The organism is Arachnia propionica (assembly GCF_003932785.1).
GTDB classification, from domain to species: Bacteria; Actinomycetota; Actinomycetes; order Propionibacteriales; family Propionibacteriaceae; genus Arachnia; species Arachnia propionica_B.
The window spans coordinates 113,266-169,427 of record NZ_RQYT01000001.1 but is presented as its reverse complement, the minus strand read 5'-3'; the positions used below and the strand labels follow the sequence as shown (position 1 = coordinate 169,427).

General features: G+C 68.9%; 54 protein-coding genes and 1 pseudogene (2 of these 55 only partly in view). 32 read left to right on the top strand and 23 right to left on the bottom strand.

What is annotated here, in order from left to right:
* The 10 genes from EII35_RS00785 to EII35_RS00740 all read left to right on the top strand — a co-directional run.
* On the top strand, window positions 1-470 hold the 3' portion of the coding sequence (locus EII35_RS00785; RefSeq protein WP_125226554.1) for an ABC transporter ATP-binding protein. The gene continues 1,078 nt to the left of window position 1, outside the view; 470 of the gene's 1,548 nt are visible here — the last part of the coding sequence; its start codon lies off the left edge, out of view; its stop codon occupies window positions 468-470.
* Window positions 467-1,648 carry an ABC transporter permease gene (locus tag EII35_RS00780; RefSeq protein WP_125226553.1) on the top strand — a complete coding sequence of 394 codons (1,182 nt, stop codon included), beginning with the start codon at window positions 467-469 and terminating at the stop codon, window positions 1,646-1,648. The genes EII35_RS00785 and EII35_RS00780 overlap by 4 nt, the downstream gene beginning before the upstream one ends.
* Window positions 1,645-2,937: an ABC transporter permease gene (locus tag EII35_RS00775; RefSeq protein ID WP_125226552.1), complete on the top strand. Its 1,293-nt coding sequence runs from the start codon at window positions 1,645-1,647 to the stop codon at window positions 2,935-2,937. The genes EII35_RS00780 and EII35_RS00775 overlap by 4 nt, the downstream gene beginning before the upstream one ends.
* Window positions 2,934-3,335 carry a cytidine deaminase gene (locus EII35_RS00770; RefSeq protein ID WP_125226551.1) on the top strand — a complete coding sequence of 134 codons (402 nt, stop codon included), beginning with the start codon at window positions 2,934-2,936 and terminating at the stop codon, window positions 3,333-3,335. The genes EII35_RS00775 and EII35_RS00770 overlap by 4 nt, the downstream gene beginning before the upstream one ends.
* Window positions 3,336-3,345: 10 nt before the next feature.
* The gene (locus tag EII35_RS00765) at window positions 3,346-4,437 is read left to right on the top strand and encodes an adenosine deaminase (RefSeq protein ID WP_125226550.1); all 1,092 of its coding nucleotides are present in this window, start codon (window positions 3,346-3,348) and stop codon (window positions 4,435-4,437) included.
* Window positions 4,434-5,306, top strand: a complete 873-nt coding sequence (locus EII35_RS00760; protein ID WP_125226549.1) for a ribonuclease H family protein — start codon at window positions 4,434-4,436, stop codon at window positions 5,304-5,306. Before EII35_RS00765 ends, EII35_RS00760 begins: the two co-directional genes overlap by 4 nt.
* Window positions 5,307-5,462: 156 nt before the next feature.
* Window positions 5,463-6,332 (top strand): ATP-binding cassette domain-containing protein, encoded by an 870-nt coding sequence (locus EII35_RS00755; RefSeq protein ID WP_125226548.1) that lies wholly within the window; start codon window positions 5,463-5,465, stop codon window positions 6,330-6,332.
* A 2-nt stretch (window positions 6,333-6,334) separates the two neighbouring features.
* Window positions 6,335-6,928: a hypothetical protein gene (locus tag EII35_RS00750; protein WP_221739637.1), complete on the top strand. Its 594-nt coding sequence runs from the start codon at window positions 6,335-6,337 to the stop codon at window positions 6,926-6,928.
* Between the two features lie 61 nt (window positions 6,929-6,989).
* Entirely contained in the window at window positions 6,990-8,777 is a 1,788-nt protein-coding gene (gene metG / locus EII35_RS00745) for a methionine--tRNA ligase (RefSeq protein WP_125226546.1), read from the top strand.
* Between the two features lie 102 nt (window positions 8,778-8,879).
* Window positions 8,880-9,743 (top strand): SDR family oxidoreductase, encoded by an 864-nt coding sequence (locus EII35_RS00740; RefSeq protein WP_185744089.1) that lies wholly within the window; start codon window positions 8,880-8,882, stop codon window positions 9,741-9,743.
* 494 nt (window positions 9,744-10,237) lie between these two features.
* Here EII35_RS00740 and EII35_RS00735 read toward each other — a convergent pair whose 3' ends face one another.
* Complete coding sequence (locus EII35_RS00735; RefSeq protein WP_125226544.1) at window positions 10,238-11,866, bottom strand: phospho-sugar mutase; 1,629 nt, start codon at window positions 11,864-11,866, stop codon at window positions 10,238-10,240.
* Window positions 11,863-12,663, bottom strand: a complete 801-nt coding sequence (locus EII35_RS00730) for a purine-nucleoside phosphorylase (RefSeq protein ID WP_125226543.1) — start codon at window positions 12,661-12,663, stop codon at window positions 11,863-11,865. Before EII35_RS00730 ends, EII35_RS00735 begins: the two co-directional genes overlap by 4 nt.
* 97 nt (window positions 12,664-12,760) lie before the next feature.
* Between EII35_RS00730 and EII35_RS00725 the strand changes: the two genes are divergently transcribed.
* Window positions 12,761-14,164: an NAD(P)H-quinone dehydrogenase gene (locus EII35_RS00725; RefSeq protein WP_221739636.1), complete on the top strand. Its 1,404-nt coding sequence runs from the start codon at window positions 12,761-12,763 to the stop codon at window positions 14,162-14,164.
* Here EII35_RS00725 and EII35_RS00720 read toward each other — a convergent pair whose 3' ends face one another.
* Both EII35_RS00720 and EII35_RS00715 read right to left on the bottom strand, forming a co-directional pair.
* A complete protein-coding gene (locus EII35_RS00720; protein ID WP_125226541.1) occupies window positions 14,165-15,913 on the bottom strand; it encodes a DEAD/DEAH box helicase in 1,749 nt (582 codons plus the stop codon). It abuts the gene before it with no gap.
* Between the two features lie 123 nt (window positions 15,914-16,036).
* Window positions 16,037-16,780, bottom strand: a complete 744-nt coding sequence (locus EII35_RS00715; RefSeq protein ID WP_185744088.1) for a hypothetical protein — start codon at window positions 16,778-16,780, stop codon at window positions 16,037-16,039.
* 94 nt (window positions 16,781-16,874) lie between these two features.
* On the opposite strand from EII35_RS00715, the gene EII35_RS00710 reads away from it, so the two are divergent.
* The gene (locus EII35_RS00710; protein WP_185744087.1) at window positions 16,875-17,702 is read left to right on the top strand and encodes a GNAT family N-acetyltransferase; all 828 of its coding nucleotides are present in this window, start codon (window positions 16,875-16,877) and stop codon (window positions 17,700-17,702) included.
* Window positions 17,703-17,723: 21 nt separating this feature from the next.
* Here the strand turns inward: EII35_RS00710 and EII35_RS00705 are convergent, their stop codons facing one another.
* The 7 genes from EII35_RS00705 to EII35_RS00675 form a co-directional block, all read right to left on the bottom strand.
* Window positions 17,724-20,255 (bottom strand): DEAD/DEAH box helicase, encoded by a 2,532-nt coding sequence (locus tag EII35_RS00705; protein ID WP_125226538.1) that lies wholly within the window; start codon window positions 20,253-20,255, stop codon window positions 17,724-17,726.
* A 96-nt stretch (window positions 20,256-20,351) separates the two neighbouring features.
* The gene (locus EII35_RS00700) at window positions 20,352-21,704 is read right to left on the bottom strand and encodes an MFS transporter (protein WP_125226537.1); all 1,353 of its coding nucleotides are present in this window, start codon (window positions 21,702-21,704) and stop codon (window positions 20,352-20,354) included.
* Window positions 21,705-21,714: 10 nt separating this feature from the next.
* A complete protein-coding gene (locus tag EII35_RS00695) occupies window positions 21,715-22,659 on the bottom strand; it encodes a sugar kinase (protein WP_125226536.1) in 945 nt (314 codons plus the stop codon).
* A gap of 5 nt (window positions 22,660-22,664) precedes the next feature.
* Entirely contained in the window at window positions 22,665-23,333 is a 669-nt protein-coding gene (locus EII35_RS00690) for an L-ribulose-5-phosphate 4-epimerase (RefSeq protein WP_125226648.1), read from the bottom strand.
* Complete coding sequence (locus tag EII35_RS00685; protein ID WP_125226535.1) at window positions 23,333-24,190, bottom strand: L-ribulose-5-phosphate 3-epimerase; 858 nt, start codon at window positions 24,188-24,190, stop codon at window positions 23,333-23,335. Before EII35_RS00685 ends, EII35_RS00690 begins: the two co-directional genes overlap by 1 nt.
* Window positions 24,187-24,837, bottom strand: coding sequence for an orotidine 5'-phosphate decarboxylase / HUMPS family protein (locus EII35_RS00680; protein WP_125226534.1), 651 nt, complete (start codon window positions 24,835-24,837; stop codon window positions 24,187-24,189). Before EII35_RS00680 ends, EII35_RS00685 begins: the two co-directional genes overlap by 4 nt.
* Window positions 24,837-25,823 carry a phosphotriesterase family protein gene (locus tag EII35_RS00675; RefSeq protein ID WP_125226533.1) on the bottom strand — a complete coding sequence of 329 codons (987 nt, stop codon included), beginning with the start codon at window positions 25,821-25,823 and terminating at the stop codon, window positions 24,837-24,839. Before EII35_RS00675 ends, EII35_RS00680 begins: the two co-directional genes overlap by 1 nt.
* Window positions 25,824-26,012: 189 nt before the next feature.
* Here EII35_RS00675 and EII35_RS00670 point away from each other — a divergent pair, with 189 nt between their 5' ends.
* A complete protein-coding gene (locus EII35_RS00670) occupies window positions 26,013-26,984 on the top strand; it encodes a sugar-binding transcriptional regulator (RefSeq protein WP_125226532.1) in 972 nt (323 codons plus the stop codon).
* Here EII35_RS00670 and EII35_RS00665 read toward each other — a convergent pair.
* Entirely contained in the window at window positions 26,968-27,804 is an 837-nt protein-coding gene (locus tag EII35_RS00665) for an aldose epimerase family protein (RefSeq protein ID WP_125226531.1), read from the bottom strand. The genes EII35_RS00670 and EII35_RS00665 overlap by 17 nt on opposite strands.
* A gap of 31 nt (window positions 27,805-27,835) precedes the next feature.
* On the opposite strand from EII35_RS00665, the gene EII35_RS00660 reads away from it, so the two are divergent.
* From EII35_RS00660 to EII35_RS00640, 5 genes are all read left to right on the top strand, one after another.
* Window positions 27,836-28,333 carry a GNAT family N-acetyltransferase gene (locus EII35_RS00660; RefSeq protein WP_125226530.1) on the top strand — a complete coding sequence of 166 codons (498 nt, stop codon included), beginning with the start codon at window positions 27,836-27,838 and terminating at the stop codon, window positions 28,331-28,333.
* 26 nt (window positions 28,334-28,359) lie between these two features.
* Window positions 28,360-28,854 (top strand): phosphoribosyltransferase, encoded by a 495-nt coding sequence (locus EII35_RS00655; protein ID WP_125226529.1) that lies wholly within the window; start codon window positions 28,360-28,362, stop codon window positions 28,852-28,854.
* A gap of 15 nt (window positions 28,855-28,869) precedes the next feature.
* Complete coding sequence (locus EII35_RS00650) at window positions 28,870-29,067, top strand: hypothetical protein (protein ID WP_125226528.1); 198 nt, start codon at window positions 28,870-28,872, stop codon at window positions 29,065-29,067.
* 87 nt (window positions 29,068-29,154) lie between these two features.
* A complete protein-coding gene (gene tkt, locus EII35_RS00645) occupies window positions 29,155-31,209 on the top strand; it encodes a transketolase (protein ID WP_125226527.1) in 2,055 nt (684 codons plus the stop codon).
* A 54-nt stretch (window positions 31,210-31,263) separates the two neighbouring features.
* A complete protein-coding gene (locus EII35_RS00640; RefSeq protein ID WP_125226526.1) occupies window positions 31,264-32,949 on the top strand; it encodes a S49 family peptidase in 1,686 nt (561 codons plus the stop codon).
* A 4-nt stretch (window positions 32,950-32,953) separates the two neighbouring features.
* Here EII35_RS00640 and EII35_RS00635 read toward each other — a convergent pair.
* Window positions 32,954-34,165, bottom strand: a pseudogene (locus tag EII35_RS00635) (MFS transporter); the annotation flags it as partial.
* A 95-nt stretch (window positions 34,166-34,260) separates the two neighbouring features.
* On the opposite strand from EII35_RS00635, the gene EII35_RS00630 reads away from it, so the two are divergent.
* Genes EII35_RS00630 through dapC form a run of 3 tightly spaced genes read left to right on the top strand, consistent with a single transcriptional unit; the run spans window position 34,261 to window position 37,494 of the window.
* The gene (locus EII35_RS00630; protein ID WP_185744086.1) at window positions 34,261-36,012 is read left to right on the top strand and encodes a VanW family protein; all 1,752 of its coding nucleotides are present in this window, start codon (window positions 34,261-34,263) and stop codon (window positions 36,010-36,012) included.
* A 55-nt stretch (window positions 36,013-36,067) separates the two neighbouring features.
* Window positions 36,068-36,388, top strand: coding sequence for a ferredoxin (gene fdxA, locus EII35_RS00625; RefSeq protein WP_125226523.1), 321 nt, complete (start codon window positions 36,068-36,070; stop codon window positions 36,386-36,388).
* A complete protein-coding gene (gene dapC, locus EII35_RS00620) occupies window positions 36,388-37,494 on the top strand; it encodes a succinyldiaminopimelate transaminase (RefSeq protein WP_125226522.1) in 1,107 nt (368 codons plus the stop codon). Before fdxA ends, dapC begins: the two co-directional genes overlap by 1 nt.
* Here dapC and EII35_RS00615 read toward each other — a convergent pair.
* The 3 genes from EII35_RS00615 to dapD form a co-directional block, all read right to left on the bottom strand.
* A complete protein-coding gene (locus EII35_RS00615) occupies window positions 37,469-38,707 on the bottom strand; it encodes a serpin family protein (protein WP_125226521.1) in 1,239 nt (412 codons plus the stop codon). The genes dapC and EII35_RS00615 overlap by 26 nt on opposite strands.
* An 81-nt stretch (window positions 38,708-38,788) precedes the next feature.
* Window positions 38,789-39,628, bottom strand: a complete 840-nt coding sequence (locus tag EII35_RS00610) for a hypothetical protein (protein WP_125226520.1) — start codon at window positions 39,626-39,628, stop codon at window positions 38,789-38,791.
* Window positions 39,628-40,560: a 2,3,4,5-tetrahydropyridine-2,6-dicarboxylate N-succinyltransferase gene (dapD, locus tag EII35_RS00605; RefSeq protein ID WP_125226519.1), complete on the bottom strand. Its 933-nt coding sequence runs from the start codon at window positions 40,558-40,560 to the stop codon at window positions 39,628-39,630. The genes EII35_RS00610 and dapD overlap by 1 nt, the downstream gene beginning before the upstream one ends.
* Window positions 40,561-40,635: 75 nt before the next feature.
* Between dapD and dapE the strand changes: the two genes are divergently transcribed.
* The 4 genes from dapE to EII35_RS00585 are packed head-to-tail and all read left to right on the top strand — an operon-like array spanning window position 40,636 to window position 43,127.
* Complete coding sequence (gene dapE / locus EII35_RS00600; RefSeq protein WP_125226518.1) at window positions 40,636-41,703, top strand: succinyl-diaminopimelate desuccinylase; 1,068 nt, start codon at window positions 40,636-40,638, stop codon at window positions 41,701-41,703.
* A 26-nt stretch (window positions 41,704-41,729) separates the two neighbouring features.
* Window positions 41,730-42,443, top strand: a complete 714-nt coding sequence (locus tag EII35_RS00595) for an LOG family protein (RefSeq protein WP_125226517.1) — start codon at window positions 41,730-41,732, stop codon at window positions 42,441-42,443.
* Window positions 42,444-42,479: 36 nt separating this feature from the next.
* Window positions 42,480-42,917: a hypothetical protein gene (locus tag EII35_RS00590; RefSeq protein WP_125226516.1), complete on the top strand. Its 438-nt coding sequence runs from the start codon at window positions 42,480-42,482 to the stop codon at window positions 42,915-42,917.
* Between the two features lie 42 nt (window positions 42,918-42,959).
* On the top strand, window positions 42,960-43,127 hold the full coding sequence (locus EII35_RS00585) for a DUF3117 domain-containing protein (RefSeq protein ID WP_077342854.1): 168 nt from the start codon (window positions 42,960-42,962) through the stop codon (window positions 43,125-43,127).
* 62 nt (window positions 43,128-43,189) lie between these two features.
* On the opposite strand, the gene glgA is transcribed toward EII35_RS00585, so the two are convergent.
* Window positions 43,190-44,380 (bottom strand): glycogen synthase, encoded by a 1,191-nt coding sequence (gene glgA, locus EII35_RS00580; RefSeq protein WP_125226515.1) that lies wholly within the window; start codon window positions 44,378-44,380, stop codon window positions 43,190-43,192.
* A 133-nt stretch (window positions 44,381-44,513) separates the two neighbouring features.
* On the opposite strand from glgA, the gene glgC reads away from it, so the two are divergent.
* Window positions 44,514-45,740: a glucose-1-phosphate adenylyltransferase gene (glgC, locus tag EII35_RS00575; protein ID WP_125226514.1), complete on the top strand. Its 1,227-nt coding sequence runs from the start codon at window positions 44,514-44,516 to the stop codon at window positions 45,738-45,740.
* A gap of 34 nt (window positions 45,741-45,774) precedes the next feature.
* Here glgC and EII35_RS00570 read toward each other — a convergent pair whose 3' ends face one another.
* A complete protein-coding gene (locus EII35_RS00570) occupies window positions 45,775-47,268 on the bottom strand; it encodes a WD40 repeat domain-containing protein (RefSeq protein WP_125226513.1) in 1,494 nt (497 codons plus the stop codon).
* A gap of 38 nt (window positions 47,269-47,306) precedes the next feature.
* Window positions 47,307-47,963: an O-methyltransferase gene (locus tag EII35_RS00565; protein WP_125226512.1), complete on the bottom strand. Its 657-nt coding sequence runs from the start codon at window positions 47,961-47,963 to the stop codon at window positions 47,307-47,309.
* A gap of 165 nt (window positions 47,964-48,128) precedes the next feature.
* Between EII35_RS00565 and dapA the strand changes: the two genes are divergently transcribed.
* From dapA to EII35_RS00545, 4 genes are all read left to right on the top strand, one after another.
* Window positions 48,129-49,007 carry a 4-hydroxy-tetrahydrodipicolinate synthase gene (gene dapA / locus EII35_RS00560; protein ID WP_185744095.1) on the top strand — a complete coding sequence of 293 codons (879 nt, stop codon included), beginning with the start codon at window positions 48,129-48,131 and terminating at the stop codon, window positions 49,005-49,007.
* A gap of 95 nt (window positions 49,008-49,102) precedes the next feature.
* Entirely contained in the window at window positions 49,103-49,690 is a 588-nt protein-coding gene (gene sigE, locus EII35_RS00555) for an RNA polymerase sigma factor SigE (protein WP_125226510.1), read from the top strand.
* Window positions 49,687-51,117 carry an anti-sigma factor family protein gene (locus tag EII35_RS00550; RefSeq protein ID WP_125226509.1) on the top strand — a complete coding sequence of 477 codons (1,431 nt, stop codon included), beginning with the start codon at window positions 49,687-49,689 and terminating at the stop codon, window positions 51,115-51,117. Before sigE ends, EII35_RS00550 begins: the two co-directional genes overlap by 4 nt.
* Before the next feature lie 30 nt (window positions 51,118-51,147).
* Complete coding sequence (locus EII35_RS00545; RefSeq protein ID WP_125226508.1) at window positions 51,148-51,591, top strand: sec-independent translocase; 444 nt, start codon at window positions 51,148-51,150, stop codon at window positions 51,589-51,591.
* 5 nt (window positions 51,592-51,596) lie between these two features.
* Here EII35_RS00545 and EII35_RS00540 read toward each other — a convergent pair whose 3' ends face one another.
* The 4 genes from EII35_RS00540 to EII35_RS00525 are packed head-to-tail and all read right to left on the bottom strand — an operon-like array spanning window position 51,597 to window position 54,905.
* Entirely contained in the window at window positions 51,597-52,754 is a 1,158-nt protein-coding gene (locus EII35_RS00540) for an Mrp/NBP35 family ATP-binding protein (protein WP_125226507.1), read from the bottom strand.
* A 21-nt stretch (window positions 52,755-52,775) separates the two neighbouring features.
* Complete coding sequence (locus EII35_RS00535; protein ID WP_125226506.1) at window positions 52,776-53,135, bottom strand: hypothetical protein; 360 nt, start codon at window positions 53,133-53,135, stop codon at window positions 52,776-52,778.
* Window positions 53,132-53,638 (bottom strand): DUF1003 domain-containing protein, encoded by a 507-nt coding sequence (locus EII35_RS00530; protein WP_125226505.1) that lies wholly within the window; start codon window positions 53,636-53,638, stop codon window positions 53,132-53,134. Before EII35_RS00530 ends, EII35_RS00535 begins: the two co-directional genes overlap by 4 nt.
* The gene (locus tag EII35_RS00525; RefSeq protein WP_125226504.1) at window positions 53,631-54,905 is read right to left on the bottom strand and encodes a magnesium transporter MgtE N-terminal domain-containing protein; all 1,275 of its coding nucleotides are present in this window, start codon (window positions 54,903-54,905) and stop codon (window positions 53,631-53,633) included. The genes EII35_RS00530 and EII35_RS00525 overlap by 8 nt, the downstream gene beginning before the upstream one ends.
* A gap of 56 nt (window positions 54,906-54,961) precedes the next feature.
* Here EII35_RS00525 and EII35_RS00520 point away from each other — a divergent pair, with 56 nt between their 5' ends.
* Together EII35_RS00520 and EII35_RS00515 are read left to right on the top strand one after the other, a co-directional pair.
* On the top strand, window positions 54,962-55,465 hold the full coding sequence (locus EII35_RS00520; protein WP_125226503.1) for a YflT domain-containing protein: 504 nt from the start codon (window positions 54,962-54,964) through the stop codon (window positions 55,463-55,465).
* Window positions 55,466-55,488: 23 nt separating this feature from the next.
* Window positions 55,489-56,162: the 5' portion of an alpha/beta fold hydrolase gene (locus EII35_RS00515; RefSeq protein WP_125226502.1), read on the top strand. It continues 145 nt past the right edge of the window; 674 of the gene's 819 nt are visible here — the first part of the coding sequence; it begins with the start codon at window positions 55,489-55,491; the stop codon falls past the right edge of the window.

The following is a 56,162-nucleotide window of genomic DNA, read 5'->3' as shown; positions in this document are numbered from 1 at the left end:
TGGACAACCTCGACGCCTTCTCGAAGCGGGGCAACCTCGACCTGGAACGGATCAACCGGAATGCCATCGAGCGGGTCGAGGAGTTCGACATCCGTACCGGTTCCCACACCCAGCCGGTGAAGTCCCTCTCGGGAGGAAACCAGCAGAAGGTCGTGCTCGCCCGAGAGTTGTCCCGACCGCTGTCGCTGCTGCTGGCCAACCAGCCGACCCGTGGCGTCGACGTCGGCGCCATCGAGTTCCTCCACGGCCGGATCGTCGCGGAACGGGACAAGGGGACCGCGGTGCTCATCATCTCCACCGAGCTCGACGAGGTGGAGTCGTTGGCCGACCGCATCGCGGTGATGTACCGCGGCCGCATCGTCGGGATCGTCCCACCGGACACCCCACGCAACGTGCTCGGCCTCATGATGGCCGGGATCAGTCATGAGGACGCCGTGGCATCGGTCCAGGAAGAGGAGGCAGGGGCATGAGCACCACGAACCGGGGCCGCTCGGCCTGGCTGACAGGCGCCCTCATCACGGCGGCTTCCCTGTTGCTGGCCTTTCTCGTCGCCGCCGTCATCATGGTGGTCTCCGACGCGGACATCATGGCCACCTACTCGTACTTCTTCGCCCGACCGTCTGACGCTCTCGCCGCCACCTGGACGAAGATCTCCAGCACCTACGGTGCGATGTTCATCGGGTCCGTGGGGTCGCTCGTCGCCCTGAGCAACACCACCGCCGAGGCGGCCCCGCTCATCGCGGCCGGGCTCAGTGTGGTCCTGGCCTTCCGCACCGGGCTGTTCAACATCGGGGCCCAGGGGCAGGCCATCATGGGTGCCCTGATCGGCGCCTACCTCGGCTTCTCCATCAAGGGCCTGCCCCTGTTCATCCATCTTCCCCTCGTCATCGCCGCCGCCATCGTGCTGGGCGCGGTCTGGGGCGGGATCGTCGGCCTCATCAAGGCCCGCACCGGGGCCCATGAGGTGATCCTCACCATCATGATGAACTACGTGGCGCTCAACATCCTCGCCTACCTCATGCTGCAACCCTTCATGAGGGATCCCCGCCGCAACGACCCGATCGCCCCGGTGCTGGAGTGGTCGGCGACATTGCCACGGGTCGATGGCGGCCGACTTCATCTCGGGTTCGTCCTTGCCCTCCTCGCGGCCTTCGGGTGCTGGTGGCTGCTGGAACGCACCAAGTTCGGACTCCAGCTGCAGGCCGTCGGCATCAACCCGCACGCTGCCGCCACCTCGGGCGCCTCCGTGGCCAGGATCACCTTCCTCTCGATGGCGATCGCCGGTGGACTCGCCGGACTGGGTGGCGTCATCCTCGTCACCGCCCCCGACACCCTGACCGGGTTCCCGCCCCAGCTCACCGGGACGATCATCGGGACCCTGGGCTTCGACGCCATCACCGTGGCCCTGCTCGGGCGTTCCCGCCCACTCGGTGTGGTCCTGGGCGGCCTGCTCTTCGGGGCTCTCAAGGCCAGTCGGACCTCGATGCAGACCCTGGCCAACACGCCGAAGGAACTGACCGACCTCATCCAGGCCCTCATCGTCCTCTTCGTCGCCGCCCCCGCCTTCGTCGTGTGGCTGCTGCCCTTCCTCAAGCAACGGCGAGCCAGCCGCGCTGAATCCGTCAAGTCCAAGGAGGTCGCGGCATGAGCGCCGACACCCAGATCGTTGAGACGGTGGAGCAGGTCGAGTCCCCGGAGGCGCGGTTCACCCGCATCTCGAGCGGAGTGCTGGTCGTCGTCCTCGGTCTGCTGCTGCTGGTCATGATGTTCACGGCCTCGGCCACGGGCCGGATCGCGCTGTCCGATGCCTTCGCTGATGTGCAGCTGCCCACCATCGAGGTGCCGGGCCCGCCGACGCTGTTGATGTGTGCGCTGCTCACCGTGGGTGGCGGGATCGGGATCCTGTCAGGGCGGCTGTCGCCGCGCCTCCGGGTGCTGGCGGGCTGCCTGGCCGGTGCCGGGATCCTCGTCGGGTTCATCGTGTGGGCCGCTGCGTCCTCCTCCCTGGCCTTCACGTTGACGAGCCAGCTCAACTCCACGATCGAGTACTCCACCCCGCTGCTGTTCGGGGTGCTCGCCGGGGTCCTGTCGGAACGTGCCGGTGTGGTCAACATCGCCATCGAGGGGCAGTTCCTCGCCGCCGCCTTCGCCGCCGCCGTCACGTTCTCGGTCACGAAGTCGGTCGTGGCGGCCCTGGTCGCCGCGGCCATCGCAGGCTTCCTCATGGCCGGTGTGCTGGCGCTGTTCACGTTGAAGTACCTGGTGGATCACGTCATCGTCGGTGTGGTGGTGAACCTGCTGGCGACGGGGCTGACGAGCTTCATCTTCAACCAGCTGGTCAAGCGCGACCCGGGCAGGTGGAACTCGGTGACGGCGACGCTGCCGTGGGACGTGCCGTGGCTGTCGGACCTGCCGTTCATCGGCCCCATCCTGTTCACCCAGCGTCCGCTGTCCTTCCTCGCGATCATCGCGGTGCCGCTGGTGTGGTTCCTGCTCTACCGCACCAAGTGGGGGCTGCGGGTCCGCGCGGTGGGCGAGCACCCGCACGCGGCGGACACCGTCGGCATCAAGGTGATCTCCACCAAGGCGCAGTCGGTGCTGCTGGGCGGGTTGCTGGCCGGTCTCGGTGGCGCGTACTTCACCGTCGGTTTCGGCGGGGGCTTCCAGGACAACAACATCACCGCGGGCAACGGCTTCATCGCCCTGGCCGCCGTCATCATGGGCCGCTGGCATCCGTTGCTCGCGGCGGCGATGGCGCTGTTCTTCGGTTTCACCCGCGCCTTCGCCCAGTCCACCAAGCTCATGGCGCTGCCCATCCCGAGCCACTTCATCGAGATGCTGCCCTACCTCGCCACGATCATCGCGGTCGCGGGGCTGGTGGGTCGGGTGAGGCCGCCCGCTGCCGACGGCATGCACTTCGTCAAGGGACACTCGTGAGCGACATCGACTGGGAGCAACTCCGCCAGGAGTCCCGTGCCGCGGCCGAGCACGCCTACGCCCCCTACTCGGACTACCAGGTGGGTTGCGCCGCCCTCGTCGACGATGGCCGGATCGTGAGTGGCTGCAACGTGGAGAACGCCTCCTACGGTGTGGGGCTGTGCGCCGAGTGCGGTCTGGTCTCCCAACTCCACGCCACCGGAGGGGGCAGACTCGTCGCCTTCACCTGCTGCAACAAGCTGGGGGAGCGGATCATGCCGTGCGGGCGGTGCCGGCAGCTGCTGTTCGAGTTCGGCGGCAACGAGCTCCTCGTGGACACCCCCCTCGGCATCCTGCCGATGAGTGAGGTCCTGCCCCAGGCCTTCGGGCCGGAAGACCTGACAGCCGTCGCCCCGTAGAATCACGGGCATGCTGACTGTCGACGAACTGCGTTCCCTGCCCAAGGTTGCCCTCCACGACCACCTCGACGGCGGGCTCAGGCCGCAGACCGTCATCGACCACTGCGCCGAGAACGGGCATGAGCTGCCGACCACCGACCCCGAGGCGCTGGGCCGTTGGTTCTTCGAAGCGGCCGACTCCGGCTCGCTGGTGCGCTACCTCGAGGGCTTCGCCCACACCTGCGCCGCCATGCAGACCCGGGAGCAGCTCGTGCGGGTGGCCCGGGAGTTCGTCCTGGACCAGGCAGCCGACGGCGTGGTCCACGCGGAGGCGCGCTGGGCGCCGGAGCAGCACCTGGAACGGGGGCTGACCCTGCGGGAGGCCGTCGAGGCCGTGCGTGACGGCCTCGCCGAGGGAATGGCCGAGGCCGAACGGGACGGCCGTGCCATCGTCGCCACCCAGCTGGTGACCGCCATGAGGCACGTCGAGACCCCGACCACCGAGATCGCCGAACTGGCGGTGGAGTATCGGGACGACTCAGTGGTGGGCTTCGACATCGCCGGCGCCGAGCACGGGTTCCGGCCGTCCCGATTCCAGGAGTCCTTCGACCTGTTGCGGCGGCACAACGCCCACTTCACCATCCACGCGGGCGAGGCCGACGGCCCCGAGTCGATGTGGGAGGCCATCCAGCTGTGCGGGGCGCAGCGGATCGGCCACGGGGTGAGGATCGTCGAGGACATCGAGGACCTCCACGGGCCGAGGCCCCGCCTGGGTCGGCTCGCCGCCTACGTGCGTGACCAGCAGATCCCACTCGAGGTGTGCCCCACGTCGAACACTCAGACGGGGATCGCCGCCACCATCGCGGAACATCCGGTGGGGCGACTCGCGGAACTGGGCTTCAACGTCACCATCCACTGTGACAACCGCCTCATGAGCGGCACCTCGCTGAGCCGGGAGTTCGCGCTGCTGAGCGAGGCCTTCGGGTGGGGGCTGGCGGAGGTGGAGAAGGCCACCGTGGCGGCCATGCGGGCCGCCTTCCTCCACCATGACGAGCGGGAGGCCCTCGTGGAGGGCATCATCCGTCCCGCCTACCGTGCCGCGCGCCGCGGGGAGACCGCGTGATCGTCGCCGCCGCCGACGGGTCGTCCCTTGCCAACCCCGGCCCGGCCGGCTGGGCCTGGTACATCGACGAGGAGCGTTGGGCCGCGGGAGGCTGGGTCCACGGCACCAACAACATGGGGGAGTTGCAGGCGGTCCTCGACCTGCTACTCGCCACGGCGGCCAGCGATGAGGAACTTCTCGTGCTGTGCGACTCCCAGTACGTCATCAACTCGCTCACGAAATGGCTGCCGGGCTGGAAGCGCAAGGGCTGGCGCAAGGGCGATGGCAAACCGGTGCTCAACGTGGAACTCATGAAGCAACTCGATGCCGCCCTGCAGGGCAGGCGGGTCCGCTTCGAATGGGTGAAGGGCCATTCCGGCCATGAGCTCAACGAGGCCGCCGACGAGCGGGCCCGTGCCGCCGCCACCGCCTACCGCGACGGCACCGCCGTCGACACCGGGCCCGGTTTCGGCGCCCCGAGGGCGGCCGCGGCCCCCGTCGAGGAACCGGAACCGGAGCCGGACCTGTTCAGCGTTGTCGTGGACGAGGTGCCCACCACCCCCGGCACAGCCAGTCTGCGGATCAAGGCGCTGCTCACCACCCTCACCCAGCAGCTCCTCGACCCGGCGGTCCGTACCGACGCCGCGCGCCTGAGAGAGCTGCTCCACCCCGACTTCGTCGCCCACGCCGTGGACGGGCGGATCATTGACGCCGACCACGGGGCGTGGCAGCCGCTCGACGACCCGGAGATCGAGATCCTCGCCATCGACCAGTACCAGCCCGGGTGTGTCGGGGTGAGGTGGCGGCAGCGGGATCGACTCCGGTTCAGTCTGTGGCAGCAGACCCCGCTGGGGTGGCAGCTGAGGTTCGCCCAGGTCACCCCGGTCTGAGTAACCGCGAATCGGGCAACCGGGTTCAGCAAAAGGATGACACTTTGGGGTGGACAGGTGCCCACCCGTCACTTTGGCCATAGACTCATCCCTGCCTGTGGGACACAGGTTGATTCATGATGAGGTCCCGGGACCGACCGGGCGGAGAGGACTCCCTTGGCTGACGAGCTTGCCTTCGAGTTGCGCTCCGCGTCCGTCGGGCTCGGGGCGCGTGCGGTGCTGCAGGAGGTGAACCTCGCGGTGCTGCCGGGCACCGTGCTCGGCCTCATCGGTCGCAACGGGGCCGGCAAGTCCACCCTCATGCGCCTGCTGGCGGGACGGGAGGGGCGTTTCTCCGGTGAGGCCCGGGTCTTCGGCACGCCGCTGCCGGATGCCGCCTCGGGGCGGGTCTTCCTCACCGCGGAACACTGGCCCTTCGGCGCGGATCTGAGGTTCAGGGATCTCATCCGCCACCTGCGGAGGGTGCACCCCAACTTCGACGAGGAACGGGCCCTGGAACTCCTCGCCTGGTTCGACGTCCCGGCCAACCGCTACTCCTTCGCCGTGAGCCGGGGGCAACGGACCGCGGCCTTCCTGTCCCTCGCCCTGGCGGCCAGGGCGCCGCTGACCCTGCTCGACGAGCCCTATCTCGGCCTCGACGTCCCGGCGCGGCGACGCTTCACCCGGCTGCTCACCGAGGAACTGGCCGCCCATCCCCGCACCCTCGTGCTGTCCACCCATCTCGTCGACGAGGCCGAGCCGCTGTTCCACCGGGTCGCGATGATGGAGGCCGGGCGGGTCATCGCCTCCGACACCGTGCCCGGGCTCGTGTCGTCCTTCACCCGGGTCTCGGGCCCGGTGGAACAGATCGCACGGCTGCCGAGACTGGGACGGCTGGACCGGGTCGGCGGCAACGGCAGCGTCGTCGTGAGGCGCGGCAGCGAGGGAGGTCTGAAGGGCTCGCCGGTCACCCTCCGGGAACTGGCGGATCTCCTCATCGGACCCCGGCGCGAGGCCATGTCCGAGGATGCTGGAGGAACCAGGTGAACGTGACGATGACGCCCATCCTGTCCGCTCTCGGCGGCCGATGGGGGTGGCGCTTCTGGTGGCCGGTGCTGCCGTGGCTCGTTGATGTCGGGATGGTCCTGGGGTTCCGTCGCGGTGCCATCGAGGAACCGGCGGGCGTGCTGCTCGTCGCGGCCCTGTTCGGCGTGGCCATGCTGTGGCTGTGGGGTGCGAGGTTCGCGGTGAGCCTGGGGCATGCGCGTCGGCACGTGTACCCCGTCGGGGTGCTCGCCACGTTCACGAGCATCGCCGCGTGGGCGGGACTCACCGGGGTCAGCGGGGTCCTGCTCGGGCGGGATGAGCTGCGCGACGCCGTTCCCCTGTTCGTCTTCTACGGGCTGCCCCTGACGGCGTTGTTCCTCATGGTCTGCACTTCTGCCCTGGGAGCCGGTTGGCGCGGCGTGGCCGTGTCGGTTCTGTTGTGGGCGGGGTTGGCGGCGGGGTTCTACGCCGTTGTGTGGCCGCTCCTTGACGAGGTGACGGGCAACCAGTTCATCGGCGGCAGCGTCGGGATCGTGTCGTTCTTCTCCGTGGGCTGTTGGGCCGGATGGCTGGGGTTCCGCCACGCCAGGGCCTGACCCGTCGTCGAGCCCTCCCATGGCGTGAACAGGCAGGTGCCGGGCCGATACAATTCGGCGCATGTGTGCAGACGTTCTCGCGGCGGTGGCGTGGCCCTACGCCAATGGCCCCCGTCACATCGGTCACGTGTCCGGCTTCGGTGTCCCCTCGGATGTCTTCGCCCGCTACATGCGGATGGCCGGGCACAACGTGCTGATGGTCTCGGGCTCCGACGAGCACGGCACGGCGATCCAGGTCAAGGCGGACCAGGAGGGTCTGACCGCCAGGGAGTGCGCCGACAGGTACCACCGGATCATCGCCACGGATCTGCAGGGTCTCGGCCTGTCCTACGACCTTTTCACCCGGACCACCACGCCGAACCACCACGAGGTGGTGCAGGCGATGTTCACCGCCCTGCACGACAACGGCTACGTCTTCTCGCAGGTGCAGATGGGGGCCATCTCCCCGTCGACGGGCCGCACTCTCCCGGACCGGTTCATCGAGGGCACCTGCCCGATCTGCGGATACACCGGCGCCCGTGGCGACCAGTGTGACCAGTGCGGCAACCAGCTGGACCCCGCCGACCTCATCAACCCCGTCTCCCGGATCAACGGGGAGACCCCCGAGTTCGTGGAGACGGAGCACTTCTTCCTGGACCTGCCGAAGGTGGCTGAGCAGCTGACCCAGTGGCTCGACACCCGCGAGGGCTGGCGTCCCAACGTGCTGAAGTTCAGCCACAACCTGCTCAAGGAGATCCGTCCCCGGGCCATCACCCGGGACCTCGACTGGGGGGTCCCGATCCCGCTGGAGGGCTGGATCGACGCCCCGATGAAGCGGATCTACGTGTGGTTCGACGCCGTGATCGGCTACCTGTCCGCGTCCATCGAATGGGCCAGGCGCAGCGGCGACCCCGAGGCGTGGCGCACCTTCTGGAACGCCGAGACCGCGCAGAGCTACTACTTCATGGGCAAGGACAACATCGTCTTCCACTCGGTGATCTGGCCGGGCATCCTGCTCGGCGCCAACGGTCAGGGGGCCGAGGGTGGGGAGATCAAGCCGGAGCTCGGCGAGTTGCAGCTGCCGACCGAGGTGGTGAGTTCGGAGTTCATGACGATGAAGGGCTCGAAGGTCTCCAGCTCTCGTGGCGCCAACATCTTCGTCGGCGACTTCCTCGCCGAGTTCGGCCCGGACGCGCTGCGGTACTTCATCGCCGTGGCCGGCCCGGAGAACCAGGACACGGACTTCACGTGGGAGGAGTTCGTCCGCCGCACGAACTTCGAGCTCGCCAACGAATGGGGCAACCTCGTCAACCGGTCCATCTCGATGGCCCACAAGAACGTCGGAGCGATCCCGGAGCCGGGGGAGTTCACCGACGAGGACCAGGCACTGCTCGACGCCTCGGCAGCGGCCTTCGACACCGTCGGTGAGCACATCGCCGAGCGTCGTTTCAAGGCGGGGATCACCGAGGCGATGCGGATCGTGTCGCTGGCGAACAAGTACCTCTCCGACGAGGAGCCGTGGAAGAAGAAGGACGACCCGGCGCGTCGGGACACCATCCTCCACGTCGCCCTGCAGGTGGTCAGCGACTGCAACACCCTGCTCACCCCGTACCTGCCCCACGCGGCGCAGGCCATCTTCGAGGCCCTTGGCAACGAGGGGGTGTGGGCGGCGCAGCCGGAGCTGGTCGAGGTCAGCGACGGTGACCTGACCTACCCCATTCTCACCGGCGACTACGCCGCCCAGCAGGCCACCTGGGAGCGACGGGACATCGTCCCCGGGACCCCGCTGGCCAAGCCGACCCCGCTGTTCCGTAAGCTTGACGAGAAGCTCGCCACCGAGGGCCCGAGCTGGGCCCCCATCCGCGGATAGGCGGCACGTGATTCCGGCCGATGAGTAGGAATGTGGTGCTGCGGCAGCGTCGGTTGGTGAGTGAACCTGAAGATGCCAACAGCTTCGAATGGGAGAAGTGAGATGAACCGTGTCGGTCAACCTCGTGTCGCTGTGCTGGGCGCAGCTGGCCAGACGGGCGCAACCTTACTTCCCGAGTTGGTGGCTCGTGGAGCAGCGGTGCGGGCAGTGGTCCGACCCGGGGCCTCGGTTTCTCTGCCCGAGGGGGTTGAGAGAGCTGAAGCTGATTTTGCCGACGTCGAGGCGTTGACGGAAGCGCTGTCCGGGATTGACGCGGTGTATCACATCCCGCCGACATATTCCCCGCATGAGGTGGCATTTGGTCGGCACGTGATGAAAGCGGCAACGCGGGTGGGTGGGGTGCGCCTGGTGTACCACTCGGTGATGCACGCCGAGACACCTGACATGCCGCATCATTGGCGCAAGTGGCAGGTCGAGGAACTGCTTCGGGAGTCGGCGTTGTCGTGGACGATAGTTCGCCCGGCGATGTATGCGCAAACCGCCTTGGCTTTCCTCAACCGGGCAAGAACGCGGTTGCGATTGCCGTTTTCGCCCGACAGCTGGTTCACCCCCATCGACGTGGCCGACGTGGGTCGAGCTGCGGCGATCGTGCTGGTCGAGGGCGGGCATGAGCGCCAGACGTACACCTTGGCCGGAGCCGAGCGGCTGACCATGCGGCAGATGGCTGAACGTATGGCTGACGCCTGGGGACATGACGTCTCCGTGCAGCGCTGGCCGTCGTGGTTGGTGGCCCGGGTGGCGGCTCGTCGTTATGACCATGGTTCCCGTGCGCTGCTGAAAGCAATGTTTGCGCATTATTCCGCTGCAGGATTTGAGGGTCCAGCTGATGACCTGAGGAGATTGCTCAAGGGGGAACCGACTGGTTTTGCGGCCACGATGACTCGGTGTGCCCTCTCGGAGCAGTAGCGGGGGTCGGCACGGTTGCGGCGTTGCTCACGAGAGTCAGAGCAGGAGGGTTGTTCAGCGGAGGCTTCAAGGTCGCCCTGACCCGAGGTCTACCCCCTGCACGACCCTCCAGGATGGTGTTTCCTGACCGTGGTGGTTTCGCCTGTCCTGTCCCGGGTTCGCCCGTGTTGGGTGTGGCTCGCCTGTCCAACTGGACAGGCGAAGAGAATCGGCAGGCGTTTCCGGCCCAAGGCAGGCGAATCTGCGTGCTGCGGAAGCCGGTGGGAGGGGGTGACTGAAGGATGAGTGCCAGAGGTCTCGACATGGACTGCGCGCTGGCACGCGTGGTCCGGTGTGAGCAGCGGGCGTCATCAATGCCTTGAGGAGATCGGCGACGCCCGCCACCGGTTTGAGCCTCAGGAACAGTGATGCTGCCGAGGGTGGACGGGTGGGGGAGCGGAGCCCCCACCGAACACTGGCCGATCCTCGTCGGCCTCAACACGGTCGGCTGAGGGTCAGCCGACGCCGAGGATCTGGCGGACCTGTTCGCGCAGGGTGGTCAGGCGGGTGGCTGCGGCGAAGCGGGCCGCCGAGCCGATCTGGGTGCGGTCCTTCGGCAGGCACACCTCCAGGTAGCACTTCAGCTTCGGTTCGGTTCCGGACGGGCGGACGATCACCCGGACCGCGTCGCTGACGAGCATGACCGCGTTCGTCGGCGGCAGGTCGGGGGAGCCCTCCGCGAGGTCATGGAACACCACCGGCACCCCGAGAAGGGTGGCGGGGGGCGCCTGACGGAGACGATCCACCGCCGCCGAGATGAGGCTGAGGTCCTCGAACCGCAGGGACAGCTGGGCCGTGGCGAACAGGCCCAGTTCGGCCGCCAGCTCATCGAGCCGATCCGCCAGGGTTAGTCCACGGGCCTTGAGGGTGGCGGCCAGTTCCAGGACCATGAGGGCGGCGGACAGGCCGTCCTTGTCGGGGACCCGGTCCGAGTCGCAGCAGTAGCCGATGGCCTCCTCGTAACCGAAGGCCAGATCCGGCACCCTGCCGATCCACTTGAAACCGGTGAGGGTGGTGACGTGACGGCGGTCCCGCAGCTGGGCGAGCTTCTCCAGGCCCCGGGAGGACACCACCGAGTTCGCCAGCACCCCGGGGGCGCCGCGGGCGATCATGTGGTCGCCCAGCAGGAGCCCCAGCTCGTCCCCGGTCAGCATGCGCCATCCGCCGTCGACGACCGCCGCCACGGCGCACCGGTCGGCGTCAGGATCGTTCGCGATGACGACATCGGCACCCACCTCGGCGGCGCGTGCCAGTGCCAGGTCGATCGCCCCCGCCTCCTCGGGATTGGGGAAGGCCACCGTCGGAAAGGCCGGATCCGGCTCCGCCTGCTCCGCGACCTCCGTCGGCGCCGCGAACCCGGCCGCCGCGCTCAGGCGTCGCATCGCGTGGGCGCCCACCCCGTGCATCGCGGTGTGCACCCACGACAACTCGCGCGGGCTCGTCGAGGGCACCAGCCTCGCCGTCTGGTCGATGTAGGTGTCGAGCAGTTCCTCGCCGAGGACACCGTACTCATCGGAGCGGGGCAGATCGGCCAGCGAGTCGATGGTGTGGGCGGCGATGCAGGTCGCCATCTCGGAATCCGTCGGCGGGATGATCTGGGAGCCGTCCCCCAGGTACACCTTGTAGCCGTTGTCCGCGGCCGGGTTGTGGGAGGCCGTGACGACGATGCCCGCCACGCACCCGTGGTGCCGGATCCCGAACGCCACGACCGGGGTCGGGGTCGGGGATGCGGTCAGCAACACCTTGAACCCAGCCCCCGCCAGCAGTCTCGCCGACTCCGTCGCGAAGTCCCGGGACTTGAGCCGGGCGTCGAAACCGATGATGACCCGGCCGCCGGCGTGGCCGTGCTGCACCAGCCAGTCACCGATGCCTGCCGCGGCCTGGGCCACGACCACCCGGTTCATCCGGTTCGGGCCGGGGCCCATACGCCCTCTGAGCCCAGCAGTGCCGAACTCGAGCGGGCCGCTGAAGGCGTCGTCGAGTTCGGTTCGGTCATCCTCGGCCAGGAGTCGTTCCAGCTCGGCTCGGGTGTCCGGATCAGGGTCGACGGCCAGCCAGGCGCGGGCCGCTTCGTGGGCGCTCACAGCGCACCCACGATCCCCGCCAGCAACCCGGCGAGTCGTGGACCGGCGTCGCGACCGGTCTGCAGCACCTCGGTGTGGTCCAGGTTGGACTCCGACAGCCCTGCCGCGGCATTGGTGACCAGCGACAGCCCGAGTACCTCCAGGCCGGCCTCGCGGGCGGCGATGGTCTCCAGCGTCGTGGACATGCCCACCAGGTCGCCGCCGAGGATCCCGGCCATCCGGACCTCGGCCGGGGTTTCGTACTGCGGTCCTCGGAACTGGACGTAGACACCCTCCGGCAACTCGGGTGCCACACCGTGTGCAAGGTCCCGCAGCCGCTTCGAGTAGGCCTCGGACAGGTCGATGAACGTTGCCCCCTCCAGCGGGGTGTCCCCGGTGAGGTTGATGTGGTCCTTGATGAGCACCACCGTGCCGGGGGCCCATTGCGGGTTCAGCCCGCCACAGCCGTTGGTCAGCACCAGCGTCGTCGCCCCCCACGCGGCGACGGTACGGACCCCGTGCACGACCGGGGCGACCCCGCGCCCCTCGTAGTAGTGGGTGCGTCCCGTGAGGACCGCCGCCACCTTGCCCCCAGTCGTCCGCTTCAGCAGCAGCTTCCCGCCATGGCCACTCACCACGGGGCGGCTGAAGCCCGGCACCTCACCGAGCTCGATCTCACCGATCGGATCACCCAACTGGTCGGCGCCGCTGGACCAGCCGGAGCCGAGCACCAGCGCCAGGTTGATCCCCTCGACGTCGAAGTGGGTCCTGAGGAAGGCGGCCGCCTCGGCCGCGAGCTGCTTGGCGTTGTCAGTCATGAAGCCAGCCTACTGGCGATGACCGACCAAGGTCGGCGCTTCGTCGGACATGGCCAGAGCTCCTGCCTCGCGGGAAGGGCTGTGCCAAGATGAGCGAGTGGCAAAGGTAGTGATCATCGGTGGCGGTCCTGGCGGATATGAAGCGGCTCTCGTCGCGGCCCAGCTCGGAGGGGAGGTGACCCTGGTCGAACGGGATGGTCTCGGGGGTGCTGCGGTGCTGACCGACTGTGTGCCTTCCAAGGCGCTGATCGCCGCAGCCGAGGTCATGAGTTCGATGGAGCGGGCCGGTGCGTTGGGACTGCACTTCCCGGGCAACGACGCCACCAACGTCGTCGAGGTCAACCTCGCGGAGCTCAACGGGCGGGTGCGTTCCCTCGCCGCGGCCCAGTCGCGGGACATCGCGGGCCGACTCAACCATGAGGGCGTCACCCTCATCCAGGGCACGGCGCGTCTTGACGGGAGGAACACCGTCATCGTCCGCGAGGCCTTCGGCGAGCACCGACTCCACGCCGACATCATCCTCGTGGCCACCGGCACCACCCCCAGGGAACTGCCCGACGCCCCCTGCGACGGCCGTCGGGTCCTCAACTGGAAGCAGCTCTACGACCTGGAGGAGCTGCCGAGTCGGCTCATCGTCGTCGGCTCCGGCGTCACCGGTGCCGAGTTCGCCTCCGCCTACGACGCCCTCGGCGTCGAGGTGGTCCTGGTCAGCTCCCGCAGCCAGGTTCTCCCCGGCGAGGATGCCGACGCCGCCAACGTGCTGCAGCGGGCCTTCACCGACCGCGGCATGGAGGTCATGAGCGAGTCCCGCGCCATGGCCGCGCGGACCGACGGCAACGAGGTGGTCGTCACCCTCGCCGATGGCCGCGAGGTGCGCGGCTCCCACTGCCTCATGGCGGTCGGGTCCATCCCCAACACGGCGGACATGGGCCTGGAGGAGGCCGGGGTCGAGTTGTTGGCGTCGGGGCACATCGTGGTGGACAAGGTCTCCCGCACCTCGGTGCGCAACATCTACGCCGCCGGGGACGTGACCGGCGTGTTCGCCCTCGCCTCCGTCGCTGCGATGCAGGGACGCATCGCGATGTACCACTCGCTGGGCGACGCCGTCTCCCCGCTCAACCTCCGCAACGTCTCCTCCAACGTGTTCACCTCCCCGGAGATCGCGACGGTCGGGGTGTCGCAGCGGCAGGTCGACGCGGGAGCGGTGCGGGTCGCCTCGGTGCTGCTGCCGCTCGCCCCCAACGCCAGAGCCAAGATGCAGGGTTTCACCGACGGCTTCGTCAAGCTCCTCTGCCTGCCCACCACGGGCATCATCATCGGCGGTGTCGTCGTCGCCCCGAACGCCTCGGAACTCATCCACTCCGTCTCCGTGGCCGTCAGCCAGGGACTCACCGTCGACCAGTTCAGTTCCAGCTTCACCGTCTACCCGTCGATGTCCGGGTCGCTTGCGGAGGCGGCCAGGCGGCTCCACAAACATCACGCGGAGATGAACGAGTTCTGATCAGCGCCGCAGCCACTTCCGGGCCTGGGCGATGCGTTCCGCCACCTGCTCCGTGGTGGCCTGGGCCAGCGGCGGGCCACCGCACTCTCGCCTGAGGTCGGCGTGGACGTGACTGTGGGGGCGCTGCTCGAGGCGGGCCAGCTGGCTCACCAATGAGTTCAGTTCCTTCCGCTGGCTGGCCAGCGCCCGGTGCAGCGGCACCTCGGGCTGCGACTTCGGGTCCTTGCGTTCCCGCCGTCGGATCTGGCGACGCTGCCGGTCGGCGAGCAGGGCGCTCACCTGATCGGGTTCGAGCAGGCCGGGCAGGCCCAGGTAGTCGAGCTCGTCCTGGCTCGTCGGTTCGGCGTGCATGCCGAAGGCCTGCGAGTCGAAGAGCACATGGTCGAAGGTGGCCTGCGAGTCGAGAGCCTCGAACTCGCCCAGCAGGTCGTCGGCGGCGGACTCGGAGCGGTTCGCCGCCTCGATGAGGGCCTCCGTCTCGGCCCAGAGGTCCTCCTGGTCGCCGCGGGGGCGGCCCAGCACGTGGTCCCGGGCCCGCTCCAGGGTGGCGGCATGGGCCAGCAGGACCGGCACGGTCGGGAGGAACACCGTGGCCACTTCACCCCGTCGCCTCGACCGGACGAAACGACCGACAGCCTGGGCGAAGAACAACGGCGTCGAGGTGGAGGTGGCGTAGACCCCGACCGCCAGGCGTGGCACATCGACACCCTCCGAGACCATCCGCACCGCCACCATCCAGCGGTCCTCGGAGGCGGAGAACTCCTCGATACGTTTGCCGGCCTTGGCGTCGTCAGAGAGGATCACGGTCGGCTTGGCCCCGGTGATCTCGGTGAGCAGCTTCGCGTAGGCGCGGGCGACGGTCTGGTTCGTGGCGATGACCAGGCCCCCGGCGTCGGGCAGGGTGCGGCGAACCTGCGTCAGCCGCTGGTCCGCGGCCCGCAGCACCGCGGGGATCCACTCGCCGGTGGGGGACAGGGCCGTCCGCCACGCATGGGCCGTGAGATCCTTCGTGAGCATCGAACCCAGATCCGCGTCGAGCACCTCCCCGGAGCGGGTCCGCCACTTCATCTGGCCGCCGTAGTTCATGAAGATGACTGGCCGCACCACGTGGTCGGCGAGGGCCTCCTTGTAGCCGTAGGTGTAGTCGGCCCGCGAGGTCCTGACCCCGGAGGCGGTCTCCTCGTAGGTGACGAACGGGATGGGGTTGTCGTCGGAGCGAAACGGTGTCCCGGTCAACGCCAGCCGACGGGTGGCGGCGCTGAACGCCTCCCGGATGCCGTCCCCCCAGCTCTTGGCGTCACCGGCGTGGTGGAGCTCGTCGAAGATCACCAAGGTCCGCACGTCATGGCACAGGGCCTCGTAGATGTGGGCCCGGATCGACACCCCGGCGTAGGTAACGACCGAGCCGTCGAACTGCTTGGAACGGCCGCGGCGGGTGCCCCCCGTCCCCGGGTCGAGGTGGATCCCGACGCGGGCTGCGGCATCGGCCCACTGGGTCTTGAGATGTTCGGTGGGCGTGACGACGACGATGCGGCGCACGGTCCGGGAGCTCAGCAGCTGGTGGGCCACCCGCAGCGCGAAGGTGGTCTTCCCGGCGCCGGGGGTCGCCACACACAGGAAGTCGCGGGGCTGCTCCCGCTCGTACAGGTCGAGGGCCGCGACCTGCCAGGCACGCAGGCTCTGCGCCGTGCCCCAGGCGGCGCGCTGGGGATAGGCGGGGGAGAGGTGCTCGAACGCAGAGGAGGACATACGGCGAGCAAGGCTACCGGAGTGGGGTGGCACGGTCGCGGCCACACTCCCGGGCGAGCAGTTTCGCCTGCCTTGGCGCGCAAACCGCACTCAGGGCAGGCGAACCCGTCGTCAGGCGGCCGCTCAGTCGTCGAGCAACCCCATGAGCAGCGACATGCCGCCGATCATGAGCGCCCCCTTGACGAGGCCGCCGCTGAGCGGGTTGTTCACATAGGGCTGGTAGTAGCCGCGGGTGTAGGCGGCGTGTCCCTGGTCCTGCCAGTACGGCACCGTCTGGTAGCCCTGCTGCACCATCCGGATGTGGGGGTTGGCGCCGGAGCTGACCCGGGCTGCGTCGAGGGCGCAGGCCGGAACCTCGCGGGGCGTGCCGCCGTCCGGGGTCCACATGACATTGCGGGTCGAGGGGCCGTGGGACGGGTCGAAGAAGCACGGGGGACGGCGTTCCGGCATCTCCTCGCCGCGTGCCCCGGCTCGGACGCAGGCCATGGCGTAGCGCCCCTCCTCCAGGATGTGGGCGACCGCGGCGGCGTCGGAGGACAACCGGGCCATGGCCATCGCCTGCTTCGCGTTCTCGTAGGCGTCCAAGGCCTCGGTGTACTTCGCCTGGGCTGCAGCGTCGAGCTCGTACCCGACGACGTCGAGGTCCAGGTCACGCAGTTCGTCCCCGAAGCGGGTGATGTCCGCGTCGAGGGAGGAGCGCGCCGCATCGGACAGCGGCGGATCCACCGGGGCGCCGAGCGGTGGCATGGTCCTTGGGCTCACCAACATGGTCTGCCGGTCCTCGTCGCGGTCGCTGAGGGTGCGCAGCACACCCACGGCGAACACCACCATGAACATGAGCAGCATGAGGGTGAAAAGGCCGGACATCTGTCATCACTCCTGGGATTCGTTGACTCAACCCATGGTACGTGGGCGCCCAACCAGTGGCCGCGTAGCATGTCGCCGACGGGGAGGAGACAAGGTGCGGATCGATTCGAGGAGCTTCGCCGAGCTCACTGTGGATGAGTTCTTCGGGATCGCGCGGCTGCGCAACGAGGTCTTCTACGTCGAGCAACGCGTCGACGTCCCCGACTTCGACGACCTCGACCGCTGCGGGGCGACGAGGCACTGGTGGATCCCCGATGAGGAGGGTGTGGCCGCCTATGCCCGATCCGTCCGGCTGCCCCGCCCCGAGCGCGGGGCGACGGCCAGCTTCGGGCGGGTCGCGGTGCGTGTTGATCGACGGGGGGAGGGCCTCGCTGCCGCCCTGGTGGCGGCCATCCTCGACGAGGTGGCCACGGAACCCGTGGTCATCCATTCGCAGAGCTCCGTGATGGGCCTCTATGAACGCTTCGGCTTCGTTCCTGTCGGTGGTGAGTTCATCGAGGGTGGGATCCCCCACCGCACCATGATTCGCCCTGCCCCCGAGATCCGGGTCAGCGCGGTCCTGATCACCGACGACGACGGCCGCGTCCTCATGGTCCGCAAACGAGGGACAAGCCGCTTCCTCAATCCCGGCGGCAAGCCCGAACCGGGAGAGGAGCCAGCACAGTGTGCGGCCCGGGAGCTGGCGGAGGAGACCGGGATCCACATCCCGGCCGGGGACCTCATCCCGTTGGGGCAGGTGCGGGAGGCGGCGGCCAATGAGCCCGGTCACGTCGTCGTCGCCGACATCTTCCGTGCCCCGCACCCGATCTCGGTCCTGCCCCGGCCCAGGGCCGAGATCGAGGAGGTCCGGTTCGTTGATCCACATCGCGTGGAGCCCGACTGGTCCCCGCTGTTCACCCACCGCATCCGGCACCTGCTGTGAGGAGCCGTGATGATCCCCTGGTCAGCCGTCGAGGCGGCTGAGGTCCAGGGTCCGCAGCACCAGTTCCCCGGCCTCGTCGCACTCGTCGAGATCCACCGTGGCGAGGATCGACCAGTCGCGGTTGCCCGCGGGGTCGTCGAGGATCTGCCGCACCTCCCACAGCCTGCCGCCGCGTTTCGTCTCCACGACGAAGAAGGCCGGGCCGCGGGCGTCCTGCCCGACGCCGATGTCCTCGTGCTCGTCCCAGTAGTCGCCGAGCGCCTCGTCCCAACGCCGCCGGGTCATCGGGTCCCCGCTCGTCAACGCTGCGAGGGCCTCGACGTCGTCGTCGGCGCACAGCTCGACCCGACGCCACATCGCGTTGCGCACCATCACGCGGAACGCACGGGCGTTGCCCGTGACGGGGCGGGCCGGCTGGGCGGCCTCCGCGCGTTGTTCGACGGGGAGTCCGGCCAGGTTCGCCAACTCGCTCCACTCGTCGAGCAGCGACGAGTCGACCAGTCGCGTCGAGGCCCCCAGCCAGTCGATGAGGTCCTCGAGTTCCTCGGTGCGCAGTGACTCCGGCACGGTCTGCCGCAACGCCCGGTAGGCGTCGGTGAGGTACCGCAGCAGCACCCCCTCGGTGCGTTGCAGCTTGTAGTGCGCGACGTACTCACCGAACGTCATTCCCTGTTGGTACATGTCCCGCACCACCGACTTCGGATGCACCGGCGTCTCCACCAGCCACGGGTGGGCGGCGGAGTACTCGAGGTGGGCCTGCTCCAGCATGTCCGCCAGCGGCTGCGGCCAGGTCACCTCCTCGAGGGCCTCCATCCGCTCGTCGTACTCCCATCCATCTGCCTTCATCTCGGCCATCGCCTCGCCCCGCGCCTTGAACTGCTGGGCCAGGAGCAGCACGCGTGGATCCTCCAGCGTGGCCTCGATGACCGAGACGACGTCGAGGGCGTGGTCCGGGGACTGGTCGTCCAGGGTCTCGATGACCGCGAGGGCGAAGGCGGACAGGGGCTGGTTGAGGGCGAAGTCCCGTTGCAGGTCCACGTTGAGTTCGTGACGTCGCCCCCCGGGGGTGGGCTCCTTGAGCCGGGTCACCACACCTGCCCGTAGCAGGGACCGTCCGAGCTGGACCGCTCGACGCAGCAGGGCCCGGCGGGCCTTCCCATCCACCCCGGTCGCGTCGACGAGTCGGGTGACTGCCGTGCTCGTCGCCTCGTCGCGTTGCAGGAGGTTGAGCAGGAGCGCGTGCGTGATGCGCATCCTGCCGTTCAGCGACTCCGGTGTGGATTCGATGAGTTTGGTGAAGGTGGCCTCCGTGTAGTTGACGAATCCCTCCGGCGGTTTCTTCCGTCGCACGGAGCGGAGCTTCTTCTCGTCCCCCTCGAACTTCGCCAGGATCCGGGCGTTCTCCACCTCGTGCTCGGGTGCCTGGGCGACGACATTGCCGAGCGTGTCGAATCCTGCTCGTCCCGCCCGCCCAGCGATCTGGTGGAACTCGCGGCTCCTCAGCACTCGGGAGCGCCTCCCGTCGAACTTCGTGAGTGCACTGAACAGCACCGTGCGGATGGGGACGTTGATGCCCACCCCAAGGGTGTCGGTGCCACAGATCACCGCCAGGAGGCCCCGCTGGGCCAGCTGCTCGACCAGTCGACGGTAACGGGGCAGCATCCCCGCATGGTGGACGCCGATCCCGCCACGCAGCAGCTTGGCCAGCGTCTGCCCGAAACCACCCGCGAAGGGGAATCCCGCCAGGGCCTCCTTCAGTTCCTGGGGTACCGCCGCCGAGGCCTTGCGCACCACCCCCTGGCTCAGCAGGGCCGTCGCCTGGTCCACCGCGGCCCCCTGCGTGGAGTGCACGATGTAGACGGGAGCCTGATGGGTGGCGACGATCTCGGCGATCGTCTCGTGGATGGGGGTGAGCGCCCACCGGTAGGTGAGGGGGACCGGGCGGGTGACGCCGCCGATCACGGCGGTCTCCCGCCCGGTGCGGTCGGTCAGGTCCGAGGCGAGCCGGGTGACATCCCCCAGCGTTGCGGACATGATGACGAACTGCGCCTGGGGCAGCTCGACCAGCGGCACCAGCCAGGCCCAGCCGCGGTCCGGATCGGCGAGGAAGTGGAACTCGTCCATGACGACCTGGCCGACCTCCGCCCCGCGCCCCTCCCTGAGCGCCAGGTTGGCGAGGATCTCCGCCGTGCAGCAGATGACAGGGGCGTCGGCGTTGACGGAGGCGTCCCCCGTGACCATCCCGACGTTGTCGGCCCCGAAGGCGTCGCACAGGGCGAAGAACTTCTCGTTGACCAGTGCCTTGATGGGGGCGGTGTAGTAGGTGCGACGTCCCTCCGCGAGGGCGGCGAAGTGTGCGCCGAGCGCGATGAGGGACTTGCCCGACCCGGTGGGGGTGGTGACGATGGCATGGTCCCCGGCCAGGATCGCCAGCAACGACTCCTCCTGATGGGGGTACAGCGTGATCCCCTGCTCCTCCACCCAGGCGGTGAAGGTCTCGAACAGTGCGTCGGGGGTGGGGTCGGTGGGGGTCAGGTCCGTCAACGTGGTCATGGCGTTCCCGATTCTTCCACCTCCGGCCGGTTTCTTCGCGACGCGCGGGGTGGTGGGGCCCCGATCCCGGTCGAGGCCCCACCACCCGTCGACGCGTCAGATCTTCTCCAGCGAGACGTTGCGCGTCTCCTTGGCGAAGAGGTAGGTGATGCCGCCGACCACCAGGAGGGCTGCGAAGAGCAGGAACGCGGGCGGGACCGCATCGCGGGTCACGTTCTGCTTGATGGCGTCCCCGCCGATGAGCCAACCCATGAGGAAGGGGCCGATGATCTTCGCCGTGGCGCCGATCCCGTAGCCGAGGCCGAGGCCGGTGGAGCGGGCCTCGTTCGGGAACTGCTCCGCGCCGAAAGCGTTGAGGATGCCGAAGGCGCCGTCGCCGAAGGTCATCGTGACGACGATGCCGATGAAGAACACCCAGGCGTTGTCCGTCGTCGCCGCGATGACGCAGCCCACGGCTCCCAGGAGCCCGAACAGGAGCATCACCATGCGTCGCCCGATCCGGTCGGCCAGCCAGGCGGACCCCAGCCGACCCGCCACATCGGCCAGCGAGACGATGGTGAACAGGCCGCCCACCATCGCGGCGGAGAACCCGAAGCCGTCCTTGAGGAGGGTCTGCCCCCACGACTGGACGGTGAAGGAGCCCAGGATGAAGCTGAACGATCCCACCGTGATGATGATGAGTTCCTTCGGGTAACGGGAGAAGATGACCCCGAGCGAGGACTTCTTCGTCTCCTCCACGTCGGGCAGGTCACCGACCTCGTCGACGGGCATCTCCAGCGCCCAGGCGTAGGCGGCCCGGGCCTCGTCATCCCGCCCCCGGGACTGCAGGAAGCGTGGTGACTCGGGAACCATGCGCAGCCACAGCAGCAGGAAGATGGGCAGGGCACCCAGCGCGATGAGGCCACGCCAACCGATCGGTTCGCCCAACCACAGCTGGGCCTGGGCGCCGAGCAGCAGCCCGATCGGGATGAACACCGACGCCAGGCCGGCCAACAGGCCACGGCGCTTCGCCGGGACGAACTCCTGGACGTAGGGGATGGAGGTGATGTTGAGGCCGCCGACGCCGGCACCGACGATGACCCTGAGGACCGCCAGCATGATCCAGCCCCGCTCGGGGGTGAGGAGGGTGAGGGCCGTGAAGACGGTGAACAGGACGACGCACCAGAAGAAGGAACGTCGGCGCCCGATCCGGTCCGCGAGCGCGCCCCACAGGATGGCGCCGAGCACGGTGCCCGCGCCGGATGCCCCGAGGATCCAGGCGGCCTCGAACCCGGTGAGGTTCCAGGGTTTCGTCAGCAACGACACGACGAAGCCGATGAGGAACATGTCGAAGAACTCAGCGATGTTCGCGACGATGACCAGGGCGATGAGGTTCTTCTGATTGCCCGTGAGTGGGCGGGAATCGATGAGTTCGCTCGCCGTCGGGCGGGCGGAAGGTGTTGTGGTCATGATGGCTCGCTCAACGAATGATGTCGGTGGTCGTGGGGATGGCGAGCTCCGAGGGCGTGATGAGCGTGAGATCGCCGTGGTGGGTCAGGGCGTACTTGGAGACACGCAGCCCGTAGTCGATGCCCTTGACGATGTCGCCGCCGAGGTGGCCGTGGAGCGTCGCGGCGACGAAGGAGTCGCCCGCCCCCGGCCGGTCGATGACCGGGACGAGTTCGACGGGGCGGTCCTCGATGCCGTTCGGACCCGCGTAGTAGACCCCGTTGTGTCCGTCCGTGGAGACGACGTGCTCGGCGCCGAACCGTTCCCTCAGCTGCCGGGACACCTCGGCCCGGGCTCCGTCCAGCCCCCACAGGACCCCGGCGTCCTTGCGGGAGCAGAAGATGATTCGGCACTTCGAGGCGATCCGACTCAGGATTCGATCCGCCTGGTCGGGGTCCCACAGCAGGCTGCGGTAGTTGACGTCGAGGGCCACCTCGATGCCGCGTTCGTGTGCGGCGTCGACGAAATGGGTGATGACCCGGGCGGTGTTCTCGGTCAGGGCGGTGGTGATGCCCGTGACGAAGGCCAGCCGCGTGTTGAGCATCGACTCCCAGTTGACGTCGTCGACGCTGATGTCCCGGAACGCCGTGTTGAGGCGGTCGTAGGTGACCCGGGATGGCATGGGCGGCTCGCCGGGTTCCATGAAGTAGAGGGCCACGCGACCCTCCGGCACCCGGATCATGTTGCTCATGTCGACGCCGACGGCCCGGAACTCGCACAGGCAGCGTTCCGCCAGGTCGGATTCGGGCATGACCGAGCACCAGGAAGTCCGGCGCCCGAGTTGGGAGAGCAGCCCGGAGACGTTCGCCTCGGAACAGGCGGCGGTCATCCGGAGCTGTCTCGTGTTGGACAGTCGTTCGCCCTGAGGGACCGTCAGACGGATCTGGCCCTCGCCGATGGTGGTCAAATCAAACATTGTTGTCACCTGCTCACTCCGGTGGAAGCATGGATGGTTCCGTATCGATGGGTGTACCGCTCATGGTTCGCCTTGATCTCCTCGGCCGGGAGTTCTTCGACCCGGCCGATCTGCATCGCAGCGAAAACGGTTCGGGCCACATCCTCCACCATGACGGCGGCCTGCAGTGCCTTGGTGATGGTTGGTCCGATGGTGAAGACCCCGTGTTGCCTCATGAGTACGGCAGGGGAGTCCCCGATGGCCGCCAACAGGGTTCTGCCGATGGCATCCGACCCGATGGGGGCGTAGCCGCCGCAGGGGACAGGGCCCCCGAACTCGTCGGCGATGGCCGTGAGGACACAGGGAATGGGTTTCCCCACGGCCGCGAACGCGGTCGCGTAGCGGGAGTGGGTGTGCACCACGGAGCCGACGTCCTCGCGCCCGGCGTAGATCGCAAGGTGTGACGCGGTGTCCGACGAGGGGCCGTGGTCCCCCTCGACGATCCGTCCCGTCATGTCGACGACGACCATGTCCTCGGGGCGCATCTCCGGGTAGAGCATGCCCGAGGGCTTGATGACGATGAGGTCCCGGTCCTCGGTGATGGCGGACAGGTTCCCGCCGGTCCAGGCGACCAGGCCGTTCTCGGGGAGGGCCAGGTTGCCCTTCCAGACCTGCTCGCGGAGTTCCTGCAACATCATGGCTCCTCCTTGATGATCCTCAGTCCTGCGTTGGACGCCTTCTCCTCGATGAATCGCCGTGCCTCGCGGCACCGGTCCAGGGAATCCGGGGCATCGTCGTGCCACATCTCCAACATCACGCGACCGGACCACTCCTGGCGGTGGAGTTCCGCGAAGGCCTGGTCGAAGTCCGCGATGCCGGTGCCGAACGGCACCCGACGGGGTTGACCCGGCAGCACGTCCTTGACGTGGAGCGCCACCAGATGACCCTCGCAGGCCGCCAGTTCGGGCCCCGAGCTTCCTCCGTGACCGGCGATGTTGCCGACGTCGGGGTAGCACTGGAGCCATGGGGATCGCGCCAGGTCGACGATGTCCATCACGTCGGGCACCGAGGTGATGTCGGTGCCGTCGACGTTCTCGACGGCGAGGATGACCCCCTCGTGGGCCGCCTGGGGCAGCGCCGCCATGAGGGAGTCGATCCAGCGCTGCCGCGCCCCCTCGTCGGGTTCCTCGTAGTGGGCGTAGTACCCGGCGACCTGGAGGACGCTGACCCCGAGGTCGGCGGCCAGGCGGATGCCCTTGCGGTACACCTCGGCTGCCTGGCGTCGGATCTCCGGATCCCTGGATCCCGGCATCACCCTCCGGTGGAGGCTGAGGCACAGCCCCCCGATCCGGGTTCCGGTGTCCTCGGCGGCCCGCCGGACCCGGCGTCGGATGTCCCGGTCCCAGTCCAGCCGAGCTGCCCGTTCCGGTGACTCATCGATCGACAGGTCGACGAAGCTGAACCCCGCCTCGGGGACCTGGGCGAAGAACCGCGTCCAGTCCTCGATCCCGATGAGGGCCTTCTCGTAGATGCCGAGCTGGATGTCACTCATGGCCACACCTCGGCGATGGCCTCCTTGAAGGCGCGGGCGGCGGCCAGCGGATCGTCGGCCCCCATGATGTTGCGGCCGACGATCACCACGCCGACGGGGTAGCCGGCGAAGGTGTCGAGTTCGCCGACGCCGATCCCGCCCGTGATCGTGACCGTGAACCCCAGCTCCGCCAGTTCACCGACCCGCGCCAGGTCCGACGGCCCCCAGCTCAGCTCCCCGGCCGCCTCGCGGTCGCGGGAGCGCTTGACGATGACGTGCTGGACCCCGAGGTCACGCCACGCCCGGGCCTGGGTCGGGTCGTAGTCCTCCCCGAGTTCGACCTGCACCTCGCCGCCGAACTCGGCCGCCACCTGCACCACCTGGTCGATGGTGGTCAGCGAGGCGCCCGCGACGCACGAGACCCAGTCGGCCCCCGCCTCGAAGCAGTGGCGGGAGATGAGGGACCCGGCCTCCGCGATGCGGACATCCGCCAGGATCGTCCGGTCGGGGTAGAGCGAGCGGATCGTCCTCACCGCGCGCAGTCCCTCGGAGATGATGAGGATCGTGCCGCACTCGATGATGTCGACCGCGGGCTCGGCGCGGTTCAGGGCCGACAGGGCGTGCACCAGGTCCGGGTTGTCCACCGCGACCTGCAACCGGGGACGCATCAGTCGTCCTCGACGAAGGCGAAGAACCGCTGCCCGTTGTACATGAGCAGGTCCTCGACGTAGGCCCGGTCGAAGCCCTCGGCGATCATCCGCGGACCGTCGACGGCGGGGTTGTAGTCGACCCCCGTCACCGCGCCGTAGGCCTTCTGGTAGGAGCGCTTCCCGGAGTCCGTGCCGAGCAGGATGCGCTGGCCGTAGCCCTTCGCGCCGAGTTCGCGCAGCTCCATGATGCGGTTCGAGTCGGGCTGGTACTTGATCCGGTAGGTGCCGTCGATCTCCAGGTAGGCGCCGGTGTCCAGGATCTGGCTGAGGTAGTAGACGTCGGCGTTGCGCTGGATGTGACCGATCGCGATCTTCTCGGGCGCCACCCCGAGCTTGATGAGTTCCTGGGCCTGTTCGAGCCCGCAGGTGCCGTACGTGGTGTGGGTGTTGATGGGGGCGCCCGTCGCGAGCGATGCCGCGGCCGCCGCCTCCATGCACTTGCGTTCGAACTTCGTGATCTTGCCGTAGGCGGTCGCGACCTTGATGACACCGGCCCTGTACTCCGTGCGGTTGACGATGGGGCCGGAGTAGTCGTTGGCGTCGATCCCCTCGGTGATGTCCGCGATGAGCAGATCGGCGATCTGGTCGACGGTGTAGCGGGACACCCAGTGGGACTGGGTCTCCAGGTACACGTGTTCCCGGTGGAAGCCTGTGGCCGCCACCACGTGCAGGTCGGGCACGCGGCGGTTGACCTCGGCGAGCTTGACGAGATCACGGCCGCAGTTCGCCGGGCACATGTCGATGACGGTGCCGGCGGCGGCCCAGTTCTTCGACGCCGTGACGAAGTGAGTGGCCTCCTCAACGGCCTTGTCCACGTCATCGAGTTGATGGTCCGGGTCGATGTAGACCTCTCCGGCTCCCACGCGGATGAGGTGGTCGTGAGCGTTGACGACGCCGAGTGTCTCGGGAGCGACATCGCCCAGGATCGTGCGGACTCTCATGATGGTGCCTCCTCGGTGTCCGGGGGCCTCCGTTGGCCCCTCCGGTGATCCACATGGTGGGTGAACCGGAGGGGGGTTCCAAGGTCGCCTCTGAACATCTGTGCACCCTGGTTGGTGGGCTCACGTAGTATTACCTTTTGACAAGCAACCATCGTTACTCCGGACGTCGTGGAGAACGGGAAAGAAGCACAGATGTGCGCCCTCGGGACTCGCCCCACCAGTCGTGAACAGGCCCAGCGCCTCCTCGAGGTGGCGCGTCTCTACCACTTGGAGGGACTGTCCCAGGCGGAGATTGCGAACCGGCTCGGCTGGTCCAGGCCGACCATCTCCCGGATGCTCACGGAGGCCCGACGACGGGGCATGGTGCGGATCACCATCGAGCACCCCATGGAGCAGGCGTTCGCCTGGGAGCAGAAGCTCGCCAAGCGGTTCGGGCTCGGTACGGTCGTCGTCGCGGCCGCAGAGAACCGGAGCCCCGGCGAGGCGGTGGGCGCGGTGGCTGCATCGCTCATCTCGGAGGTCGGGCACGACCGCACCGTGCTGGCGCTCTCGAACGGGAGGTCGGTCGCCTCAGTGGTGCAGGCCATGCCCAAGCGGCACTGGCAGTACAGCAGCGTCGTCCAGATGGTGGGGTCGCTGGCCCGGGAGGGGGCCGACCTGGTGGACTCCCCGGAACTGTGCCGACGGATGGCCCGCCGTCTCGGCGGCACCTACCGGCCGATGCCCGTGCCGCTCGTGCTGGGCTCGGCGGCGATGGCCCAGGCGATGCGGCAGGAGGAACTCGTGTTGACGACCCTGGAGCTGGCGGCCCGCTCCGACATCGCGCTCACCGGTGTGGGAGTGGTCGGGCCCCGCGGCCACCCCGGTGCCATCCTGGAGCCGTGGATGACGCCCCGGCTGGCGGCGGAGGTCCATCGACGCGGGGCGGTCGCGCACATCGCGGGTCACTACTTCAACGCCTCCGGGGAACACGTCAGGGACCCGATGTGTGACCGCCTCATCGCGATGGAACCCGAACGTCTCGCCGATGTGGGGCTTGCCCTCGTCGTCGCATGGGGGGTGGAGAAGGTGGCCGCCCTCCACGCCGTCCTCCGCACCGGCCTGGTCTCGGGGCTGGCCACGGACGAGGCCACGGCCCGGCTCCTGCTCAGCTATCAACCGTGATGCGTAGGGTCAGGGTGTGCTGCTGACCAGCCTCGACGACCACCGCGTCCTGCTGGACGTTGCCCACCTCGACGCAGACCATGGAACGCCACTCGTCCTCACCGAATCCGAGGAGGTCGACGCCCGGTCCCGGATTCCACACCACGACATTTGAGCCGCCCTCCTGCGAGACGGTCACCCGTCGGTCTCCCTCGACGAGGGTGGCGGGGCCACTGTGGCGGTACACCCGATCGACGGGATGCCCGAACCGGACCGGCTCGTGTTCGACGTCCGGTGCGGCCCCCGTCGCGAAGTCGCGGAAGGTGGCCCCCTCGAGCCCCTCGACCCGGCAGGCGGTCACGTCCGCCACCCGGAGATAGACGTGGAGGCCCTCGTCCAGGACGAACGCGGTTGTCGGCGAGGTCACAGTGAGCCTGAGCTCCAGGGTGGTGCCGAACCGTGCCTCCAGCCGGTAGGTGAGGTCGTCCGGGTAGGCGTCGGCCCCGGGGAGGTGTGCGACGTCGTGTTGCCGGAGCTCCCAGGCCAGGCGATCGGGGTCGGCCCGGGCGAGCCGCCACGGCACCCACCGGACCAGGCCGTGGATGTGGGGCACGGTGACGCCGTCGCGCCCCCGCCCGAACCACGGCGCACACACGGGGATGCCGCCGTGGATCTCGTCCCCCGGCGCCACGAGCGCCTCGCGGCTCACGAACAGCACCTCGTCGTGGTCGCGGGGGCGCCAGGACAGCACCGTCGCGCCCAGGTCGACAGCGGCGCCCTCGGCGGTGTCGCCGTGGATGGTGCGCAGTCCCGCGGCGCGGAGGTCGTCGTCAGTGGCCATGCGAGGAGCCTACGCCCCTACGATGGTGGCCATGGCTGTGACGATTCGACCCGCCGGGCTGGAGGACCTGCCCAGCATCGTGGAGATCTACAACGAGGCCGGGGTCGCCACCACGGCCTCGTATGACCTGGAGCCCGTGACGGTGGAGGAACGGACCGAGTGGTTCGAGCGGCTCCGCAGCAGGAACCATCCCGTGCTCGTGCTCGTCAAGGATGGGGAGATCGTCGGGTACGCCAACTACGGCCCCTTCCGCGACAAGGACGCGTATCGGCACACCGTCGAGCACTCCCTCTACGTGGCCGCGCCGCATCGGGCCTCCGGGGCGGGGCGCATGCTCATGGGGGCGTTGCTCGATCACGCCCGGGGGCACGGCGTCCACACGATGGTGGGGGTGCTCGACGCCGAGAACGCCGCGTCGCGCGCCTTCCACGCCCGCATGGGTTTCGAGGAGGTCGGTGTGCTCCGGGAGGTGGGGTTCAAGTTCGGTCGATGGCTGGACGTGGTGTTCGTCACCCAGCATCTGGGGTGAACGCGTCGCGTGGGTAGGATGCGGCCATGGCCTATCACGCGGACAGCAGCGACACCGAGGGCAAGGAGGTCCTGACCTGGGACGGCCTGGGTGTCGCCACCGACGAACTCGCGCAGCAGATCCACGACTCGGGCTTCAGACCGAGCGTCGTCATCGCCATCGCCAGGGGCGGCATGATCCCGGCGGGGGTGCTCACCTACCGTCTCGGGATCAAGCTGACGGATGCGATCAACGTCGAGTTCTACACGGATGTCAATCAGACCCTGCCCGACCCGGTCCTGCTGGCCCCGATGCTCGACACCGAATCCATCGCCGGCCGTCAGCTGCTCATCGTCGATGACGTCGCCGATTCCGGCCGGACCCTCGCCCTGGTGGTCAAGCTGCTGCGGGGCTTCGGGGCAGATGTCCGCAGTGCGGTGCTCTACACCAAACCCTCCACCATCGTGGAGCCCGACTTCTGTTGGAAACGCACTGACCAGTGGATCGTGTTCCCCTGGTCGGACAAACCGCCGCTGAGTTGAGACCCAAGGAGCGAGATGGCAGAGATACGTACCCATGATCCGGAGGGTGGCTCCGAGATCCGACGCCTCGTGATGGAGGCGCTGGGCGAGGACATCCGTCCCGTGGTACCCGGTTCCAAGGTCGAGACCGTGGCCGAGGAACCCGTCGACGTCGTCGATCCGGCGACGCTCATGCCGTTCTCCGGACCCACCATCGACATCGTCGACTTCTGACCCCCGACCATTGTTTACGCTAACAATTCGCTAGTCTGTATTTCGCGCGGGCACAGCAGCCCGCACCGGTATCCCTAAGGAAGACACATGACCCTCGACTGGACCGAACTGGACTCGCGCGCTGTCGACACAGCCCGAATCCTCGCCGCCGACGCTGTGGAGAAGGTGGGCAACGGCCACCCCGGAACCCCGATCTCCCTGGCCCCCGTCGCCTACCTGCTCTACCAGAAGGTCATGAACCTCGACCCCACCGACGACACGTGGTTGGGGCGTGACCGGTTCATCCTCTCCGTGGGGCACGCCTCGCTGACCCAGTACTGCCAGCTGTACCTCGCCGGGTGCGACCTCGAACTCGACGATCTGAAATCCCTGCGGACGTGGGGTTCCAAGTGCGCCGGCCACCCGGAGTACGGACACACGAAGTTCGTCGAGTGCACCACGGGGCCGCTGGGGGCCGGTGTGAGCAACGCCGTCGGCATGGCCATGGCCGCACGTCGCGAACGTGGCCTGTTCGACCCGGAGGCGCCGAAGGGCAAGTCGATCTTCGACCACCACGTCTACTGCCTCGTGGGTGACGGCTGCCTGCAGGAGGGGGTTGCCGCCGAGGCCGCGTCCCTCGCCGCGACGCAGAACCTTGGCAACCTCATCGTCATCTACGACGCCAACCGGATCACGATCGAGGGCGACACCAACATCTCCTTCACCGAGGACGTCCTGGCGCGTCACGAGGCCTACGGGTGGCACACCCAGGAGGTTGACTGGACCCGGGGCGGCACCCGGTACGAGGAGGACATGGACGCCCTCCTCGCCGCCATCGAGGCCGCCAAGGAGGTCACCGACCGCCCCTCGATCATCAAGCTCAACACCATCATCGGGTGGCCGCTGCCGAACAAGGCCGGCTCCCACGACGTGCACGGCAACAAGATCGGCGCCGATGAGGTCGCCGCACTGAAGAAGCGCCTCGGCTTCGACCCGGAGCCCTTCGCGATCGACGAGGAACTCGTCGCGAAGACCCGCGCGAACGCCGCGGCCAGGGGTGAGAAGGCCCGTAAGGCCTGGGATCAGCGGTTCGAGGCGTGGCGCAGCGCCCATCCGGACCGTGCGGCGCTGCTCGATCGAGCCCGCGCCCGCAAGCTCCCGGAGGACCTCAAGCTCCCGGTCTTCGACGAGGGCAAGATGTCCACCCGCAAGGCCTCGGGTGAGGTCCTCACCGCTCTGGCACCCCAGCTTCCCGAGCTGTGGGGTGGCTCCGCCGACCTCGCTGGTTCCAACAACACCACGATGAAGGGCGAACCGAGTTTCCTCCCGGCCGCGCGACAGACGAAGGACTGGTCCGGCAGCGAGTACGGCCGCACCCTGCACTTCGGCATCCGTGAGCACGCCATGGGTGGAATCCTCAACGGCATCAACCTCTCCGGGCTCACCCGGGCCTACGGTGGCACCTTCCTGGTCTTCGCCGACTACATGCGCCCGCCGGTCCGGTTGGCCGCACTCATGGGTGTGCCCTCGATCTTCGTGTGGACCCACGACTCGATCGGGGTCGGCGAGGACGGGCCCACCCACCAGCCGATCGAGCACCTCGCCTCGCTGCGCGCGATCCCGAACCTCGACGTGGTGCGTCCGGCCGATGCCAACGAGACCGCCGTCGCGTGGGGTGAGATCCTGCGCCGCACCGACCACCCGGCCGGCATCATCCTCTCCCGCCAGGACCTGCGCACCGTGCCCCGCGGTGACGAGTTCGCCTCCGCCGAGGGAGTGGCATCGGGTGCCTACATCCTCAAGGAGGCCTCCGCCGAGCCGAGGCTCATCCTCATCGCCTCGGGCTCCGAGGTCTCCCTGGCCATCGATGCGGCTGCCAGGCTCGAGGAGGAGGGCGTGCCGACCCGGGTCGTCTCCATGCCGTGCCAGGAGTGGTTCGACCAGCAGAGCGACGAGTACCGGGAGCAGGTGCTGCCTGCGTCGGTGACGGCCCGTGTCTCGATCGAGGCCGGCATCGCCATGGGCTGGGCCAAGTACGTGGGTGCCCAGGGGGCCTCGGTGAGCATCGAGCACTTCGGAGCCTCGGCGGCCGGAGCGCGTTGCTTCGAGGAGTTCGGGTTCACCGTCGACAACGTCGTGAAGGTGGCCCGCGGCGTCCTCTGAGCCACCGCGCATCTCCCCGAGCGGGGCAGGTCGGCGTTTGGGTAGCCTTGAGCCATGGCGCTCAAGAAACTGCTCGGCAAGCTGAACTGCCCCGCTCGTCGTGTCGTCCTCGAACTCGACCTGGCCCGGGGCGTGCTCGAGACCTTCCCCCGCAACCCACTGCAGATGCTCCAGGCCGTTGGCGCGACCTCCGTGACCTCGCTGCGGGAGCATCTCCAGGACGCCGCCAACGATGATCGTGTCGTCGGCCTCATCGTCCACGTCGCCGAGTGCGGGCAGCCGCTGCAGATCCTCGACGAGATCGGGGAGACCATCGCCGAGTTCGCCGCCGTCAAACCGACGGCCGCCTGGGCGGAGACCTACGGCGAGATGGGCGACGCCCTCGGCCTGTTCAAGCTCGCGACGGCCTGCCGTCGGGTCCACGTCCAGCCCACGGGAACCGTGGGGATCGGCGGGGCGGAGCTCAGGATCACCCTGCTCAAGGGGCTCCTCGAGAAGGTGGGCATCGACCCGCAGTTCGGGCAGCGCCACGAGTACAAGACCGCCGCCGACCAGTTCGCCGCCGACGAGGTGACCGAGCCGAACCGCGAGATGACCACCCGCATCGCCCAGTCGGTCGTGGACGACGCGGTCGCGACGATCGCACGACGTCGCGGCCTCGACACCGACCGGGTGTGGGAGGCCGTCAATGCCTCCCCGTTGACCCCCGACGCTGCCCTGGCGGCGGGCCTCGTCGACGGCATCGCCTACCGCGACGAGGTGTACACGAAGCTGCTCACCGAATGGGGTGCCGACACCGACGACCTGCTGTTCGTCTCCCGGTACCGCGACCGCCGTGGCGCCGCGCGTCGTCTCAGGGGCAGGCGGGAGAAGGTGGCGGTGATCTCCCTGCGTGGCCGCATCGTCACCGGGCGCGGCGGAAGGTCCCCGTTCGGAGGTGAGACCGCTGGGGCCGACATCGTCGACGAGCACTTCCGGGCGGTGCTGCGTGACGACGCCTACAGGGCCGTCCTCTTCGACGTCGACAGCCCCGGTGGGTCAGCCGTCGCCTCCGACTTCATTCGGCGCAGCGTGCTGCGCGTGCGGGAAGCGGGTCTGCCCGTGGTGGCGCGGATGGGCAGCGTCGCGGCCTCCGGCGGCTACTACGTCGCCATGCCCGCCACGGAGATCGTCGCCCTCCCGACGACCCTCACGGGCTCGATCGGTGTGGTCGCGGGCAAGTTCGTCACCCGCAGGCTCCACGACCTGCTGGGGATCACGCAGGAGCCGGTGCGCATCGGCGCCTCGGCAGGGCGCCTGAGCTCGCTCACGGAGTTCAGCGAGGAGGACTGGCACCGGCTCAACGAGGAACTCGACCGAATCTACCGGACCTTCACGAGCCTGGCTGCGCAGGACCGGGGCATGGAGCTCGACGCCCTCGAGGCCGTCGCGAAGGGCCGGGTGTGGACCGGGGCCGACGCCCACGGGCTGGGGCTCGTGGACCATCTCGGCGGCTGGAACCTCGCCTGGCGTCGCGCCTGCGCGCTGGCCGACATCGACCCCGCGACGGCTGAGCCGGTGCGCATCGGGCTGGGCTCGGTGCTGGAGCGGGTGCTCCCCGCCCGGTCCAGCGAGCACCGGGCGGGTGCCACCCGGATGACGTGGCCGATGGGGGAGCGCACCTGGGCGGGCCTCGCGGCCCACGTCGGTCTCCACGTGGAGGGGGTGCTGGCCCTGCCGTGGCGTCTCGACCTGCGGTGACGGATCACGTCGTGGGGCGGGTGAGGAAGGAGCGGTCCAGGTCCTTCGGGATCAGGGCGGCGACGGCGGCCCCGACGAGGAGGATGACACCCCCGACGGCGAATCCTGCACCGTGGCCGGCATGGTCGACGATCGCCCCGGCCACCAGCGGTCCGATGATGGCACCCAGGTCCACGATCATCGAGTAGGCGGCGACGGGCGCGCCGCCGCGGCCCCGGGAGGCGTCCCCGACCGCGGAGGCGGGGGCGGTTCCCTGCATGGCGCCGCCGATGCCGTAGACACACAGCAGCACGATGAGCACCCAGATGTTCGGGGCGAACGGGATGGCGAGGGTGGCAAGCCCGCAGAGCAGCCCGGCCGTCATCATGACGGGGCGCCGACCCATCCGGTCGGTGGCCATGCCCGCGCCGGGCAGCGCGAGGGTCTGGACGACGGCGGCGGTGGCGAAGGCGATGCCGGACCAGCTCGTTCCCATGGCGTGGACCTCGGTGATGATGACCGGGACGAGCGCCGACCGCACCCCGATGGACTGCCACCCCTGCGCGAACCCCATGAGACAGGCGGCGCGGTAGCGGATGTCCCGGAGCACCTCGCGGAAGGGCAATGCCTCCTTCGAGGCGGTGGGGAGCGGCTCGGAGCGGACGGGCAGCAGGACGTGGGCCACGAGGCCGGCGACGAGCAGCATCACCGAGTAGAAGTAGAACGGCGCCTGCAGGGAGATCGCGCCCAGCAGGCCACCCAACGCGGGGCCCGCCATGTTGCCCAGCAGGAAACCGCCCTGGTTCAGCCCCGAGGCCCTGCCCCGGAGCTGCTGGGGGGTGGTGGAGATCATCAGGTTGAAGGCGGCGATGGTGAACGTGGCCGAACCGATGCCGCCGAGCGCCCGGACGACGATCATCCACCACAGGTTCGGTGACAACGCCACCCCGAGCGTCGTCGTCGCCACGATGACCATGCCGAGGGTGATGGCGTTGCGTTCACCGATGCGGCGCGAGATGCGGGTGGCCCAGGGGGAGGTGATGAGCCGCATGAAGGCGAACATCGACACGACGAGCCCGAGCTGGAAGTTCGTGGCGCCGAAGGTCCGTGCGAACGGGCTCAGCACCGGGATCACCACCCCGAAACCGATGGCCACGAGAAAGTTGGTGATGGCGAGAACCCAGACGGTGCGGGGCAGGCCGGCACGGTTGAGTCGCTCACGCAGGTTCATCCGTCGTCTCCTCCATCGCTCGGTCCAGCCAACCTGTCACCCTACTCGCGTACCATGGATGCCGTTGTCCCCCACCAATGGTTGAGAATGCAAGGAGATGCATGGCTGAGAAGAAGCCGGGAGCTGCCCGGAAGTGGTTGATCGGCGGCAGCGTCGGGGCGCTGTTGCTCCTGGCCGGTGGCTATGTGGCAGCCCATTTCGCCGCGGGGGACAAGGTGCCGGCGAATGCGACGGTTGCGGGGGTCGCCATCGGCGGTCTGGCCCCGGATGACGCGGAGCAGAAGCTGCGCGAGGAACTGAAGGAGAGGTACTCGCAACCCGTGACGGTCGTCGACGACCAGGGCCGCGAGTTGACCATCCAGCCGCTCGAGAGCGGGCTCACCATCGACTGGGGGAGGACCGTTTCCACTGCGGGCGGGGGAGCCAGCTGGAATCCGGTCGACATCGCCAAGACCCTGTTCGGGGGTGGGGAGTCCCCGCTGGTGATGTCCGTCGACGACGCGAAGCTCGCCAGCGTTCTCCAGGAGGGGGCCGGGGTCTTCCAGGTCGATGGCGTGGACGCGACCCTGGCCTTCGAGGGCGGCAGCATCGTGGCCACCGAGTCCTCCGACGCCACCGTCCTCGACGTGACGGCCACCACCGGCAAGGTCACGGAGGTCCTCCTCGCCGCGCCGGCCGGGGATGAACAACGCAAGGCGCAGGCGGTGCTCGTGAAGGAGCCCCCCGCCGTCACCTCCGACATGGTCGCCGAGGCGCGGAGCTCGTTCGCGGAGCCCGCCCTGAGTGGTCCCGTCACCATTCAGGTCGGGTCGGGCAGCTTCGAGGTGACCCCCGAGCAGATCGCCGGGGCCACCACCTTCGCGGTGGAGGGGGACAAGCTCGTGCCCCACGTCGATCCGAAGAAGCTCTTCGACCTCACCAAGGAGGCCCGCGCGGCGCTCGGTCTGCAGGTCGGCAAGAACGCGTCCTACGCGATGGTCGACGGTGCCATCAAGGTGGTGCCGTCCGAGGACGGCCAGCAGGTGGACATCGACGGTCTGGCCAATGGCGTCCGTGAGGCCGCAGTCAGGAGTGGAGCCGACCGGACGGCGAACGTCGAGGTCATCCAGGGCCCCGCCGAGTTCTCCACCGAGGATGCCGAGAAGCTCAAGCCCACCCAGGTGATCGGGGAGTTCACCACCCACTACCCCCACGCCCCCTACCGGAACACCAACATCGGCCGGGCGGCCGAACTCGTCAACGGGACCGTCCTCATGCCGGGCGAGATCTTCAGCCTCAACGGCCGGGTGGGGGAGCGGACCGCTGCCAACGGCTTCACCGAGGGCTACATGATCAAGGACGGCATCCTGGTCCAGGACCTCGGGGGCGGCGTCTCGCAGGCGGCCACCACCCTCTACAACGCGGGCTTCTTCGCCGGGTACGAGGACATCGAGCACAAACCGCACACCCTCTACTTCGACCGCTACCCGGCGGGGCGGGAGGCGACGGTCGTGTACGGGGCCCTCGACATGTCCTTCAAGAACAACACCGAGTACCCCGCCTACATCGAGGGGTTCATCCAGCCCTCCAGCTCCGGGAACAAGGGAAGCGTCACCTTCCGGATCCACTCCATCCCCACGTGGGACAAGGTCGAGTCGACGGAGCCGGTGAAGTCCGACTACTACCACGGTCGCGAGCGGGTGCTCGACACGCCCGACTGCAAGCCTCAGGCCCCGATCCGTGGATTCACCGCCACCTGGCAGCGGATCTTCTACAAGGACGGCGCGGTGGCCAAGACCGAGAACTACTCCTGGAAGTACTCGGCTGGGGACAAGATCTCCTGCGCTCCGAAGCAGCCCGAGGGGGAGAGCTGATCGCGACGGGCGCAACAGGCCCTACACTTGCCCTGAATCAGCTGAAGGAGCGGAAGTGACCTACATCATCGGTTTGCCGTGCGTCGACATCAAGGATCGAGCCTGTGTCGAGGAGTGTCCTGTCGACTGCATCTACGAGGGAAACCGGATGCTCTACATCCACCCGGAGGAGTGCGTCGACTGCGGCGCCTGCGAGCCGGTGTGCCCCGTGGAGGCCATCTACTACGAGGATGACCTGCCCGCGGATCAGGCCGAGTTCTACGACGTCAACGCCCAGTTCTTCGACTCCATCGGCTCCCCCGGGGGTGCAGCGCGGCTGGGCGTCATCGATGCCGATCACCCGCACGTGGAGGCGCTTCCCCCGCAGGGGGAGTGATGGCTCTCGCGGACTCGCTGCCCGACTTTCCCTGGGACAGCCTCCTCGAGGCCAAGCGGGTGGCCTCGACCCATCCGGATGGCCTCGTCGACCTGTCCGTCGGCACTCCCGTCGACCCGACCCCCGAGATTGCCCGGCAGGCCCTCGTGGCCGCTGCCGACGCGCACCATTACCCCACCGTGTGGGGGACGCCGCGGCTCCGGGACGCGATCATCGGGTATCTCGAGAACCGTTGGTCCGCACACGGGCTCACCCATGAGGGAATCCTCCCGGTCATCGGGACCAAGGAGCTGGTGGGCTGGCTGCCGGAACTGCTCGGTCTGGGGGCGGGCGACGTCGTCGTGTTCCCTGAGATCGCCTACCCGACCTACGAGGTGGGGGCCAGGGTCGTCGGGGCGGAGCCCGTGGCGTGCGACGACCCGGACGCGCTGCCCGAGGGGACCCGCCTCATCTGGATCAACTCCCCGGCCAATCCCACGGGAAGGATTCTCGACGTCGCGGAGCTGCGGGGCTGGGTGGCGGCCTCCCGACGCCACGGGGCGCTCCTGGCCAGCGACGAGTGCTACGGCGAGTTCGCCTGGGAGAGGGAAGCATGCAGCGTGCTGGATCCCCGGATCAATGACGGCGACATCACCGGACTGCTCGCGGTCCACTCGGTCTCCAAGCGGTCCAATGCCGCTGGCTACCGGGCCGGGTTCGTCGCGGGGGATCCGACCGTGGTGCAGGAATTGGTCCAGGCCCGCAAGCACCTCGGCATGATGGTGCCCACTCCGATCCAGGCCGCCCTCATCGCCGTGTTGGGGGATCAGGATCACGTGATCGAGCAGCGGGAACGCTATCTGGAGCGTCGTGCAGTGCTCCGGAGGGCGCTCGAGGATGCGGGATTCCGGGTCGACCACTCGGAGGGATCGCTCTACCTGTGGGCCACCCGGGACGAGTCGTGCCGCAGCACCGTCGACTGGTTCGCCGAACGTGGCATCCTCGTCGCGCCCGGCGACTTCTACGGCTCGCGCTCCGGTGAGCACGTCAGGATCGCACTGACCGCCCCGACCGAGCGGATCGAGGCGGCCGCGGCGCGGCTCAGCCCTTGTCGGTCGGGTCGGTGATGGCGGCGAGGAACAGGCTCCACTGGGTGTCCTCCGCGATGACATTGATCGCGTAGGGACGATCCACGATGAAGCTGACAGCCGGCGGGATCTGGGCGGATGTCTCAACCGTGATCTCCGTGACCGCGGCGCCGACGGTGCCCTTGGCTGAGATCTGCAGCCTCGCCTGCTGCATGGCCTGGCCGACCCCGGCTCCGTCGACGATGCCTCCCACTTCGCCCAGTTCGATGCCCTGACCGGCCAGGGCTGTGAGCAGGTCGGTGGTGTGGCGGGTGTCGAGTTTCGGTAGTCCCACCTCGACCGGTTGCGGGGTGGCACCGGTCAGCAGATCGGTCAGCTCGGTGATGAGGTCGGCTTCTGCGTCCAGGGGCAGGGTGCCCGGTGGGGGGAGCAGGACATCCATGGCGAAGCCCTCGGTGTAGGGCAGTCGGATGGCCTGCCAGTCGTGCGCTGTGGCGTATCGGCACGTGAGGGTGTCCTCGACGACCTCGATGTCCTTGGTCCCGGTCGGGGTGGTGAAGGGCAGTATGGCCTCGATGGAGAACTCTGTCGCCCAGCGCGCCGCGAACAGGATGGCGTCCTGGAGCACCAGGAGGGTGTCGGCCGTGACCTCGATGGCTGATGTCTCGATGAGTCCTGCAGTGTGTTGTTTCACCCAGGCATGGAGGTTCCCCTCGGCGTCGCTGCGGGCAACACGGTCGACGCCCATGTCGAAGTAGCGTTTCGCGGCGTCCAGGAAGGGGTCCTTGGGCGTGGTGTCGTCGATGAGCAGGATCCGTGATGCCTGGTGGGCGATGGGATGCTCGGGTGGTGAGTCCACATCGACCTTCTCGGGCAGGTGTTCGTAGGCGGCAAGGGTGTAGCGGAGCGCGTTGGTGGCGGCGGCGCGTTCCTCGGCGGACATGCCGAAGGCCGCGTCGAGGGAGCTGGCGGTCCTACCGGAGGCACCGAGACCGACGAGGACCAGCGCGGAGATCAGGGAGCTGGGGGAGAGCAGCCGGTTGGCCCCCTCCTCACCGGAGCGCAGGATGTTCCAACCGAGGGTACGCGAGAAGGCGGCCAGTTCCGCGACGTGCGGCGTGGTGGGCGGGAATGTCTCGTGGGTGACGGCTGATATGAGCGTCTCCGTCGGCTTGAGTGGCGTGCTTCCACAGCCGCTGAGTGCCGCGGCCGCCAGACCGCCGAGCATGAGGGTACGTCGGGTGAGCTTCATCGATCCTCCTCCGTCGGTTCTGCCCTTCCAGACGATTGTTCCCGCCGAAAGGTTCACGCCAGTGGGCTCCTCCTGTCCCCGCTACTCGGAGCTGCGCAGGGCGATCACCACGGCGTCGGTCTCACCCGGAACCGCTCGGCTCGTACCCCACTCCTTCCGGTCAGGGGTCCATTCCCGTTCCCCGTGCGTGATGCGGGTGATCCCTGCGGACCTGCTGTTCGCCATCGCCAGTTGCGCGGCGGCCCAACGGGCGGTCGGGTCGCCGCCCCTGACGACAATCCGGGAGGGATCGTTGGCGACCTCCACCCCGGGCACCGCGGCGAGCACCTTCTCGAGCGTGCCGCGATCCTGCCCCTGACCGTCGCGGTCGATGCAGGCGAGGATGGCGGGGCGGGAACCGCGGAACGCGCCGGCAAGGGCGCGGGCATTCGTCTCATGCTTGCGGTAGGCCTCCGGATGGCCGGAGCGCTGCACCTTCTGGGCCATGTCGTTGACGTCGGTGGTCTCCCAGTTGTCGAACTTGACGATCTCCTCGTAGAACCGTCCGGAGCTGTACCAGGGGTCCATGATCTGCTCCTCGGTGCCCCAGCCGTAGGAGGGACGCTGCTGGAACAGGCCCAGGGAGTCGCGGTCACCGTGATCGAGGTTCCGCAACCCCGACTCCTGCCACGCGGTGGCCAGTGCCACGACGGCGGCCTGCTCCGGCAGGTCACGGTTGAAGGATTCCGCGACGATGATCGCCGCGTTCACGGACTGCTCGTGGGTGAGCCGCAGCGGGGACTCCGCCCCCTCCACCTGGAGGAAGCAGCGTTGCGGGTTGAGGCGGGTGTTCAGCCACTCCCACCCCTTCCACCCGGCGACACCGAGAACCGCGACGAGACTGAGGGCGGCGACGAGGGCCACCACGGACTTCCGGCTCATCAGTTCGCGTGCAATTCGTCGTTGAGGGTGACGGTGCGCCCGTGTCGGGGGCGGGCGAGGACCTTACCCGACTGCGAGTCCCGCAGGTACAGCAGATCCGCGACCCCCGACAGGGAGCGGGCCTTGACGACCCGGCCGTCCGGCAGTTCGACCTTCGTGCCGGCGGTGACGTACAGCCCCGCCTCGACGACGCAGTCATCGCCGAGCGAGATGCCGATGCCCGCCTCCGCGCCCAGCAGGCAGCGTTCGCCGATCGTGATGACCTCCTGGCCCCCGCCGGAGAGGGTGCCCATGATGGAGGCGCCGCCACCGATGTCGGACCCGTTGCCGACGACCACGCCGGCGGAGATCCTGCCCTCGACCATGGAGGTGCCGAGGGTGCCGGCGTTGAAGTTGATGAAGCCCTCGTGCATGACGGTGGTGCCCGAGGCGACGTGGGCACCGAGGCGTACGCGGTCGGCGTCGGCGATGCGCACCCCGGACGGGGTGACGTAATCGGTCATCCGGGGGAACCGGTCGATGCCGTGGACCAGCAACTGCTCGCCCCTGCTGCGCAGGGCCAGCCGCACCGCCGTGACATCCTCCACCCGCACGGGGCCGACATTGGTCCAGGCGTTGTTCGGCAGCTTGCCGAAGACACCCTCGAGGTTCACCCCGTGGGGCTGCACCAGCCGGTGGGACAGCAGGTGGAGTCGCAGATAGGCGTCCTCGGTGGAGGTGGGGGGCTGGTCGAGGTCGCACTCGACCCGGACCACCCTCGAACTGGTGCGGCGGATCGGGTCATCGCCCTCAGCGCCCGCCAGGTTCTCGGGGGCGGTCTCGGTGATCGCGTCGCCCAGTGTCGGCTCGGGGAAGAACACGTCGAGCACGGTGCCCGAGTCATGGACGGTTGCGAGGCCCCAGCCCCAGGCGAGACGCTGTGAATCAGTCATGGCGAAGAGTCTATGAGATCAGGGTGACAACGTGTCGGGTCCGCCCGAATCATCCAGGACGACTAGGCTTCCCCCATGGCCATCGATCCCACGGTTGATCTCGTCACCCTGCTCCGCGCCGTGGTGGATGTCGAGAGTGTCTCGGGCAATGAGACGGAGCTGGCGGATCTCGTGGCGGCGGTGCTCCGTGATCAACCCCACCTCACGGTGGAACGGGACGGCGACTGCGTGGTCGCCCGGACCGATCTGGGACGGGGCCAGCGGGTCGTCATCGCGGGGCATCTCGACACGGTCCCGGTCGTGGCCAACCTGCCCTCGTTCGTGGTCGGGACCCCGGAGGGGCCGGTGATCCACGGCCGGGGAACCTGCGACATGAAGGGCGGGATCGCCGTCGCCCTCAAACTCGCCTGTGAACTCGCCACGCCGAGAGTCGACGTGACGTGGATCTTCTACGACCACGAGGAGGTCGACTCCGACCTCAATGGTCTGGGACGGCTGTCTCGGAACCGGCCGGACCTGCTGAACGCGGACTTCGCGGTTCTCATGGAGCCGACCTCCGCCGAGGTCGAGGGCGGGTGCCAGGGGACCATCCGTGTCAGGGTGCACACGACGGGACGGGCCGCCCACAGCGCCCGCGCCTGGATGGGGCACAACGCCATCCATGACCTGGCCGACGTCCTCGCCCGGCTGGCCGATCACGAGCCCCAACAGATCGAGGTGGAGGGGCTGGTGTACCGGGAAGGGCTCAACGCCGTCCGTATCGGCGGCGGCCTCGCGGGCAACGTCATCCCTCCCGAGGCGTGGGTGGAGATCAACTACCGCTACGCCCCCGACAAGTCACCGGAGGAGGCGTTGGCCCGGCTGTCGGAATTCTTGGGTGGGGTCGCCCACGAGGTCCTGGACGTCTCCCCGGCGGCGGGGCCGGGGCTGGACCGGCCGTTGGCGAAGGAGTTCGTCGCGGCGGTGGGAGGCCGGGCGAGGCCCAAGTACGGGTGGACCGATGTCGCGCGCTTCGCGGCGCTGGGGATCCCCGCCGTCAACTACGGACCGGGGGACCCCTCATTGGCGCACCGCGATGACGAACGGTGCCCGGCAACTGATCTCGACCGGTGCGCCGAGGGGCTGCGCCGCTGGCTCGCGTGAGCCCGAGAAAACGGGAAGGAGAACGGATGAATCATCGTCGACAGGGGGCCGTGGTGCGCCGCGCCGATGCCCAGATGCCCACGGCCGACGAGGCCCTCCTCGCGTCGGACGGCTCCGAGTGGTCGACCAAGGACCCGTGGCGTGTGCTGCGGATCCAGTCGGAGTTCGTCGAGGGTTTCGACACTCTCCAGGGGCTGCCGCCGGCCGTGAGCATCTTCGGTTCCGCACGCACCCCTGCGGGGCATCCCATGTACGAGGCCGCGGAGCGGATCGCCGGGGAACTCACGGCCCGCGGCTGGGCGGTCATCACGGGAGGCGGCCCCGGCATCATGGAGGCGGGCAACAAGGGTGCCCACGACGCGGGGGGAACCTCGGTGGGGTTGGGCATCGAGCTGCCCCACGAACAGGGGCTCAACCCCTATGTCGGGCTCGGTATCAACTTCCGGTACTTCTTCGCCCGCAAGACGATGTTCCTGAAGTACTCGCGGGGCTTCATCGCGATGCCCGGTGGCTTCGGCACCCTCGACGAGCTGTTCGAGTCCCTCACGCTCATCCAGACCGGCAAGGTGCGGCACTTCCCCGTGGTGCTGGTCGGCACGGAGTTCTGGGGGCCGCTGGTCGACTGGATCCGCTCCACCATGGAGGCGGGTGGGTTCATCAGCCCCGGTGACCTCGACCTGCTCACCCTCACCGACGACATCCACGAGGCCGTGGCGGCGATGGGGGACCCGCGGAGCTGATGGCTGTGTGGTTCGCCGGGCGCTAGGCTCGAGTCCATGGTGTGGTTGATCGTCGTTTCGGCGATGGTGGTGATGGGCCTTGCCGTGGCGGCGGGGACCGGCAGGTTCGGGGAGATGCCGGAGCCCGTCCATGATCGCCCCAAGCCGTTGATCCCGTCCGGGCCCTTCGGGATGGAGTACCTGGTGAAGTTGCGGTTGCCCCACGCCGCCACGGGCTATGACCCGGGGCAGGTCCACGAGTTCCTGTCCTCCTCGCTCGCGCAGGTCCCGGCCGAGGAGCCCGTCTTCGACGTCGTCCCCGGCGGGTTCGACATGCAGGCCGTGGACCGGGTCGTCGACGACGTGATGGGTGCCGAACGTGCACCGGCGCCGTCGGAGCTGATCGCTCCCACCCATGCCGACGAGGCGCCCGGGGCGGTTGCGGAGCCGGCAACTCCCCGGCGAGGGGCGAGCGACACCGGGGATGCGGAATAATGGTGGTATTCGCTCGACTTTGAGAAGGAATGAGGTTGGCTCATGGCAGCAATGAAACCCCGCACCGGTGACGGGCCGATGGAGGTCACCAAGGAAGGGCGCGGCATCGTCATGCGTGTCCCGGTCGACGGTGGTGGCCGCCTCGTGGTCGAGATGAACGCCACCGAGGCAACCGATCTGCTCAACGCCCTCAAGGGTGTCGTCGGCTGAGACCGATCCAGGCGTTGGGGGCCGCTCGGGGGAATCCTCGAGCGGCCCTTTCCGTTCCCGCCTCAGCGGGAGCCGTGGTGGGCGATCGCCCGCTCGTAGACGGCGACCGTCTCCCGGGCGATCCGGCTCCATGAGAACTCGTCGATGCAGCGTTGGCGTCCCGCCCTGCCGTAGCGCGCCGCGAGGGCGGGGTCCCCGGTCAGGGTGTTGACCTTGGCGGCGAAGTCCGCCTCGAAGGCGGCGACGAAGGCCGGGTCCTCGGCCTGCGCGGGGTCGTAGGGGACGAGCAGGCCCGTCGCCTCGTCGACGACGACCTCGGGGATGCCGCCGACTGCGGAGGCGACCACCGCGGTCTCGCACGCCATGGCCTCGAGGTTCACGATCCCGAGAGGTTCGTAGATGCTGGGGCAGGCGAAGACGGTGGCGTGGGTGAGGACCTGCCGCACCGAGGCCCGGGGGAGCATCTCCTGCACCCAGATGACGGGGGCATCGCGACGGGCCTGGAGGGCTCCGAAGGCCTCCTCGAACTCCGCGGCGATCTCCGGGGTGTCCGGGGCGCCGGCGAGGAGCACGACCTGGGTCTCCGGATCGAACTGCTGTGCGGCGCGGACGAGGTGGACCAGTCCCTTCTGCCGGGTGATCCGGCCGACGAAGACCACGGAGGGGCGGTCGGGGTCCATCCCGAGGCCCGTGACGACGTCGGTGCCGGGATCGGGGCGGAACTCGTCGGTGTCGATGCCGTTGCGCACGACGAGGACCCGGTCGGGATCCAGATCGGGGTAGGAGTCGAGGACGTCCTTCCTCATCCCCGCCGAGACGGAGATCACGGCATCCGCGGCGAGGAATGCGGTCCGCTCGGCCCAGGAGCTCACGCGGTAGCCGCCGCCCAGCTGTTCGGCCTTCCAGGGACGGTGTGGTTCGAGCGAGTGGGAGGTCACGACGTGGGGACGGTCGAGCATGAGCCCGGCGAGGTGGCCCCCCATGTTGGCGTACCAGGTGTGGGAGTGGATGACGTCGGTGTCCGGTTGGACGGCCGCGGCCATGGACAGGTCGGCGCCGAGCACACGCAGGGCCGCATTGGCCCCCTCGGGCCACGTCTCGGGGTGGGCGACGGCGCCGTCGCGGGGCTCGCCCATGCAGTGGACGTCCACATCGATGAGGGCGCGCAACTGCGGGACGAGCTGGGCCACGTGCACTCCGGCCCCCCCGTAGATCGAGGGTGGGTACTCACGGGTCAACAGCGATGTCTTCATGACCGCATCCTACGGTGGTGGGTCAGGGCTCCGGCAGCCTCCCCGTGCAAGGCGAACACTCTGTTCGCCCGGCCTTGAGGTCCTCTTTTCGGAATCTGTTGTGAGGCGCCCCCGGACACGCTAGGTTTCAGGCATGGTGGCACGCCCGAAGATCCTGTCCATTGTCCTCGCCGGAGGGGAGGGGAAGCGGCTGATGCCGCTCACGGCCGATCGTGCCAAACCCGCCGTCCCGTTCGGTGGTAGTTACCGACTCATCGACTTCGTGCTGTCGAACCTCGCCAACTCGGGTCTGACCCGGGTGGCGGTGCTCACCCAGTACAAGTCCCACTCCCTCGACCGGCACATCTCCATGACGTGGCGCTTCTCCACGCTCATGGGCGCCTACGTCACCCCGGTCCCGGCCCAGCAGCGGCTCGGGCCGCGGTGGTACCAGGGCTCGGCCGATGCGATCTACCAGTCGCTCAACCTCATCCGCGACGCGAACCCCGACTACGTGGTCGTGTTCGGCGCGGACAACATCTACCGGATGGACATCGAGGCGATGGTGGACGCGCACATCGACTCCGGCCTGGGATGCACCGTCGCGGGGATCCGGGTGCCGCGCCACGAGGCCTCCGCCTTCGGCATCATCGATGCGGCCGAGGACAAGCGGATCAAGAACTTCCTGGAGAAGCCCGCTGATCCGCCCGGCCTGCCCGACTCCCCGAACGAGTCGTTCGCCTCCATGGGCAACTACGTGTTCAACCGACACGCCCTCGTCGAGGCGCTGCGGGCGGATGCGGAGAACCCCACTGCCAAGCACGACATGGGCGGCGACATCGTGCCGTGGTTCACAGCCCAGGGGCAGGCGCAGGTCTACGACTTCTGCGACAACCTGGTCCCGGGGGCCACCGACAAGGACCGCAACTACTGGCGCGACGTGGGAACCATCGACGCCTACCACGAGGCCCACATGGATCTCGTGAGCATCGACCCCGAGTTCAACCTCTACAACTCCGACTGGCCGATCCTCACGCACCACATTCAGGCGCCGGGGGCGAAGTTCGTCATCCGGGGGAAGGCCGAGGACTCGATCGTCAACCCGGGCTGCATCATCTCCGGTGGCGAGGTCGATCGCACCGTGCTCGGCCCCAACGTGCGGGTCGACAAGTGGTCTCAGGTCTCCGACTCGGTCCTCATGGACGGGGTCCAGGTCGGCCGTGACGCCGTCGTCCGCCGGGCGATCCTCGACAAACACGTCGTGGTGCCCGACGGCGTGCAGATCGGTGTCGACCACGAACACGACCGCGCACGGGGCTTCCACGTCTCGAGCGGTGGCGTGGTGGTCATCGGCAAGGACACGGTGGTCTCCCGCGACTGATCGCCCGCCGTCCGGAGCGGCGCGATGCGAGGGATCAGCGAACCCTGATCCCCGTGGGACGGCACACGGTGCCGGAGGGGTCCCACCCGAGGGGGCCGTCCTCGGTCATTCCGATCAGGTGGCTGCCGTCGGGGTGCCAGGCGAGGGAGATGACCTCGGTGGGCGGTGCGATCCTCGTGCGGATGCGGCCGGTCGCGGGGTCCCAGATGAGGAGTTCGTTGTTGAGGTCACGGCTGGCGATGAGGTCACCCTGAGGCCTCCAGACGACCTCGTCGACGCATTGCTCGTGTTCGTGGAGGAGCAGGAGGCATCGGCCCGTGGCGGCGTCCCAGATGCGCACCCGGTTGTCGACGGAGGCGGTCGCCAGCCGCCGTGAATCGGGCGACCAGGCGAGATCGGTGACCTCGTCCATGTGTCCCGCCAGCGTCGTCGTGGTGCCGGTCGCCGGGTGCAGGATCTGCACCTCGGGGCTGTGGACGTTGTGCGCGAGCCGTCCGTCGGGACTCCAGCGGGCAACCGGTTCGTACCCGGGGCGGTGGGACGTGGTGGCCAGCAGGTCGCCGGTGGCGGCGTCGCGGATCAGCAGCTGGTCGTCGTGACGGGTGGCGGTACAGGTGCCGTCAGGGGAGGGGACGGGGGCATCGCGATCCCGGGGCGCCGGGCGCACGGTGGCGTCGTCCTGCCAGGTGAGTGTCACCCCGGGCCACCGCAGGAGGTCGAGATCCTCGCGGAGAAACGACGGCATCTCGCCGGGGCGCCACGTCGCCAGTGACGAGGGGGTGGCGATGGCCAGGCATTCCTGGTCGGGGGACCAGGCGAGACCGAGGACCTCGCTGGGAACCTCGGTGCTGTGCAGGGGAGTGGCCGTGGCGACGTCCCAGACGACGAGCTGACCCGAGTCGCTGCCCTCCGCCAGCGCGCCGTCGCCCCGCCAGGCGAGCGCTTGCCGGGAGCTGGGGCTGGGCGGGAGCTGGTGCAGCAGTGCGCCGTCGCGGCTCCAGATGAGGATCGGGTCGAAGGGGCCCGTGGTCGCGATCCGTTCCCCGTCGGGATGCCACGCGAAGGCCTCGATCCAGCCGTGGTGGCCAGTCGGCGGGGGCTGCAGCTCGATTTCCGGTGTCCCGTCCAGGCCCCAGACCGTGACGGGGCCGTAGGAGGCGGTTCCGAGGAAACGGGTGCCGTCGGGGTGCCAGGCGAAGGTCCCGAAGCACGGCGCCGGGAGGGTGAGGTGAAGCGCCCCCGTGTCGGTTCCCCACAGGCGCACGATGTCGTCGTGGTCGCGGGTGAGCAGGAGGTCGCCGCGGGGACTCCACGCCACCTCGAGGACCCCGTGTCGGTGCCGGTCGAGGCTGAGGACGATCCGGCCGGTGTCGGCCTCCCGGACGTGGGCGACGCTGCCGTCGCCACCGGTGGCCAGGAGGCCTGAATCGGGCGACCAGTCGAGGACCTCGACGCCGTCCAGATCGCTGCTGAGGGCGAGCCGACTACCGTCAGGGCTCCAGCGGGCCACGGGGTCGACGAGGTTCATGACGGGGTGGGACTCGTGGCCCGGTGCGGGATGGGGTCTCAGTCCTTGACGGCCATGAGGAGCCCGTTGCCGACGGGGAGGAGGGTGCTGGTGTAGCACTCCGCCGCCCGCACCGCGTCGAGGGCCTCGCGGATGATGATGGTCTCGTCGTCCTCACGTGCCGGGTCCGCCACGGAGTTGTGCCACAGCACGTCGTGGATGAGCAGCGTGCCCCCCGAGCGGAGCAACCGGGCCGCCGAGGCCACGTACTCGACGTACTCGAGCTTGTCGCCGTTGATGAAGACGATGTCGTAGGCCCCGTCACGCAGCTTCGGGAGCACGTCCAGGGGACGGCCCGCGATGAGGCGGCACCGGGAGGTGGGGTAGCCGGCCCTGGTGAGGAAGTCCCGGGCGGGGATCTGGTTCTCCGCGTCGAAGTCGATGCTCGTCAGCACCCCGTCGGGCGCCATGCCGCCGAGGAGCGCCAACGCCGAGGTGCCGTAGTGGGTGCCCACCTCGACGACGGTGCGGGCACCGATCGCCTTCGCCAGTGCGGTGAGGGTGGCCGACACGCCCTGACTGATGGGTTGGAGCCCGGCGAGCACCGCCTCGTCGCGGGCTGCACGCACCCCCTCGGTGAGCGGGGACAGGTCCTCGGCGAACGCCCAGGACTGCTCGTTCGGGGCCTGGGGAGTGGAATCTGTGCGGTCGTTCACGGTCCAACTCTAGCGAGTTGGACCGGTGTGGCCGGGAAGGCCCTATCCTGACACCCAAGGGTCGCGGGTCGAGTGCCCGGATCCCCACCGTCTGCCGGGAGGGGGTCGTGACCCGTGACTGGATCCGCAACGTGTCATCCAGGAGGGCTGACTATGGGCAACAACGTGGAGGAGCCGATCTTCGGGAGGCTGCTGACGGCGATGGTGACACCGTTCGGTGCGGATGGTGGGATCGACCACGGCGCCGCCGCCCGGCTTGCCAGCCATCTGGTGGACGAGCTCGGGCACGACGGTCTGGTCATCAACGGCACGACCGGGGAGTCCCCCACGACGAGCGATGCCGAGAAGGCGGCGCTGCTGCGCACGGTCGTCGACGCGGTCGGGGATCGTGCCTCGATCGTCGCCGGGGTCGGCACCTTTGACACCCGGCACTCGGTGCAGCTGGCCGGCGAGGCCGCGGAGGCCGGGGCCGATGGGTTGCTCGTGGTCACCCCGTACTACTCCCGGCCGCCCGTGGACGCCCTCGAAGCCCACTTCGCGACGGTCGCGGATGCCACCGACCTCCCGGTGATGCTCTACGACATCCCCCACCGCAGCGGCATCCCGATCCCCGAGGACTCCCTCATCCGGCTCGCGGATCACCCACGCATCGCGGCCGTCAAGGACGCCAAGGGAGACATCTCCTCCTCCTCCGTGGTGCTGTCGCGCACGACGCTCGCCTACTACGCCGGGGACGACGCCTACCTGCTCCCGCTGCTGGCGGTGGGAGGCGTCGGCGTCGTCGGTACGTCCACCCATTTCACGGGACTCCAGGCCCGCGAGATCATCGACGCCTTCGTCGGCGGGGACCCCGAGCGGGCCCGCCGGGTCAACGACCAGGCACTCGCCGCCTTCCGGGGAGTCTTCGCCGCGCAGGGCACGATGATGGTCAAGGCCGCCCTCAACCGTCGTGGCTTCGCCGTCGGGCAGTGCCGGCCCCCGATGGGAACGGTGCCCCCGGAGGTCGTCGAGACCTTCCTGAGGATCCTCGAGCAGACCCTCTGACGTCGGGGAACCCCGAGGGTCCTTCGTTCGTTCGACATCATGTGGACACAGGTGATCCACAGGTTGGTCACAGGTTCACCTGTCAGCATCGATCCATGGAGGTTTCAGGAGTGTTCCAGGCCAAGGGCAGGACAGCCCCCACCACGTGGGAGGCGCCGACCTGGGCTGAACTCGTCGCCGAACACTCCGACCGGGTCTACCGGTTGGCCCACCGCCTGACCGGCAACCGGCAGGATGCCGAGGACCTCACCCAGGACGTGTTCGTGCGGGTCTTCCGCTCCATCCACACCTTCCAGCCGGGAACCCTCGAGGGCTGGCTCCACCGGATCACGACGAACCTGTTCCTCGACTCCGCCCGGCGCAGGCAACGGATCCGCATGGACTCCCTGTCCTCGGCCCCCGACCACGTGTGGGGCCAGGCCTCGAGCCCCGAACAGCTGCACGCCGACGGCGCCCTCGACGCCGACGTCGCCGAGGCACTCGCGGAACTCAACCCGGAGCAGCGCGTCGCCGTCGTCCTGTGCGACATCGAGGGGCTGTCCTACGAGGAGATCGCGCGGGTCCTCGGCGTCAAGCTCGGGACGGTCCGCAGCCGGATCGCCCGTGGTCGGGCACAACTCCGTTCCGCGCTCGCCCATCGCGCCCCGGCGGGGGACCACTCCCGGTACCTGGGGGTCGGGTGACGGAACCACACCACTGTCAGCGCTTCACCGACGACCTCTCGGGGCTCGTGGACCACACCCTGTCCCCGCGTCGGCTGGCCAGGGTGCGTGAACATCTCGAGAGCTGCGCCGACTGCCGGGAGAACCTGGCCGCGATCCGGGCCCTGCGGGATCGACTCTCCGCCGGGCGTGTCGTCGCCCCAGCCGCCCCGTCCTCCCTCACCCAACGGCTCGAGGGGATCGCGGGAGGGGAGTCCGATCAGCCGCTGTACCTGACGACGGGGAGCTCGAAGGACCTGTTGACCCGCAGCCAGCGGCTGGGACGGACGCTGACGAGGTCGGGCGTCGCGACGGTCGTCGTGCTGGTCACCCTCCTCGGGCTCGGCCTCGCCCTGGGGCAGGAGCCGACGACGCTCGAGGACCCGGTCGGCTCGGCGCGGGAGCAGTACTCCCAGTCCATCGCGGCGATCAGCGTCAACGAGGCGGTGGGGGCCGCGATGTCGGCCAGGCAGCGGGGCATGCGCTCCGCCCCCGTTCGGGTGGAACCCAGGGCGGTGGTGGCCGGGCGTCCGCAGCCGTTGAGCGAGGAGAAGGCACTGGCCCTGCTGACCGGGGACCGTCACCGCGTGTCCTACTCCGGGACGCAGCGGGTGTGGTTGGGGGAGGTGGGGGACAGCTACCAGGTCCACGACGTGGGCATCGACGTGGTGGCGGGGCAGGGGGCTGGCGTCACCGTCCGCGATGACCGGGGGCGGGTCTTCCTGTCATGGTTCGTCCCGGCACTCGGGTGCTGCGACGCCGCGGCAGAGCCGGGGCGACGGTTCCACACCTACCGGGAGCAGACCGTCGTCGCGGGGCGTGCCGCGCGTCTGGTCGAGGCCCACCGTGGCGACCAGGTGGTGGCGAGATGGTGGGTGGACGCGGAACACGACGTCGTGCTCTGGTTCGAACGGTACGACTCGAGGGGCGTCCCCGTCGTCGTGGCGGGTTACGTCTCCATCCGGTTCGGGGAGACGGAGATCCACCACGACGAGGCCGCACCCCAGCCGATGCTGCAGGCTGCGACCTCAGCCGACCGCGACGGTTGGTGCCGCGGCCTGCCGTCCTGCCCGACCCACCTCGCGGGGTTGCCGCTGGTGGCCTTCGCCACGAGTGACGACACCGAGGCGCCCTGGCAGCGGCTGGTCTATTCCGACGGCATGCGCACCGTCAGCGTCTCGTGGACGTCCGGGGTGCTGCCGGAGGGCACCCGGGTGGATGACGACTCGCGAGGGCAACCGCACGTGAGCGCGTGGCAGGCGGGGGACGGGGTGATCTCGGTCGCGACCACCGACTCCCGGGCCCTGCTCGTTCGGGCCTGCGGCGAACTGCCGACGGAGCAGGAGCACCGGTTCAGTCTCGCGGATCGGATCGGCAGCGGGTGGCGTCGGCTGCTGGGAATTGGATGATCCTCCGGAGAGCACGGTAGCCTGAGGATCATGTTTGGCATCGACGCTGCCGAACTCGTCCTCATCCTGGTTCTCGGAGTGGTCCTGTTCGGTCCCGAGAAACTACCCGAGTTCTCACGCAAGGCTGCCCGCGTGTTCGTGGCGGTGCGTGACATCGCCAACAACGCCCAGAACCAGCTCCGGACCGAGCTCGGCCCGGAGTACGCGGACCTGAAGCTGCAGGATCTCAACCCCAAGACCTTCGTCGCGAAGCAGTTCAAGGACGAGATCGCGGCGATCGACGAGGCGCGCCGGGACCTCATGGCCGCCGGACAGTCGATCAAGGATGAGGCGACGGCCGCCACCGCCGCCGTCAAGGGGGCCACGGCCCCCGATGACGAAGCGGAGGAACCGGCGATCGAGGGGGACGAGGACCAAGCCAAGCTGTTTTTCGCCCCGCCGCCGAGTGCCCCCTTCGACCCCGAGGCGACCTGATCCGATCAGGCGGGGCTGACCGGGAGGCGACGACCGACGAGGCCGCGGCTCCGGTTCGCCAGTTCCGAACCCAGCTGCAGCAGGGCCCGGGCAGCCGGGTGATCGGGGGCACCGAGGACGATGGGTTCGCCCCGGTCCCCACCCGCGAGGAGGGCCTCGTCGAAGGGGATCTGCGCCAGCAGGGGCACCTCGTAGCCGACCCGCTCGGTGAGCGCCTCCGCCACGAGCGTCCCGCCCCCTGAACCGAACAGCTCGATGCGGTAGTCCTTGCCGGTGTCAGGGGCGGTGAACTCGAGCCAGCTCATGTTCTCCACCACACCGATCACCCGCTGGGACATGATGTGGGCCATGGTCCCGGCCCGCTCCGACACCTCGGAGGCCGCGAGCTGGGGGGTGGTGACCACGAGAACCTCGGAGTTGGGGATCTTCTGCCCCAGGCTCATCGCGACGTCGCCGGTGCCGGGTGGCAGGTCGAGCAGCAGGAAGTCGACATCCCCCCAGTAGACATCCGCGAGCAGCTGGGTGAGGGCCCGATCGAGGATGGGGCCCCGCCACGCCACGACCTGGTCCCGGGAGGGCTTCAGCATCCCGACGGAGATGACCTTCAGCCCCTCGGCGGCGGGGACGGGAAGGATCATGTCGTCGACGACGGTGGGGCGGGCATCGCCCAGACCCAGCAGGTCCGGCACGGAGTGGCCGTAGATGTCGGCGTCGAGGATGGCGACGCTGCGGCCGGCCTTCGCCAAGGCGATGGCCAGGTTCACGGTGACCGACGACTTGCCGACCCCGCCCTTGCCGGAGGCGACGGCGATGACCTGGGTGAGATTCCCGGGCTGGGCGAAGGGGATCTCCCGCTGCGGCTGGTTGCCGCGAAGGACCTGCCGCATCGCCTCCCGCTGCTCGTCGTTCATGACCCCGAGCTCCACGCGGCAGGCGGTGACGCCGTCGATGGGCTCGACCGCGGCCGTGACCCGGTTCGTGATCTCGGAGCGCATCGGGCAGCCGGACACGGTGAGCAGCACCCGCACGAACACCTCACCGTCGTCGGTCGCGGACACCTCGTCCACCATGCCGAGTTCGGTGATGGGGCGCCGGATCTCGGGATCCTCCACGGTGTGGAGAGCGGCTCGGACGTGGGGGAGGAGTGGGTTCTCGTCAGTCACCCGTCGATTCTCCCCAACTTCTCACCGAGAATCCACCTCGCGGGGACGGCTGCCTCGGGCGAGCGCGTCACCCAACAGGACGAGGCTGACACCCACCAGGGCGATGAGCCAGGCGTTGGCGAGGACGGCCAGCACGACGACGGCCGGGCCGAGGGTGAGGTGCACGACGAGGCGTTCCTTGTAGCCCAGCCGCAGCCGTCCGGCGGGAGCCAGCCACAGCCGCCACACGACGGCGTAGGCGAGGACGAACAGGATGGCTGCCACCAGACCGAGCCACCAGCCCCCGCCGATCACCCACAAGGACCAGGCCCCGACCCCGGCGAGCAACCCGTGCCCGGCCAGCAGGACGATGGAGAACCAACTGATCTGCCCCTCGGTCATGACTGCTCCTTCCGTTCCTGGGTCTGTTCGAGACGTTCCACGAGATCGCGGAGTTCGTTGCGCAGCTCGGAACGCACGAAGTCGCGGGTGGCCAGCTCCCCGAGATGCATCCGGATGGAGGCGATCTCCCGGGCGAGGAAGTCCATGTCGGCGCGGGACTGGGCCGCGATCCTGCGGTCCTCGTCAAGGCTCAGCTTGTCGCGGGTCTCCTGACGGTTCTGGGCCAGGAGGATCAGCGGGGCCGCGTAGGAGGCCTGGGTGGAGAAGAACAGGTTGAGCAGGATGAACGGGTACTCGTCCCATCGGAAACCGAAGATGCCGACCACGTTGAGGGTGACCCAGGCGACGACGAACACGGTCATGTAGGCGATGAACCGCCCGGTGCCCATGAAGCGGGCCGCGGCCTCGGCGAACTCGCCGAAACGTTCCGAGTCGAGGGCGACCTTCGGCAGGAGGCTCCGCTGCCGCTGGCGCGGCTCCGACAGGGGAGTGCGTTCAGTCATGGATCACCTCCGGGGCATCGACGGGTTCGTCCATCTGCGTGCCGCGCCAGTCGTCGGGCAGCATGTGGTCCAGCACGTCGTCGACCGTGACCGCGCCGACCAGGGCGCCGTCCTCGTCCACGACGGGGGCCACCACGAGGTTGTACGTCGCGAAGAACCGGCTGACCAGGGCGAGGGGGGAGTCGGGGGCCAGCGGCTCCAGGTTGAGGTCCATCATGGTCGCCACGAGCAGGGTCGGGGCGGAACGCAGGAGCTGCTGGAAGTGCACCGCCCCGACGTAACGACCCGACGGGGTCTCCAACGGCGGACGGGTCACGAAGACCATCGATGCGAGCGCGGGTGTCAGCTCCTCGGCGCGGATCCGGGCCAGCGCCTCCGCGACGGTGGCGTCGGTCCCGACGATCACCGGCTCCGGGGTCATCATGCCGCCCGCCGTGAACTCCTCGTAGACGAGGAGCCGTCTCACGTCGGAGGCCTCCTCCGGTTCCATGCGGTCCAGCAGGTCCTCGGCGACGGCCTGCGGCAGGTCCTTGATGAGGTCGGCGGCGTCGTCGGGGTCCATCTCGCCCAGCACGTCGGCGGCCCGTTCGGTGTCCATGCTGGAGATGAGCTGGATCTGCTCGGTCTCGGGCAACTCCTCGATCGCCTCGGCGAGGGTCTCGTCGTCGAGGGCCTCGACGACCGCGGCCAGGCGTTCCGGGTCGAGGTCGTGGAGCTCCTGCGCGATGTCGGCTGGTTTCATGTCGCTGAACTTGGCGACCAGGTGGGCGGGGGTGCGTCCCGTCGACAGGACGAGGTCGGGGACCTGGTTCCAGTGGATGATCTCGGTGACCCGTTTGCCGCCGAAACCGAATCGGCTCACCTTCGCGCGATGCGTCACGGCGACCTGGTGGAGCTCCCACTCCCGGTTGCGCACCTGCACCATGGAGACGTCCATGATGCGCGCGGTGACGTCCCGCGGGACCGGGCGGTCGAACAGGTCCGCGTCGACGAGCCATTCGGTGTCCCGTTTGGTGAAGCGACGGGTGTCGACCTGGCCGAGGATCGCCACCTGGTTGACGGTGATGTTGTGGACCCGGATCATCGGGACGAAGATCCGTTGCCGGGCGAACAGCTCGACCACGAGTCCCCGCACCCGCGGCGGCCGGTTGTTGGTCCGCAGGTGGAACACGGCGTCCTTGACCCGCCCCACCTGGTCACCGGCGGCGTCCACCACGGGAAGGCCAATGACCCGGGAGATGAAAACCGCATGATCCTTGGCACTCATGGGAGTGAATCTACACTTGTGGCGGCCGCCGAAGGCAGCCACGAACAGGAGTCAGCATGAATCCCACTGCGAAACACGGTCGTCTTTTTGAGCTGGACTACCCTCGGAAGGTCGCCGAGTACGAGACCTACGACGAGGCCCAGGCCGCCGTCGACTTCCTCGCGGACTCCCATTTCGAGGTGGAGAACCTCATGATCGTCGGCACCAACCTCCGCTCCGTCGAACGCGTCGTCGGGCGCCGCACCTGGAGTCGGGTCCTCACTCAGGGAGTGTTCTCCGGGATCGGCACCGGGCTGCTCGTCGCCGTGATGTTCCACCTGTTCCTCGACAGCCAGACGCATTTCCTCGGGATCCTGGCGGCGGGACTGGCGCTCGGCATCACCTTCGGGGTGTTGTCGAGCGGGCTGAGTTACGGCTTGAGCGGCGGCAGACGTGACTTCGAGTCGATGCGGCAGGTCGTCGCCACGGGATACGAGGTGCTGTGCGAGCACAAGGTGGCCGCCCGCGCCAGGGAGCTGCTCGACTCCCGCCCCGAGGAGAGGGCTGCCGGGCTGCGTTGACGGGGGTTCGGTATGGTTCAGGCATGGAGCTGACCTGGGACCTGTACAACCCCGCATCCGACGCCGACCGCATCCTCGTGGTGGCCCCCAGCCTGGGCGGGAACTGCGCCCATCAATGGGCGAAGGTGGCTGATCTCATGGTGGATCGCGCTCGGATCGTCTTCGTCGACTACCCGGGGCACGGGCTCAGCCCCGTCTGGGACGACGCCGATGAGCCGACGCTCGACGTGATCGCCTCCGCCATCGTCGACGTGATCGGCAAGGTCCGCGCGCAGGTCGGCGACCTCCCGGCGGTCTTCGCCGGTCTCTCCGTGGGCGGCGCAACGGCCCTGCACTTGGCCCGGGACCATGCCGACGCCGTCTCCGGCGTGGCCGTGGTGGCCTCCGCCGCGACCGTCGGGGAGGCCTCTCGCTGGGTGGAGCGGGCCGACCGGGTCGAGGCGGAGGGAACCCAGCACCTCATCGACGAGACGACGCAGCGGTGGTTCACCCCCTCCTACCGAGCCACCCACCCGTCGGTGGTGGCGACGATCATGGAGGGGCTCGCGGAGGCGGACGACCACTCCTACGCGCAGCTGTGCCGCTGCCTCGCGGTGCACGACGTGCGCGCCGATCTCGCCGACATCATGTGCCCGCTGCTCATCATCGCCGGTGAGCGTGACTCCTCGACCCCGATGGCCAACCAGGTGCTCGTCGC

What these genes read in the sequence shown, in the direction of transcription:
- EII35_RS00610 (WP_125226520.1), bottom strand. Translation starts at nt 39,628, where the DNA reads ATGAGCCGGAAGTCCGTGGTGGCCCTCGTCGCCGCCCTCAGTCTCGTC.
- glgC (WP_125226514.1), top strand. Translation starts at nt 44,514, where the DNA reads ATGGTGGCACGCCCGAAGATCCTGTCCATTGTCCTCGCCGGAGGGGAG.
- EII35_RS00520 (WP_125226503.1), top strand. Translation starts at nt 54,962, where the DNA reads ATGAATCCCACTGCGAAACACGGTCGTCTTTTTGAGCTGGACTACCCT.
- EII35_RS00630 (WP_185744086.1), top strand. Translation starts at nt 34,261, where the DNA reads ATGGCTGAGAAGAAGCCGGGAGCTGCCCGGAAGTGGTTGATCGGCGGC.
- EII35_RS00680 (WP_125226534.1), bottom strand. Translation starts at nt 24,837, where the DNA reads ATGCGTCCCCGGTTGCAGGTCGCGGTGGACAACCCGGACCTGGTGCAC.
- EII35_RS00685 (WP_125226535.1), bottom strand. Translation starts at nt 24,190, where the DNA reads ATGAGTGACATCCAGCTCGGCATCTACGAGAAGGCCCTCATCGGGATC.
- EII35_RS00640 (WP_125226526.1), top strand. Translation starts at nt 31,264, where the DNA reads ATGGCGCTCAAGAAACTGCTCGGCAAGCTGAACTGCCCCGCTCGTCGT.
- EII35_RS00655 (WP_125226529.1), top strand. Translation starts at nt 28,360, where the DNA reads ATGGCCTATCACGCGGACAGCAGCGACACCGAGGGCAAGGAGGTCCTG.
- EII35_RS00705 (WP_125226538.1), bottom strand. Translation starts at nt 20,255, where the DNA reads ATGACCACGTTGACGGACCTGACCCCCACCGACCCCACCCCCGACGCA.
- EII35_RS00720 (WP_125226541.1), bottom strand. Translation starts at nt 15,913, where the DNA reads ATGTCCTCCTCTGCGTTCGAGCACCTCTCCCCCGCCTATCCCCAGCGC.
- EII35_RS00730 (WP_125226543.1), bottom strand. Translation starts at nt 12,663, where the DNA reads ATGACTGACAACGCCAAGCAGCTCGCGGCCGAGGCGGCCGCCTTCCTC.
- sigE (WP_125226510.1), top strand. Translation starts at nt 49,103, where the DNA reads ATGGAGGTTTCAGGAGTGTTCCAGGCCAAGGGCAGGACAGCCCCCACC.
- EII35_RS00740 (WP_185744089.1), top strand. Translation starts at nt 8,880, where the DNA reads ATGAACCGTGTCGGTCAACCTCGTGTCGCTGTGCTGGGCGCAGCTGGC.
- EII35_RS00545 (WP_125226508.1), top strand. Translation starts at nt 51,148, where the DNA reads ATGTTTGGCATCGACGCTGCCGAACTCGTCCTCATCCTGGTTCTCGGA.
- EII35_RS00665 (WP_125226531.1), bottom strand. Translation starts at nt 27,804, where the DNA reads ATGGCCACTGACGACGACCTCCGCGCCGCGGGACTGCGCACCATCCAC.
- EII35_RS00525 (WP_125226504.1), bottom strand. Translation starts at nt 54,905, where the DNA reads ATGAGTGCCAAGGATCATGCGGTTTTCATCTCCCGGGTCATTGGCCTT.
- EII35_RS00695 (WP_125226536.1), bottom strand. Translation starts at nt 22,659, where the DNA reads ATGTTTGATTTGACCACCATCGGCGAGGGCCAGATCCGTCTGACGGTC.
- dapC (WP_125226522.1), top strand. Translation starts at nt 36,388, where the DNA reads ATGGCTCTCGCGGACTCGCTGCCCGACTTTCCCTGGGACAGCCTCCTC.
- EII35_RS00715 (WP_185744088.1), bottom strand. Translation starts at nt 16,780, where the DNA reads ATGTCCGGCCTTTTCACCCTCATGCTGCTCATGTTCATGGTGGTGTTC.
- EII35_RS00595 (WP_125226517.1), top strand. Translation starts at nt 41,730, where the DNA reads ATGAATCATCGTCGACAGGGGGCCGTGGTGCGCCGCGCCGATGCCCAG.
- EII35_RS00585 (WP_077342854.1), top strand. Translation starts at nt 42,960, where the DNA reads ATGGCAGCAATGAAACCCCGCACCGGTGACGGGCCGATGGAGGTCACC.
- metG (WP_125226546.1), top strand. Translation starts at nt 6,990, where the DNA reads ATGTGTGCAGACGTTCTCGCGGCGGTGGCGTGGCCCTACGCCAATGGC.
- glgA (WP_125226515.1), bottom strand. Translation starts at nt 44,380, where the DNA reads ATGAAGACATCGCTGTTGACCCGTGAGTACCCACCCTCGATCTACGGG.
- EII35_RS00570 (WP_125226513.1), bottom strand. Translation starts at nt 47,268, where the DNA reads ATGAACCTCGTCGACCCCGTGGCCCGCTGGAGCCCTGACGGTAGTCGG.
- EII35_RS00670 (WP_125226532.1), top strand. Translation starts at nt 26,013, where the DNA reads ATGTGCGCCCTCGGGACTCGCCCCACCAGTCGTGAACAGGCCCAGCGC.
- dapE (WP_125226518.1), top strand. Translation starts at nt 40,636, where the DNA reads ATGGCCATCGATCCCACGGTTGATCTCGTCACCCTGCTCCGCGCCGTG.
- EII35_RS00535 (WP_125226506.1), bottom strand. Translation starts at nt 53,135, where the DNA reads ATGACCGAGGGGCAGATCAGTTGGTTCTCCATCGTCCTGCTGGCCGGG.
- EII35_RS00765 (WP_125226550.1), top strand. Translation starts at nt 3,346, where the DNA reads ATGCTGACTGTCGACGAACTGCGTTCCCTGCCCAAGGTTGCCCTCCAC.
- EII35_RS00660 (WP_125226530.1), top strand. Translation starts at nt 27,836, where the DNA reads ATGGCTGTGACGATTCGACCCGCCGGGCTGGAGGACCTGCCCAGCATC.
- EII35_RS00615 (WP_125226521.1), bottom strand. Translation starts at nt 38,707, where the DNA reads ATGAAGCTCACCCGACGTACCCTCATGCTCGGCGGTCTGGCGGCCGCG.
- EII35_RS00530 (WP_125226505.1), bottom strand. Translation starts at nt 53,638, where the DNA reads ATGACTGAACGCACTCCCCTGTCGGAGCCGCGCCAGCGGCAGCGGAGC.
- dapD (WP_125226519.1), bottom strand. Translation starts at nt 40,560, where the DNA reads ATGACTGATTCACAGCGTCTCGCCTGGGGCTGGGGCCTCGCAACCGTC.
- EII35_RS00650 (WP_125226528.1), top strand. Translation starts at nt 28,870, where the DNA reads ATGGCAGAGATACGTACCCATGATCCGGAGGGTGGCTCCGAGATCCGA.
- EII35_RS00590 (WP_125226516.1), top strand. Translation starts at nt 42,480, where the DNA reads ATGGTGTGGTTGATCGTCGTTTCGGCGATGGTGGTGATGGGCCTTGCC.
- tkt (WP_125226527.1), top strand. Translation starts at nt 29,155, where the DNA reads ATGACCCTCGACTGGACCGAACTGGACTCGCGCGCTGTCGACACAGCC.
- EII35_RS00700 (WP_125226537.1), bottom strand. Translation starts at nt 21,704, where the DNA reads ATGACCACAACACCTTCCGCCCGCCCGACGGCGAGCGAACTCATCGAT.
- EII35_RS00690 (WP_125226648.1), bottom strand. Translation starts at nt 23,333, where the DNA reads ATGTTGCAGGAACTCCGCGAGCAGGTCTGGAAGGGCAACCTGGCCCTC.
- EII35_RS00780 (WP_125226553.1), top strand. Translation starts at nt 467, where the DNA reads ATGAGCACCACGAACCGGGGCCGCTCGGCCTGGCTGACAGGCGCCCTC.
- EII35_RS00775 (WP_125226552.1), top strand. Translation starts at nt 1,645, where the DNA reads ATGAGCGCCGACACCCAGATCGTTGAGACGGTGGAGCAGGTCGAGTCC.